This window comes from Streptomyces megasporus (assembly GCF_000718985.1).
GTDB classification, from domain to species: domain Bacteria; phylum Actinomycetota; class Actinomycetes; order Streptomycetales; family Streptomycetaceae; genus Streptomyces; species Streptomyces megasporus.
The window spans coordinates 56133-111664 of the sequence record NZ_JODL01000006.1 but is presented as its reverse complement, the minus strand read 5'-3'; the positions used below and the strand labels follow the sequence as shown (position 1 = coordinate 111664).

Sequence of the window (55532 nt, the reverse complement as noted above, 5' to 3'; positions counted from 1 at the left end):
GCACCAGGGCGCGGGTGATGCCGGCGAGGCAGCCGGAGTCCAGTGGCGGGGTGTGGAGCTCCCCGTCGAGGACGACGAACACGTTGGTGCCGGTGCCCTCGCAGAGCCGGCCGCGCGTGTTGGCGAACAGGGCCTCGGAGGCGCCCTGCCGGTGGGCGCGGGCGAGGGCGACGACGTTCTCCGCGTAGGAGGTGGTCTTCAGGCCGGTCAGCGCGCCGCGCTCGTTGCGGACCCACGGCACGGTGATCACGGCGGTGGTGTCGGGACGCCGCTCGATCCCGCTCACGGCCACGATCAGGGTGGGCGGGGCGTCGCCGCGGTCGGAGCCGAGCGGTGACGGCCCGCCGGTGTAGGTGATCCGCAGCCGTCCCAGCGGAACGGGGTCGGCCTCGACGACGGCGGCGCAGGCACGGCGCACCTCGTCCACGTCGGGCTCGGGCAGGCCCAGGCCGCGGGCGGAGGCGACGAGCCGGTCCAGGTGGCGGGTGAGGGCGAAGGGGCGTCCGTCGACGACCTTGGCCGTCTCGAAGATCCCGTCGCCGACGGTCAGTCCGTGATCGAGCACGGACACCCGCGCGTCGTCCGCGTCGCGCAGCTTCCCGTCCACCCAGATCAGCGTCATGGTGTTGCTCCTCCGGTCCTGCCTGCCGTCCCCGTCGCACGGCCCGCGGCAGGCCCCGGGACCGCCGCGCCGTGCTCCCCCGACGCTACCGCGAGCGGCCGGAGCGCCTTGGATTCGGCCCCCGTCGGCGGCCGGCCCCGGACCGGGGCGCGGCGGCCGGCCGTGTGTCGCCGAAGCGGGCGAAGGGGGCCGGACCGCGCACGCGGCGAGCCCATGGCGGGCGCACTGGGGAAACGGAATTTGAGCTGGCCGGGGAATCCGCTAAAGTTCATGACGTCACCGAGCGCGCGAGCGTTCGGGGGCGGCAGCTCTCGGGCGCGATCCCGAGGGAAGCACTGCGGACGTAGCTCAGTTGGTAGAGCACCACCTTGCCAAGGTGGATGTCGCGAGTTCGAATCTCGTCGTCCGCTCGATGGGGGTCTCCCGGCCCCCGCGTTGGTGGAGTGGCCGAGAGGCGAGGCAACGGCCTGCAAAGCCGTCTACACGGGTTCAAATCCCGTCTCCACCTCGGACGATTAGCTCAGCGGGAGAGCGCTTCCCTGACACGGAAGAGGTCACTGGTTCAATCCCAGTATCGTCCACTGAGGGCCCCACAGGGTCCTTGCCGGCGCGATTAGCTCAGCGGGAGAGCGCTTCCCTGACACGGAAGAGGTCACTGGTTCAATCCCAGTATCGCGCACGCGGAACAACCGCCTCGCGGACGATTAGCTCAGCGGGAGAGCGCTTCCCTGACACGGAAGAGGTCACTGGTTCAATCCCAGTATCGTCCACACCGACCAAGGGCCGGAGCCGTCAGGCTCCGGCCCTTGGTCGTTTTCGGTGTTCGCCGGCTCCCGGTGCTCGGAGGGGAGTTCAGGAGGAGAACAGCATCCGGCCGAAGCCTCTGCGGTGGCCGTGATGACCATGGTGGCCGTGGTGCGGGGCGCCCCAGGCGGGCGCGCTCGGGTAGGACCCGCCGGCGGGGCCCGGCGGAGGCGGGGTGGGCTGCGACCACTGCGCCTCGAGGCGGGTGAGCGCCTCCAACTCGCCGTAGTCGAGGAAGATCCCCCGGCAGCCGCTGCACTGCTCGATCTGGACTCCGTTGCGGTTGTACGTCTGCATGGGCGCTCGGCACTTGGGGCACTGCATCCTGCGGCCTCTCCTCGGGTGTCTGTTCCGCTGTGTGACCGTACGTCCCCTCAGACGCGCGCAAGGCGCCTTCCGGATGCGTTCTCGGCGCGCCGATCTCCCGGCGTTCGTCCCGGCGTTCGTCGGCGTCCGTCCAACGTCGGTGTCACGGTGTTCGCGCGTCGGGGCCGCGGCCGGCGTCGGGCGCCGCCTCACGCGGTCCCGGCGATGCGCGAGCAGGTGTCGACCAACGCCTGCTCGACCTCGTCCGGAGGACGTCCCGCCGCGGCGGCCTTGGCGAGCGCCCGGGCCGCCATCTGGACGGTCAGGGCCCGCGCGGGCCCGTCCAGCCAGGGCCAGGGGTCCTCGGCGCCGTCGGGGAGGGCGGGACCGCCCGCGCCCCGGTAGGCGTCCAGGAAACGGCCGAAGGCGGCGGGCGGGAGCAGGCCGACGGCGAACCAGGCGGCGGGCCGGGCCAGGTCCCAGGCCGGATCGCCCAGGCCCAGGTCGTCGACGTCGATGAGGAGCCAGGGTCCGTGGGGCGCCGGATGACGGACGAGCTGCCCCAGGTGCGGATCGCCGTGGCAGAGAGCGCCGGCGCCCGGTTCCGATCCCGCGTCGCGCACTCGGTCGGGCAGGGACGTCCAGGCCGCCTCGACGGTGCGGGAGGCGGCCGTGCGACGGGCGTCGCGACGCAACAGCTCCACCGCGCGGGCCGCCTTGGCGGGGCCGCGCGCCGGGGGGATCGGGCCGGGCAGTTCGGCGACGGGCACGGTGTGGAGGCGGGCCAGCAACGCGCCGACCGCCTCCCAGGGGGCGGCCTCGGGCGCCTCGGGGTCGACGGGCTCGCCGTACGGCCACAGGCTGACCGGACGGCCGTCGGGCAGGACGTCCAGCAGCGGCCCCTCCGGTTCCGCGGCGGGTTCCGCGGCGGGTTCGACGGCGGGTTCGGCAGGGGGCCCGGAGTCGCTGTTCGGGGCGGCGGGACGGGGGTGGGGCAGGGGCGCGAGCAGGACGTGACGCAGCAGGGGGTGCGCGGCGACGCGCAGCCGGGCGGCGAGATGGGCCGGATCTCCGTCCGGGGCGTGTGCCTTGGCCACGGTGCTCCCGCCGCGGACGACGGTGGCGTCGGACCGCCGGGCGAGGACCTCCGGCCGACAGGCGGCGCCGGCGTCGGCGTCCACGGCGCGGGCGGCCATGGCCCGACGCGCCAGTCGTTCGGTGAGCGGTGTGTCCATGGCCTCCCCCGGACGTGGCTCGCGCACCGGAGCGCGGGCCGTCCACGGGATCGTACGGCCCGGGTCGTGGCGCGTGGGCGTCCGTGAACGGCGCGATGCCCGGGCGGCTCCCCAGCCGCCCGGGCTCCACGCCGTCCGCCGTACCCCCGTCCCCACGGGGTGAGTGTCCGGATGTCCTCGACTCGGGCCGCTCTCCCGAGCCCGAGGCCCTGTCTGTCTCAGAGCCCCAGCAGTCCGGCCACGGACGACGCCTGCGTGATCACCGCCTCCACACCGCCGAAGACGACGGCCAGGAGGACGGCCAACGGAAGGACCATGGCGGCGGCCACCAGCGGGTGACGTCGATTGCCCGGTCGGGCGCCGAGGGCGGAGAGTTCCGCCAGGCGTCCCCGCGCACGGGCTGTCGGACGCCCTGCCGTGTGCGTCATGGTTCCGCTCCTGTCGTGTACGGGGCGGCGGGTGTCCTGTACCTCGGGGGACGAGTTCCGCACCCGCCGCTTGACTTCAACGCTAGGCGCGGCGAGGCCCCTCGGCGTCATGCCCGCGTACCGACTCGGGGCCTCCCGCAGGATGACTCCGCCCCGCTCCGTGTACTCCCCAGGGTGGAGAACCACCCCTGTGACACCGGGACTTCCCGGAGGGGTCGGCCCGATCCGAAGGTCAGCGCGCCGTCTCCGCCGTGCCCTCCTCGCGGGGTATCGGGTGCCCCACCAGGGCCAGCACCCGGTTGGCCATGAAGCGCGCGGTGCGTACGACCGATCCGTTGCGGGTCACCTCGCTCACCTCCACCACTCCCCTGCGCACCTGCGTCTCGACCCTCCGACCCGCACGTGTGGCCGCCATCTCGTAGGTACGAGTGGTGTCCCCGGCGTCCACCACGATCTCCACCCAGTCGCCCTTCATAGCGCGATCCCCCTTCTGCGAAGGCTTGTTGAACGCCTCTGAACAGGACTTCTTCCTTGGTGAGCCCCCGTTCGCCCACCTTTCGAGTGTCCCACTCGGCACTGACAATCGGCATGGCGCGGCGTGCGCGGCCTATCGGCGTCCAAGGGCCGCAGTCCGTAAGCTGTGGCACGTCAGAGGGACCGGGCAGTGTGGGCCGACCCGCCCAAGGGCGGGGACGGGCCCGTCGGCCGGAGGCAGGGGAAGGACATGGCGATGATGCGGCTCCGACGCGAGGACCCGCGAGTCGTCGGCTCGTTCAGGCTCCACCGGCGGCTGGGCGCGGGCGGCATGGGCGTGGTGTACCTGGGGTCCGACCGACGCGGGCAGCGGGTGGCCCTGAAGGTGATCCGACCGGATCTCGCGGAGGACCCGGAGTTCCGCTCGCGCTTCGCGCGCGAGGTGTCGGCCGCGCGGCGGATTCGCGGCGGGTGCACGGCCCGGCTGGTGGCGGCGGACCTGGAGGCGGACCGCCCGTGGTTCGCCACACAGTACGTGCCGGGGCCGTCACTGCACGACAAGGTGAACGAGGTGGGCCCACTGCCCGTGGCGCAGGTCGCCTCGATCGGCGCGGCGCTGGCCGAGGGGCTGGTGGCGGTCCACGAGGCCGGTGTGGTGCACCGGGACCTGAAGCCGTCGAACATCCTGCTGTCGCCCAAGGGGCCGCGCATCATCGACTTCGGCATCGCCTGGGCGACGGGGGCCAGCACCCTCACGCACGTCGGCACGGCGGTGGGCTCGCCGGGTTTCCTCGCGCCCGAGCAGGTGCGCGGGGCAGCGGTGACCCCGGCGACGGACGTGTTCTCGCTGGGCGCGACGCTGGCGTACGCGGCGACCGCGGATTCCCCGTTCGGGCAGGGCAGTTCGGAGGTGATGCTGTACCGGGTGGTGCACGAGGAGCCTCAACTGCATGGTGTGCACGCGGCGTTGGCGCCCCTGGTGCGGGCCTGCCTCGCGAAGGACCCGGAGGACCGGCCGAGCACCGTGCAACTGTCGCTACGGCTGCGGGAGATCGCCGCCCGGGAGGCACGCGGGCTGCCGGAGGGCGCCGCCACGGGGGCGGCCGTGCGTCCGACGCGGCCGGCGGTGGGTCGGCGTGCGGAGCAGTACGCGCGGCAGCGCACCGCGCGCGACGGCGACCGCCCCTCGTCGGGGAGCCGCGCCTCCCGTGGGGCGCCCGGACGTCGGGGGCGGGGCGGGCCGGACGCGGCCAAGGGGGCCGTCTCGCGCACCCCTTCCCGGAACACGCCTTCCCGGAACACTCCTTCTCGGGGCACGCCTCCTCGGAACACACCGCCCCGGAGCGCGCGTCCGGCCGGCGGGGGGCGGGCCGCGGACGGTGGGCGCACACCCGCGCGTCCGACTCCTCGACACCCGGCACGTGCCGCGGGAGCTCCCCGGACCGGGGGGCGACGCCCCGCGCCCAACCGGCATCTGCTCCGCCAACGCCTGGTGGTGTTCGTGACGGTGACGCTGCTGGTGGCGCTGGGCATCGCGGCGGCCCAGGGCTGCCAGGGGCCGGCGCGTGGACTGGAGCGGCCCACGGCTCCCGTCGTCCCCGACCCCTCCCCGGAGGAGCCCTCGAAGCCCCCGCACGGCTGACGGGTGGTCACCGGCGGCCTCGTGGCGCCACGGTCGGAGCGGGGCCGGGGTGCGATCCGGACGCAATCCGGGCGCGGTCCGGGCGCGGTCAGAGCACGGAGAGCGCGGAGAGCACGGCCAGGCACAGGGGAAGGGTCATGGCGAAGGCGCCTCCCGCCTGCAGCACGGCATCGGGGAGGGATCTGCCCGTCACGGTGGCGAGGATGCCCGCCACCAGGGCGACCAGGACGGAGAACAGGACGGTCACCAGGACCCACAGGGCCTTGACCGTACGGGGGTGCGGGATGGGCTCGGTGCTCACCGGTCGTCTTCCTTCCCTTCGGGAGGACGATCGGACCGGGCGTGATCACTCTCGACCCGACCATCCTCTGGATGGGGCAAAGCCGAGGTCTGCGCCCCCTGGACAGACCTTGTTGTCGTCGACGCTTCCGTCGACACGAGCGGGTGGGCGCGCGTCCTTCTCATCGCCGGCCGACCCGCCGACCGAGTGCGGATGAACTCATTTTATCACGGAGTGTAACCAAATGTCGGTTTTAGGGTGAATCGGTGTCGTCGGTTCGGCCGTGACCGGTCTCAACCCGCTGCGGGACCGGTGGCGTAGAAGGCCACGGCGGCGGCCGCGGCGACGTTGAGCGAGTCCACTCCCGCGCTCATGGGGATGCGCACGCTCACGTCGGCCGCCGCGATGGTGGACGGACGCAGGCCGTTCCCCTCCGAGCCGAGGATCAGCGCGAGCCTGGGGTGCCGGCGGGCCACCAGTTCGGCGAGGTCGATCGACTCCTCGCCCAGGGCGAGCGCCGCCGTGACGTATCCGGCCTCGCGCAGCGTCGCGACACCCCCGGGCCAGGGCTCCAGGCGCGTCCACGGCACCTGGAGGACCGCGCCCATGGAGACCTTGACCGAACGGCGGTAGAGGGGGTCGGCACAGTCCGGGGAGAGCAGCACCGCGTCCATGCCGAGCGCGGCGGCACTCCGGAAGAGGGCGCCGATGTTGGTGTGGTCGTTCACGGCCTCCAGGACCACGACGCGGCGCGCGTCGGCCAGCAGGTCCGCCGGCGCGGGCAGGGGCCTGCGGTGCATCGAGGCCAGGGCCCCGCGGTGGACGTGGTAGCCCGTCACCCGCTCGGCCACGTCCGGGCTGACGGTGTAGACGGGCGCCGGGACCTCCTCGATCACGTCGCGCATCGCCTCGACCCACTTGGGCGTCAGCAGCATCGACCGCATCGCGTACCCGGCGCCGAGGGCGCGCCGGACGACCTTCTCGCCCTCGGCTATGAACAGCCCCTCCGCCGGCTCGCGTCTGCGCCGCAGTTGGACGTCGGTCAGGTCGGTGTAGTCGGCCAGGCGCGGGTCGCCGGGGTCGTCGACGGCGATGAGTGGCTTCGTCACGGTCGCCCCTGTTCTCCCGTCCGTCTTCCCGTCCGTTCCCTCGTCGAGTCCCGCCCCGCCGTCACCGGGCGGCCGGGGCGGCCGGCCCCACGCCCACCACCTCGCCGACGACGATCACCGCGGGCGGTCGTACGTCCTGTGCCTCGACCGCCTCCGCCACGGTCGCCAGGGTGGCGTCCACCCGACGTTGGGCCGCCATGGTGCCCTCCTGGACGACGGCGACGGGCGTCCCCGGGTCCCGTCCGTGCTCGACGAGGACCCGGGCGATGGCGCCGATCCGCTCCACGGCCATCAGCATCACCAGTGTGCCGCGCAGTCGGGCCAGCGCCTCCCAGTCCACCAGCGAACGCGGGTCGTCGGGGGCGACATGGCCGCTGACGACGGTGAACTCGTGGGCCACCCCGCGGTGGGTGACCGGGATCCCGGCGGCCCCGGGCACGCTGATGGAGCTGGAGATGCCGGGCACCACGGTGACCGGGATCCCGGCCTCGGCGAGCGCCTGGGCCTCCTCCATGCCGCGACCGAAGACGAAGGGGTCGCCGCCCTTGAGCCGGACGACGAACTTCCCGGCCTTCGCCCGTTCCACGAGGGCGTCGTTGATGGCCTCCTGGGCCATCGCCCGGCCGTAGGGGATCTTGGCCGCGTCGATCACCTCGACGTGCGGCGGCAGTTCGTCCAGCAGGTCGCGCGGGCCGAGCCGGTCGGCGATCACCACGTCCGCCTCGGCGAGCAGCCGGCGACCGCGCACGGTGATCAGGTCCGGGTCGCCGGGGCCGCCGCCGACCAGGGCGACGCCCGCCCCGCGCGTCCGGTGCCGGGGGGCGGCCAGGGTGCCGTCGCGCAGCCCCTCCACCACCGCGTCCCGCACGGCGGCCGAGCGGCGCGGGTCACGGCCGGTGAGGACCGCGACGGTGACGCCCTCGCTGCGCCCGGTGGCCGGGGTCCAGGCGGTGGCGGCCTCCGCGTCGTCGCTGCGGACGCACCACACGCGGCGCTCCTCGGCCTCGGCGGAGGCGGCGGCGTTGGCCTCCGGGTCGTCGGTGGCGACGACCGCGTACCAGGCACCGTCCAGATCGCCGGGGCGGTAGGCACGGCGCTCCCAGCGCAGCTCCCCCGCTTCGGCCATGGCCTCCACCGAGGGGGTGGCCGAGGGGGCGATCAGCAGCACGTCGGCGCCCGCCGCCAACAGCGCCGGCAGCCGGCGTTGGGCGACGGTGCCGCCGCCGAGGACGACCACGCGGCGCCCGGTCAGGCGCAGTCCCACGGGATAGGCGGGGTGCTCGGGGCGGTCGGACATGGCTGTGCGGCTCCTTGGACGTGATCCCCCGGCCCGAGGGCGGGGACGGTGAGGGGCGCCCCGTCACGGCCTGACCGGCCGGGAGGGGGCCCGCGCCGCTGCGGCGGTGGAGCGGCGGGGACGGGAGTGGCGAACACGGGCAGCCTACGACGTGGCCGCCCCGACACGCTGTGCCGCGGATCACCGGGACGACGGTGCTCCCCCGGTGATCCGCGGTCGACCTGTGGGCGTCAGCTCTTCTCGGTGACGCCGGCCGAGTCGAAGGTGGCCACCTCGTGCATGGCCCGGGCCGCGCTCTGCACCACGGGCAGGGCGAGCAGCGCGCCCGTGCCCTCGCCGAGCCTCAGATCGAGGTCGATCAGCGGGCGCAGACCCAGTTTGGTCAGCGCGGCGACATGGCCGGGCTCCGCGCTGCGGTGGCCCGCGATGCAGGCCGCCAGGGCCTCCGGGGCGATGGCCCGGGCGACCAGCGCCGCCGCTCCCGCGCTCACTCCGTCCAGGATCACGGGAGTGCGCAGCGAGGCGCCGCCGAGGATCAGGCCGACCATCGCGGCGTGCTCCAGGCCGCCGACCGCGGCGAGGACGCCGAGGGGATCGGCGGGGTCGGGCCGGTGCTTCTCCAGCGCGCGGCGGACGACGTCGATCTTGTGGGCGTGCATCTCGTCGTTGACGCCGGTGCCGCGCCCGGTGACCTCGGCCGGATCGGCGTCGGTGAACACGGAGATCAGCGCGGCGGAGGCGGTGGTGTTGGCGATGCCCATCTCACCGGTGAGCAGCGCCTTGTTGCCCGCCGCGACCAGGTCGCGGGCGGTCTCGATGCCCACCTCGACCGCGCGCACCACCTCTTCCCGCGTGAGCGCGGGGCCGACGGTGAAGTCCGCCGTGCCGGGCCGCACCTTGCGCGGCAACAGGCCGGGCATGCTGGGCAGTTCGCCCGCCACGCCCACGTCCACGACGCACACCTCGGCGCCGACCTGGTTGGCGAAGGCGTTGCAGACCGCGCCACCGGCGAGGAAGTTGGCGACCATCTGCGCCGTGACCTCCTGCGGCCACGCGGTGACGCCCTGGGCGTGCACCCCGTGGTCGCCGGCGAAGACGGCGACGGCCGCGGGCTCGGGGATCGGCGGGGGGCACTGCCGGGCCAACCCGCTGAGCTGCGCGGAGATGATCTCCAGCACGCCGAGCGCGCCGGACGGCTTGGTCATCCGCTTCTGCCGCTCCCACGCCTCGCCGAGCGCCTTGGCGTCCAAAGGGCGGATGCCGCCCAGCGTCTCGGTGAGGAGGTCGTGCGGCTCCTCCGCGCCGGGCAGCACACGGCGGCCGTAGGCCTCCTCGTGGACGACCCACGACAGCGGGCGGCGCTTGGACCAGCCCGCCTGCACCAACTCGGGCTCGTCGGGGAAGGCGTCCACGTACCCGATGCACAGGTAGGCGACGACCTCCAGGTGTTCGGGGAGGCCCAGCACCCGGACCAGTTCACGCTCGTCGAAGAAGCTGACCCAGCCCACGCCCAGGCCCTCGGCACGGGCGGCGAGCCACAGGTTCTCCACGGCGAGCGCGGAGGAGTACGGCGCCATCTGCGGCTGGGTGTGGCGACCGAGGGTGTGGCGACCGCCGCGGGTGGGGTCGGCGGTGACGACGATGTTGACCGGGGTGTCGAGGATCGCCTCGACCTTCATCTCCTTGAACTGCTTGGCGCGGGCCCGGGGCAACGACCGGGCGTACGCGTCCCGCTGGCGCATGGCCAGCTCGTGCATCGTCCTGCGGGTCTCCTCGGAGCGGATGAGGACGAAGTCCCACGGCTGGGAGTGGCCGACGCTGGGGGCGGTGTGAGCCGCCTCCAGGACGCGCAGCAGCACCTCGTCGGGGATCGGGTCGGGACGGAAGCCGTTGCGGATGTCGCGCCGCTCGCGCATGACGCGGTGGAGCGCCTCGCGTTCGGCCTCGCCGTAGGCGGGGGCGGGACCGTTGTCGACGGCGGCCGGGGCGGGGGCCTCGGCCGCGGGCTCGCCGGCCTCCTCGGCCTCGCCGGGCTCCACGGGCTCGTCGGTCTTCTCGGCCTCGTCGGTTCCCTCGGGCTCGTCGCTCCCCTGGGCCTCGCCGGCGGATTCCTGCCCGGCGGGCGCGGGCCGCTCGTCGTTCTCGGCGTTTTCGGCGGGCTCGGCGTTCTCGGCGGGCCCGTCGTTCTCGGTGGGCTCGGTGTCGCCGTCCGCCTCCGGGGCGGGGGTCTCGACGGCGGACTGCGCGGACGCGGCGGCGGCCGGGACGGCCTCCATCACCTGCGGTCCGGCTCCGGGCACCGCCGCCATGGCGAGCTGCTCGGGCGCGGCGGCGGGTTCCGGGGCGGGCGTGGTCGGTTCCGCCTCGGAGGGTTCCGCCTCGGCCGGGGCGGGAGCATCGACGGGGGCCTCGACCGGTGCGGCAGCATCGGCCGGGGCCGGGGCCGGGGCGGGGGCCTCGGTCGGAGTCTCGACCGGCGCCGTCTCGGCCACGGGCTCGGTCGGCGCCTCGTCCGTGGGCTCGGTCGGGGCCTCGGCGGACTCCTGGCGGGGGGCGGGCACGGTGGCGGATCCCTCCGCCTCCTCCGGTTCCCCGTCCGCGACCGGCGGGGCCACGGGCGCCGTGCCGTCCTCCGGCGTCCCGGGCCCGACCGGCGGCTCGACCGGACCCTGCTGCTCGGGCACGGCCGGAGTCACGGGGTCGGCCGGCGCCTCGACCGGCGTCTCGGCCACGGGCACGCTCTGAGAGGCCTCGGGCACCACGGGGTGCGTCGGCTCGGGTGCCGGAGCGACGGTCGGCGACTGGGCCTGTTCCCACGCCTCCGCCTGCTCAGGGATCGCCTGGTCCGGGGTCGCCTGCTCCGGGGCCTCCGGCGCGAACGCCTCCCCGCCGTCCTGGGGCGGGAGCGCGGCGAGGTCGGGGCCGGGCAGCGGAGCGTCGGCCCGCTGTCCGTCCGCCTCCGCGGGGGCCGGCGCCCAGGCGCCCGGCCGCACGGGTTCCTGGGGGAACGCGGCGAGTTGGGGACCGGGCAGCGAGGAGGGGTCCGGGGCGGCGGGCGCCGCGGGCTCCTCGTGGGCCACGTCGAAGTACTCGGGGCCCATGGTGGGCGGCCCCGACTGCCGCACGGGCATGGCGTGCGGAGGCGTGTGCATCGGGCCGACCGGGGTGACCGGGACGCCCGCTCCGGGAGGCGGCGTCGGGGTCGGGCCGCGGTCGGCGAGGGAGCGCACCGTGCCCGACTGCTCCGGCACGGGCGGCCCCAGGTGCGGCGGGCGGTGCGGGACCTGCCCGCTCCGGGGCATCTGGACGTGGGTGGCCTGCGGGTCGCCGGTCGGGGGCTGCGGCGGTCCCTGCTGCGCGGGAGGCGTCGGGTGGCCGGCCGCGGTCTGCGGATGTCCGGCCGCGTCGTGGCCGACCGGGGCCGAACCGCGCCCGTCCGTCCCGTGCGGGCCCGGTCCGTGCGCGGACTGCGCGGTCACCGCCGCCTCGCTCCACGCGCCCTGGGCGCCGGGCAGCAGCAGGTCGTCCTCGTCGCCCGCCGCCACACCGTCGACCGGGCCCGCGAAGGTGTACGTGCCGGGTGCCGGTGCGACCGGCTGCTCCGGCTGTCCGCCTGCGTTCTCCGGCTGTCCCTCGACCGGGACCTGGCCGGTGTCAGTCATGCGTACCCCTCGCCCATCGATAGTGCTCCTTCCAGCCCCAGCGGGTGCCGCGCCCTCCCGTTGGAGAACAACGAGCGTGGACACGGTGCGGTGCTCACCCCGCCTGAACCATCCGGACATTGACGGACGAAGCGTCAACCCCGGTGGCGGCACAACAATCCATCAGCCTACCCGGCACCGCGCGCCGCGGAGGCCGGGGGTGGGCGACTGGCCCCGGTTGGTCACGGTTCTTCCGGGGAGAGATCACATCCGGCTGCCGGACAGCAGGAAAACGACCGAACGTTCCCGCTCCGTCCAGGCCCGGGTGTCCAGTTCGACGGACTGCAGCAGCGCGCACTCCACGGTGTATCCGGCCCCCGTCAGGACCCGGCCGACGGCCTCGGCCTCGTCACGGGTGGCGGCGTGCGTGACGATCCGCTCGGGCCTGCGGTCGGCGCACGCGGCGACCGTGCGCACTCCCCCGCCGCCGACGCGCACCAGGTCGGGCTCGGGGAGATCCTCCAGAGCCAGGGGCGCCACCCCTTGTACGACCTGGAGTTGGACGCCGAAACGCCGCGCGGCGGCGGTCATCCGGCCACAGGCGGCCACGTCGCGCTCGACGGCGAGGACGGCGGCGCCGAACCGGGCCGCCTCCACGGCGACGGCGCCGCTGCCCGCGCCGATGTCCCACAGCAGGTCGCCGGGGCGCGGTCCGAGACGGGCGAGTTGGGCGGCGCGGAGCTGGGCGGAGTCCCGGCCGCCGGACGGCGGCGACACGGCGGGGTCCTGTCCGGTGTACTCGGCGACGGGCAGCGCCCAACCACGCACGGGAGGCGGATAGGCGGGCCCGTGTCCGGCCAGCCAGCCGACCCGGTCGGTGCCGGTCTCGGCCCCGGTGCCCGAACCCCCCACGACGATCACGACGTTGGGGTCGCGCCAGATGTGGTCGGCGACCTTGTCGGAGGTCAGGACGGTGACCCGTTCGCGTTCGGTGCCCAGGGCCTCGCAGATGACGAAGGTGCGGTGCACGCCCTCCAACAGCAGGGCCAGTTCGGCCGGTCCGGCGCCGGGCGAGGTGAGGACGGCGACCTTGGGGTGCGCGCGGCAGACGTTGACGGCGCGGCGCAGCGTACGGCCGTGGGCGACGACGACCTGGGCGTCGTCCCAGGGCATCCCGGCGCGGGCGAAGGCGGCGGCGACGGAGGAGACCGCGGGGACGACCTCGACCTCCAGGCCGTACTCGGGTGCGCGCAGGGTGCGGACGACGCCGAAGAAGCCGGGGTCCCCGTCGGCGAGGACGACCGCGGTGCCGCGGTGTCCGGCGATGCGCCGGGCGGCCTGCGCCACGCTGCCCAGACGGATGCGTTCGGCGTCGGGCGGGACCTCGGGCAGGGCCAGGTGGTGGGCGGCGCCGGCGACGAGGGTCGCCGCGCCGAGGGCGGCCCGGGCGGCCTCGGTCAGCGGCGAGCCGTCCCACCCGATCACGGTGACACGGTCGGCCATCGGCGGGTCTCCTGGGCGCGTCGCGGGGTGGGGTGGGGGACGGAGCGGGGCGGACCCGGGGCCCGCGGTGGTGGAACGGGGCTGTGGGTCGCCGCAGTGAGATTACCGCGCCCGCGCGGGGGCTCTCCCGGGGGAGGGTCGGACGGTCAGCGCCACTCCGCGTAGGAGGGGTAGTCGGCCTCGTTCGTCTCGCCGGGGATTCCGTCCAGGTCCTCCGGCAGCAGGCTCCACACGATGAGGTCGGTGCGGAGGTCGGTCCAGTCGCCGTCCTCGGTGCGGTTGCGGACCATCCAGGCGTTGCGCAGCACGCCCTCGCTGACGCAGCCGATCTTCTGGGCCACCTGTTGGGAAGCGGTGTTGTCGGCGGGGGTGCGGATCTCCAGCCGTTCGAACCCCCGGTCCTGGAACAGCCACTGGGCCGCGGCCAGCACCGACTCGGCGGCGTATCCCTCGCCGCGCGCCCAGGGGGCGATCACATAGGCCGCCTCGGCGGACCGCACCCGCCAGTTCACCCTGCACAGGTGGACGGTGCCGACCAGGCGCTGGGTGAGGAACTCGGTGACGGCGAAGACGATGCCGCGTCCCTCGGTCCGCTCCGCGGGCGCCCCGCGGGTGATCCACTCCCGGGCGTCGTCCTCGGTGTAGGGGACGGGTACGGAGGTCCAGGCGGTGACGAGCTCGTCGTTCATCATCTCCGTGAACGCGGGGACGTCCGCCTCCTCGAGTGGACGCAGCACGAGCCGCTCCGTACTGATCGAGATCTCCGGGAAGTTGGATGTCATGCGCCGCTCCAGCCTGAAGGGGTCGAGTGCCCAGCATGCAGCATCGTCCGGACAGTGTGCAGCGCCGGGCCCCGGCCGTTCGGCCGGGGCCCGGCGCACCGGTGCGTCGTGTCAGGACTCGTCGCCCTCGGCGGGGACGACCGAGCCCCGGTACTCGTCCTCGATGAACTTCTTGACCTCGTCGGAGGTGAGGAGTTCGGCGAGCTTCTTCACCCGCGGGTCGTCCTCGTTGCCCTCCTTGACCGCGAGGAAGTTGGCGTAGGGGTTGCCCTCCGCGCTCTCCAGGGCGAGGGCGTCCTTCGAGGGCTCCAGGTCGGCCTCGATGGCGTAGTTGCCGTTGATGACGGCGGCGTCCACGTCCTCCAGGGAGCGGGGCAGGGCGGCGGCCTCCAGCTCCTTGAACTTCAGCCCCTTGGCGTCGGCGATGTCGGCGAGGGTGGCGTCGTTGCCGGTGCCCTTCTTCAGCTCGATCAGCCCCTGCTCTTCCAGGAGCTTCAGGGCGCGGCCCTCGTTGGTGGTGTCGTTGGGCACCGCGACGGTGTCGCCGGCGCCGAGGTCGGAGGCCTTCTTCAGGGTGGAGGAGTACAGGCCCAGCGGCTCCAGGTGCACGTCCACCACCGGAACGATGTGGGTGCCCTGCTTGGCGTTGAAGTCGTCCAGGTAGGGCTTGTGCTGGAAGTAGTTGGCGTCGACCTCGCCGTTCTCGGTGGCGGTGTTCGGCAGGACGTAGTCGGTGAACTCCTTGACCTCCAGCTTCAGTCCCGCCTCCTCGGCCAGGTTCTCCTTGACGAAGTTGAGGATGTCGGCGTGCGGGACGGGGGAGGCGGCGACGGTCAGCCGCGCCTCGGCGTCCTTCTTGCCGGTGGAGGCCGCGGGGTCGGAGTCGGTGCCGCAGGCGGACAGCCCCAGGGTGAGGGCGGCGGCGACCGCGGCGGCGGCGGTGGTCTTGGCGATGGTGTGCACGAAGAGTGCCTCTTTCTCGGTTCTCCCGGCTTCCCGGGTTCTCGGTTTCCCGGGTTCTCGGGTTTCTCGGTCTCTCGGCGCTGCCGAGTTCTTGCGTGGTCGCCGGACAAGGTGTCCGGCTTCGTGGGGGGTTCTCCGCCGGGGGGCGGAAGCTTTCAGGAGGCGGTGCGTTCGCGGCGGGAGAGCAGCCGCACCACGCCGTCGCCCAGGAGCTGCACGACGGTGACGATGGCGAGCAGCACCACGACCGTGGCGATCATGAAGCCGGTCTCGAAACGCTGGTAGCCGTAGGTGATGGCCTTGCTGCCCAGCCCCTCGGCGCCCACCGCCCCGGCCATCGCGGAGTAGCTGACGAGGGTGATGACGGTGGTGGTCAGACCGGCCACCAGCGACGGGAGCGCCTGCGGCAGCAGTGCCTTGAAGACGACCGTGCCGGTGCCGCCGCCCATGGACAGGACGGCCTCCACCAGACCGTGGTCCACCTCGCGCACGGCGGTCTCCACCAGCCGGGCGAAGAAGGGGATGGCGCCGATGGACAGCGGCACCACGGCGGCCGTCGGGCCGATGGAGGTGCCGATCAGCAGCCGGGTGAAGGGGATCAGGGCGACGACGAGGACGATGAAGGGCAGGGAGCGTCCGACGTTGACCACGGCGCCCAGCGCCTTGTTGACCGTCTTGTTGGCCAGGAGGCCGCCCCGGTCGGTGAGGACCAGCAGCACGCCCAGCGGGAGTCCGCCGAGGACGGTGACGAGGGTGGACCACCCGACCATGTAGAGCGTGTCGATGGTGCCCTGGATCAGAATGGGCTGCATCTCCGGCCAGGTCATCGGGCCTCCTCCACGGTCTTCTCGACGAACTCGACGGGCTTGACGGACTCGGCGGACCCGGTGGTCCCGGCGGCCTCGGTGCTCCCGGCGAGTTCCACGGTCAGGCCCCGCTCGCGCAGGAAGCCGATCGGCACGACGTTGTCCTCGAAGCGACCGGGGAGTTCGATCCGCATCCGACCCACCTGACGGCCGGCGATGGTGTCCATCGCGGCGCCGAGGATCGACACGTCGATGTCATAGGTGCGCGAGAGCTGGGAGATCAGCGGTCGGGCCGCGCTGTCGCCGTGGAAGGTGACGTCCACGACGGTGTGGTCACCCTCGGGGGGCGGGCCGCCGAGGGGGAACAGCTCGCGGGCCAGTTCCGAGCCGGGGGTGGCCAGCAGTCCGGAGAGGGTGCCGGATTCGACGACCTTCCCGTCGCGCATCAGCGCGGCCGAGTCGCAGATCGACTTCACGACGTCCATCTCGTGCGTGATGAGCAGGATGGTCAGGCCGAGTTGTCGGTTGAGGTCGCGCAGCAGGTCCAGCACCGAGCGGGTGGTCTCCGGGTCGAGGGCTGAGGTGGCCTCGTCCGACAGCAGCACCTTGGGGTCGCCGGCGAGCGCCCGGGCGATGCCGACGCGCTGCTTCTGTCCGCCCGACAACTGCGCGGGCCAGGCGCGGGCGTGGTCGGCGAGGCCGACCAGGCCGAGCAGTTCCCGCGCCTTGCGGGCGCGTTCCCGGCCGGGCACCCCCAGGATCTCCAGGGGCAGCTCGACGTTGCCCTGGACGGTCCGGGAGGACAGCAGGTTGAAGTGTTGGAAGACCATGCCGATGCGGCTGCGTGCCCGGCGCAGTGCGGCGCCGGCCCGCGGTCCGCGTCCGGCCAGCGCGGTGAGGTCCTGTCCGTCGACGACGACCGTGCCGGAGGTGGGTCTCTCCAGCAGGTTGACGCAGCGGATGAGGGAGGACTTCCCCGCTCCGCTGCGTCCGACGACGCCGAATATCTCGCCTTCGCGGACGTGCAGGTCGACGCCGTCGAGCGCGGTCACGTCGCGGCCTCGGGAGCGGTAGACCTTGGTGAGTCCCGTGGTGGTGATCACTGGGTGTCCATCACTGTCGAGTGCGCGGCGCGCGGTGGCGGCGCCGGGCACGGGATGTTCCTGACGAAAGGGGGCCGGCAGTCCGGGACGACGGGACTGCGGATGAGCGGGGGCCGAGCTCGTCCGTTCCGCGTCGATCGGGACGTGGCCGGGGCTCGGGGCTCGCTTCGGGGCGCGAGGCGGCTCGGGCGGGGGCCCTCAGCGGTCACACATTCGACACATGCGGCGAGCACCGGGCGTCATCGTCGCCTCGGTCGCGGGGGTGCGGTGGCTCGTCGCGGTCATGCGGACGAGTAAACCAGATACCTGGGCGATGCACGTAAAAATGCGGACACCGTGTCCGCATAGTGGACAGCATGGCGGGGCGGACAACAGGGCGGACCGATCGTTCACTCTCCTGCGACGATCTCCAGTCCACCGGCCGTGACCTGCACGGACACCGCCGAGAGGTCCTTGATCACGACATCCGCGTCCAGCTCGTCGGGCCGGTGGGTTGTGGCCAAGGCCACGGTTGTCATGCCTGCGGCGCGACCGGCCGCCACGCCGGCCGGGGCGTCCTCGAAGACCACGCACCGGGCCGGATCGACCCCCAGTTCGGCGGCGGCCAACAGGTAGGGCTCGGGGTCGGGCTTGCCTCGGGTGATGTCCTCGGCCGCGACGACCAGGGGCGCGCTCAGACCGGCCCGGGCCAGCCGGGCCTCGGCCAGCCGGCGGGTCGCGGAGGTGACGACGGCCCAGCGGTCGGCGGGCAGCGCGCCGGTCAGCTCGACCGAGCCGGGCAGCGGCGCCACCCCTCCCCCGTCCGGGCCCGTCACGTCCTCCAGCTCCAGCTCGTCGATGCGCCGCAGCGCCTCGGGCACCCGGTCGGCGGGCAACAGGTCGGCGACGATCTCCGCGGCGGGACGGCCGTGCAGCCCGATCCGGGCGAAGTCCTCGGCGGTGACGCCGTACTCACCCGCCCAGCGGGTCCAGCAGCGGACGACCGAGTCCAGGGACGACAGCAGGGTTCCGTCGTTGTCGAAGAGCGCGGCGGCGGCGAAGATCCTCACCCCGTCAGCCTATGAGGCGATCCGGGAACCGCGGACGGGGGGCCTTTCCGCCCGTGATGTCTCCCCGTAATACAGTCTCGACATGTTCACCCCGCTGACGGTCGCGGTCGCCGTGGCCGCGCTCGCCCTGGCCGCCTGGTGCGGCTTCGCGGCATACCGGGACCAGCCGACCAAGGACTGGCACTTCGCCGGGATGGCCGTGGTGACCGCGCTCGCCCTGGTCCAACTGATCGTCGGGGTCGTGCGGCTCGCGCGCGGCGAACAGCCGGACGGCGGCACGGTGGTCTTCGTCGGCTACCTGCTGGGCGTCGTGGCCTGTGTGCCGGCCGTCGGTTTCATGTCGCTGGCCGAGCGCACCCGCTGGGGCTCGGCGACGGTCGCCGCGGGCGCGGTGGTGATGGCGGTGCTCCAGGTTCGGCTGTACGACGTGTGGGGAGGCGGCGGCCATGTCTGAGACGCCCTCCGGAAAGCCCCCCGAGAAGCCCTCCGGGACGTCCTCGCCGTCCGCCGCGCGGGGCTCCTCCCCAGGGCTCGGGCACGGTCCGGGCCGGCTGCTGCTCACGGTGTACGCGGTCTTCGCCGTCGGCGCCACGTCCCGCTCGGTCTACCAGCTCGCCACCCGCTTCGAGGAGGCGCCGCTGGCCTACGTGCTCTCGGCGATCGCCGCGGTGGTGTACGTGGTGATCACCGTCGCCCTGGCCCGCGGCGGCGAGAGCGCCCGCGGGGTGGCGACGGTCGGCTGCGCGGCGGAACTGTTCGGGGTGCTGACGATCGGCACCTGGACCGTGCTGGATCCGTCGGCCTTCCCGGATTCGACCGTCTGGTCGAACTACGGCCTGGGCTACCTGTTGCTCCCCTTGGTCCTGCCCGTCGTCGGCCTGGTGTGGCTGCGGCGCTCGCGGACGGCCGAGCGGGCCGCGTAGCCGCGGGGCGCCGCTCCCGGGCCACGCCTCTCGCCCACACGGAGCCACCCGACCCACGCACCCCCCGCACACACCCCGCGCGACACGACCACACGCGCTCACGACCGGCGAGTGTGGGGACGCGGGCGCCCTGCCGCGTCCCCACGCTCGCGTTCGCGTTCCGTCCGGCGTCCGCCGTCCCGGTCAGGCGCTGGCGGCGAGGTCCTGTCGGACGACCTCGCGCGCGGCCTCCTTCTCCAGGACGACCGTGTTCAGCCGGGGAGAGACCCGCTCGGTGGAGACGGGGGCGTAACCGAGTCCGCGGTAGAGGCGGAGGTCTCCCCCACCGCGCCGGCCGACGGAGAGCCGGTAGCGCTTGGCGGACCGCTCCTCCGCCAGCTTCTCCTCGATCGCCGTCAGCAGCCGCCTGCCGAGGCCGTGCCGTTGCAGGCGGGGGTGCACGATCAGTTTGGCGATGGTGGCCGTGCCGTCCTCGTCGACGCCGCCGCGCACCGAGCCGACGACCTCCTCGCCGAGCCGGGCCACGAGCACGCAGCCGCGGGCCAGTTCGGCGCGCAGGTCGTCCAGGGACTGGGTGAGCGGTTCGATGCCGTAGTCGCCGTACAGCGCGGCCTCCGACTGGTAGCACAGGTACTGCAGTTTGAGGATCTGCTCGGCGTCGCCGTCCCCCGCCGCAGAGATGGTCACGCTCGTTCCCATGTGCGCACGTCTCCTGATCGTCGCGTCCGGGCCCGCGCGGAGTGAGGGTCGCGCGCCCGAACTGTCTGCCCTGATGACGCCGGTTGTCTACCGCACCCTTCCCCCGGGTCCGGGAGCCGCAACCTCCGCCGGGAGCATTCTGCGCAGGCAATCGATGCATCGGGAACGAACCGGACCGAGACTGCCCTGTGAGATTCCCAACTCGCGGGCGATCTCGGGGTAGGTGGGGTCCCGCCGCGACAGCAGGGCGGTGAGCACCGCCGGGCAGCGGCCGGGCAGTTTCGCGATCGTCTCGCGCAGGACCCGCCGCCGTTCCCGGCCGAGGGCCCGGTTCTCGGCGCTCTCGGTCTCCTCGGCGCCGTCCACGGGCCCGACCGCCGCCGGGTCGTAGGCCACCTCGCGCCGCGCCCGGCGGCGGGCGGCCCGCACCTCGGCCCGTACGGCCGCCCGCAGCCAGTGGTCCGGGCGGGGCGGCGGCCCCTCCGCCCGACCGCGTTCCAGCCACCGCAACCAGACGGCCTGTTCGAGGTCGGCGGGTTCGACGCCGTGGCCCGCCGCCTCCGCGGCGCACTCGGCCTCCAGCAGGGAACGCAGCGGCGGCGGGAGAGGGGGCGGGGAATCGTCCGGCGTCACGGCTGCCGTGACGGTCGGAGCCGGCGGGCCGGTTGCGCGGACGGCCGGTGATCACCCGTCCGGGTGGCTCGCCGCGGGACGGCGCGGCCCCGGCGCCGGAAACCGGCGCCGGGGCCGGGGGTTCAGCCTCGACGGAAGTCCTCGGCTGCCAGCAGCGCCGTGTCCGGGTGGTCGGAGAAGATGCCGTCGATCCCGGTGGCGAAGTACGCCCGCAGGGCGCCGAAGGCGTCTCCGTAGGCGTCGGGGTCGGTGCCGCGGTGGAAGTCGGCGGGCAGGAACCGGTTCTCGTTGCGCTGGGTGTACGGGTGGAGCAACAGGCCGTGGGCGTGGGCGTCGCGCACCAGGGTGGTGGGCTCCCCCAGCCGGCCGTCGGCCGTCCTGGGGACGACCAGATCGAGCGTGGGGCCGATGCCCTGGGCGAAGCCGGAGATCCACTTCAGGCCCTCGGGGGTGATCAGGTCGGCCACGGTGCGCGGGTCGCCGGACTCCACGAAGTCCCAGGGGCGGGAGGAGGCGGAGGAGAGCAGCACCACGCGCGGGGTCTCCACCAGCCTCGCCAGCCGCCGCATGCTGCCCGGCTCGAAGGACTGCAGGAACGTCGGGGAGTTCGCGCGGTGCCGCCCGTGGGCACGCAGCAGCCTCGCCAACGGCTCCTCCAGGCCCAGCCCCAGCTCGCGGAAGTAGGTGGGGTGCTTGGTCTCGACGTGCAGCCAGACCGGACGTCCGCGCCGGCGGCCCTCGCGCTCGGCCCAGCGCAGCACCTCCTCGAAGGTCGGCACCTCCCAACGGCCGTCGTAGAGGGTGTTGTTGGGCCGGGTCTGCGGAATGCGCTCGGTGGCGCGCAGCGTCTTGAGCTCGGCGAGGGTGAAGTCCTCGGTGAACCAGCCGGTCAGCTCCGTGCCGTCCACCGTCTTGGTGGTCCTCCGGTCGGCGAACTCCGGGTGGTCGGCGACGTCCGTGGTGCCGGTGATGTCGTTCTCGTGGCGGCACACCAGCCGGCCGTCCTTGGTGGGGACGAGGTCCTGCTCGATGACGTCCGCCCCCATGTCGAGGGCGAGTTGGTACGCGCCGAGGGTGTGCTCGGGGCGGTGGCCACTGGCGCCCCGGTGGGCGATCACGGTGGGCACCGGCAGCTTCGAGCGCCCCCGGCCCGCGCCGCTCCCGCCGGCGGCCACGGCCGTGGCCGCCGGCCCCAGTGCCGCCGCTCCGGTCCCCAGCACCGCCGCGCCCAGCACCGTCCTGCGCCCCGGCCGCTGCACCTGTCCCATGGACACTCCTCTCCCACGTCCGCTCATGGCTGTCCCGCACCTGACAAGCGACGGAACCCGCGCATGGTAGGCGCGCGCCGCCGTCCGCCGGGAGGCCGCGGGGGGAACATGACGCAAACGGCTGACAAAGCACCCCGACACCGGGTATCCGTCGTTCGAACCCGGCGCACGTTTCGCCCTGGAGCGCGGGTACCGTACTGACTCGCGCGGGTGTGCGCGCTGACCGTCACGACCGGAGGACATGTTGTCCCGCTTCCAGTTCATCAAAGCGCTGCTCGGCCCGCTCCTGCGCGTGCTGTTCCGTCCGCGGGTGGAGGGCGTCGAGCGCATTCCGGGCAGCGGACCGGTGATCCTGGCCGGAAACCACCTCACGTTCATCGACTCGATGATCCTCCCGCTCGTCGTCGACCGGCAGGTCTTCTTCATCGGCAAGGACGAGTACGTCACCGGCAAGAGCCTCAAGGGCCGCCTGATGGCCTGGTTCTTCACCGGCGTCGGCATGATCCCCGTCGACCGCGACGGCGGGCGCGGCGGCGTGGCCGCGCTGATGACCGGCCGCCGGGTGCTGGAGGAGGGCAAGGTCTTCGGCATCTACCCGGAGGGCACCCGCTCCCCCGACGGCCGCCTCTACCGGGGGCGCACCGGCATCGCCCGGCTGACGCTGATGACCGGGGCGCCGGTGGTTCCGTTCGCGATGATCGGCACCGACCGCGTGCAGCCGGGCGGGCGCGGCCTGCCCCGGATCGGTCCGGGCCGCCGGGTCACGGTCCGCTTCGGCGAGCCGCTGGACTTCTCCCGCTACGACGGCATGGACCGCGACCGCTACGTGCTGCGGGCCGTGACGGACGAGGTGATGAGCCACGTGATGCGACTGTCGGGCCAGGAGTACGTGGACGTGTACGCCACCAAGGCCAAGGCGGCCTGACTCCTTCTCCCCGGGTCCCCGGGACGCCCCCCGACGCCCCCCGAGGCCACGGGGCCGGCGTCGCCGGGCGCGTGGCGTCGGCCCGCCCGGCGCTGCGTTCGCGGACGAACGCCCGAGGGGACGCCCGGGGCGCTCACTCGTGCGGGTGACCACGTCTCATCCGGGACGTCCTGATTCACCCCTTCCGGCGGCATGAGCCGGTGCGGTGCGGTCGATGCTCCCCGAGGACCGAAAGCACCAGGGAGGAACGACGTGCCGCGCTCGCCGAGGAATCACCGCTGGACACTGCGCGGGGCCGCGCTCGGCGCCGCCGGGCTGATCGGCGCCGTACCGCGCCAGGGCGGTGCCCCGAAGGGCGGCGACGGTGACGGGGGAGAGCGGATCGCTCCCCGCGCGGCGCTGCGGCTGCTGAGGGAGGGCAACCGTCGGGCCGTCGGGGGCGGTGCCCGGGGCGCGGGGAGAGCGGGAAGGGTCGGGGCCGCCCGCGTCGGACGTCCGCTCGCCACCGTCCTGGCCTGCGTGGACTGCCGGGTGCCGCCGGAGGAGCTGTTCGCTCTGGGGCCGGGCGCGCTGCTGGTGATCCGCACGGCCGCGCACACCCTGGACGCGATGGTCGAGGGCAGCGTCGAGTACGGGCCGGTGGAGTTGGAGGTGCCGCTGGTGGTGGTGCTGGGGCACTCCGGGTGCGAGACGGTGGCCGCGGCGGTTCGGGCACGGACGGAGGGCGCCCGGCCGCCGGCCCACCTCGCCGTGGCGTCGGCCCGGCTGGCGCAGGCCTGCCGGGAGGGCGCGCGGCGGCCGGGCGACGCCGTGGAGAACACCGTCCGCGCGCAGACCGACCGGGTCGTCGCGCGGCTGCGCGACGACCCGGTCCTGCTGCCTCTGCTGCGTCGGGGCGCCCTGGAGGTGGTGGGGGCCCACCACCGGGCGGAGACCGGCGAGGTGGAGTTCCTCAGCGACCTCCCGGAGCGGTCCGCGCCCACTCCCGCTGCCGGGCCAGGTCGTCCTTGACCTCGGCGAGTTGGACGGCGACCGCCGACGGCGCGGTGCCGCCGCGTCCGTCGCGGGAGGCCAGCGCCCCCGCGACGCTCAGCACGGTGCGGACCTCGCCGGTCAGGTGCGGGGAGATCTTCGCGAACTGCTCGTCGGTGAGCTGGTCCAGCTCGATCCCGGCGGCCTCGCAGACCTTGACGCACTCCCCCGCGATCTCGTGCGCCTCGCGGAACGGCACGCCCCGCTTCACCAGCCACTCGGCGACATCGGTGGCCAGGGAGAAGCCGGCCGGGGCCAGCTCCTCCATCCGCTCGCGGTTGACGGTGAGGGTGGCCATCATCCCGGTGAACGCCGGGAGCAGGATCTCCAGTTGGTCGCAGGAGTCGAAGACGGGCTCCTTGTCCTCCTGCAGATCGCGGTTGTACGCCAGCGGCAGCGCCTTGAGGGTGGCCAGCAGGCCGGTGAGGTTGCCGATGAGCCGCCCGGACTTGCCGCGCGCCAGCTCGGCGATGTCCGGATTCTTCTTCTGCGGCATGATCGACGAGCCGGTGGAGAAGGCGTCGTGGAGGGTGACGAAGGAGAACTCCTTGGTGTTCCAGATGATCACCTCCTCCGCGAGCCGGGAGAGGTCGACGCCGATCATCGCGGTGATGAAGGCGAACTCGGCGACGAAGTCGCGGGAGGCGGTGCCGTCGATGGAGTTGGCCGCCGAGCCGCGTTCGAAGCCGAGGTCGGCGGCGACCGCCCGCGGGTCCAGGCCCAGCGAGGAGCCGGCCAGCGCGCCGGACCCGTAGGGCGAGACGGCGGTGCGCTCGTCCCACTGCCGCAGTCGCTCGGCGTCCCGTGAGAAGGCCTGGACGTGGGCGAGGAGGTGGTGGGCGAAGAGCACCGGCTGGGCGTGCTGGAGGTGGGTGCGGCCGGGCATCGCCACGTCCGGGTGCGCCTCGGCGAGGGAGACCAGGGCCTCGTTCAGATCGGCGAGCAGACCGCCGATGATCCGGGCGTGGTCGCGCAGGTACATCCGGAACAGCGTGGCGACCTGGTCATTGCGGGAGCGGCCGGCGCGGAGCTTGCCGCCCAGCTCGGGGCCGAGGCGCTCCAGCAGCCCGCGCTCCAGGGCGGTGTGGACGTCCTCGTCGGCGACGGTGCCGGTGAACGAGCCGTCGGCGACGTCGGCCGCCAGCCGGTCGAGTCCGGCGAGCATCCGCTCCAGCTCGTCGTCGGTGAGCAGCCCGGCCTTGTTCAGCACCCGGGCGTGCGCCCGCGACCCGGCGATGTCGTAGGGGGCCAGCCGCCAGTCGAAGTGGACGGAGGCCGAGAGCTTCGCCAGGGCCTCGGCCGGTCCGTCGGCGAACCGGCCGCCCCACAGGCGTACGTCACCGCCTGCGGAGGGGGCGGGGGTCTGCGGGGCGTTGGTCATCGATGCTCCTCGTGCGCGTGCCGGTGGGTCGTACTGGGGTGCTGGGGTGTGGCTGGTGGGAAGACGCCGTGAGAAGACGCCCGCCTCCCCGCCGCGGGGCGGAGGAAGGCGGGCGGTGCGGCGGCTGCCGTGGAGGGCAGGTTACTGCCCGAGGTCCCGCTTGGCGGCGATCCTGCTGCTCATGCCGAAGATCTCGATGAAACCCTTGGCCATCGACTGGTCGAAGGTGTCGCCGGTGTCGTAGGTGGCCAGGTTGAAGTCGTACAGCGACTCCTGGGAGCGCCGGCCGGTGACGACGGCCCGGCCGCCGTGCAGGGTCATCCGGATGTCGCCGGAGACGTGCTCGTTGGCCTCGGCGACGAACCCGTCCAGGGCCCGCTTGAGCGGGGAGAACCACAGGCCGTCGTAGACCAGTTCGCTCCACCGCTGCTCGACCTGCCGCTTGTAGCGGGCCAGTTCGCGCTCCAGGGTGACGTTCTCCAGTTCCTGGTGGGCGGTGATCAGCGCGATGGCGCCCGGGGCCTCGTAGACCTCGCGGGACTTGATGCCGACGAGTCGGTCCTCGACCATGTCGATCCGGCCGATGCCCTGGGCTCCGGCGCGCTCGTTGAGCTGCTGGATGGCCTGCAGGACGGTGACGGGCCGGCCGTCGACGGCGACGGGGACGCCCTTGTCGAAGGTGATGACCACCTCGTCGGCCTCGCGCGGGGTGGCCGGGTTCTCGGTGTAGTCGTAGACGTCCTCGATCGGCGCGTTCCAGATGTCCTCCAGGAAGCCGGTCTCCACGGCGCGTCCGAAGACGTTCTGGTCGATGGAGTACGGCGACTTCCTGGTGGTCTCGATCGGCAGGCCCTTGCTCTCGGCGAAGGCGATGGCCGCGTCGCGGGTCATGGCGTAGTCCCGCACGGGCGCGATGCAGTTCAGGTCGGGCGCGAGGGAGGCGATGCCCGCCTCGAACCGCACCTGGTCGTTGCCCTTGCCGGTGCAGCCGTGGGCGACGGTGTCGGCGCCGTGCTTCCGCGCAGCGGCCACCAGGTGCTTGACGATGACCGGCCGGGAGAGGGCGGAGACCAGCGGGTAGCGGTCCATGTAGAGCGCGTTGGCCTTGATCGCCGGGAGGCAGTACTCGTCGGCGAACTCGTCCTTGGCGTCGGCGACCTCGGCCTCCACCGCACCGCAGGCGAGCGCGCGCTTGCGGATGACGTCCAGGTCCTCCCCGCCCTGGCCGACGTCCACGGCGACGGCGATGACCTCGGCGCCCGTCTCCTCGGCGATCCAGCCGATGCAGACGGAGGTGTCCAGACCACCGGAGTAGGCGAGTACGACGCGCTCGGTCACGGAGGGCTCCTTACGATGCATACGGCGACTGGCATAAGTATGCACTCCACCGTATGGTTCGTCAAAGGACGGCCTCGCCGGCGCGGGACCGCCGGTCGGCGCGGTGAGCGCGCCGGGGCGGAACGCGGCCCGACCCGTGCCGCTCGGGCGCCGGTCCGGCTCAGCCGGTCGGGTCCGGGGTGTTCCGCAGCACCTCGGCCAGGACCGGGAGGTGGCTGCGGTCCACCTCCCTGGTCGCCGTCAGCAGGGTCAGCGGCGCGTCCCCGGCCAGTTCCCGCAGCCGCTCCACCGCCTCGTGCCGCTCGGGCTCGGCCAGCTCCGCCCGGTAGCGCTCGACGAACTCCGCGTGGCGATCGGAGTCGTGCCCGTACCAGCGGCGCAGTCCGTCCGAGGGGGCGACGTCCTTGACCCACTCGTCCAGCTCGGCCCTCTCCTTCGCCAGACCGCGCGGCCACAGCCGGTCCACCAGCACCCGTTTCCCGTCGTCGGGCGCGGCCTCCTCGTACACCCGGCGCACCCGTACCTCGAAGCGTTCTCCCGTGACTCCCATGACCCCAGCCTGCGTCCGAATCCCCCACCGCGCACGCGCACGCCCGGACATGATGTGGACATGGGAAAGACACACGACCGCATAGAGGGCCGCCTGCGGAAGTTCATCGAGGCACAGCCCGTCTTCTTCACCGCCACCGCGCCCCTGTCCGAGGACGGCACGATCAACCTCTCCCCCAAGGGGCTGACGGGCTCCCTCGCCGTCCTCGACGAGCGCACCGTCGCCTACCTGGACTTCGCCGGCTCCAACGCCGAGACCATCGCCCACCTGCGGGAGAACGGTCGGATCACCCTGATGTGGTGCGCCTTCTCCGGGCCGCCCGACATCGTGCGCGTCCACGGCCGCGGCGAGCCCGTCTTCCGCGACGACCCGCGGTGGAACGAGCTGCTCGCCCACTTCCCCGACATCGACCACAGCCGGCACGGCCTGCGCGCGATCGTCGTCGTCACCGCCGAGCTGATCCGCGACACCTGCGGGTACGCCGTCCCCCTGATGACCTACGAAGGCGACCGTCCGCTCCACGGCTCCCGCTTCGCGCGTGAGACGGACGAGACCCTGGACGCCTACTTCCACAAGAAGGAGCACATCGCCACCAGCATCGACGGCCTCCCCGGCCTACCCCTGCCCCTGCCGCCCACCCCCGCGTGACCATCCGACGGGACTCCCCCGCGCGGCGGGACGGACGGGCGTGGGGAAACCTTCCACCGGACGGCGCGGACGAGCACACGGACGGCGCCGCTCCGGTGCTCACCCGGCTGCCGACGCGCCGTCCGGGGCGGCGCCCGGAGCAGCGCCGTTCGGACCGAGACGTCCGGACCGGGACGGGCACGGCCGTACCCGATGGTGCCGCACGGCGGAGGTGGTTACCGTGACAGCGCACCGATCACCGCACCCCGACCGCGCCCCGGTCGCCACGGCCGCCGACGGCGGTGCCCACCGCGACCCCGAGGAGTCCCCATGCTCAGCACCCCGCTCGGCGACGGGGCGGAACTGCGCCCCCTGGAGCCCTGGCAGGCGGCGGAGTTCGCCGCGCACACCGACCGGGCGCGCGACCACCTCGCCCCCTGGCTGCCGTGGGCGCGCTCCGTCGTCGACACCGAGTCCGCGCGGGCCTTCCTCCAGCGCTACGCCGACAAGCAGGCCGCCGACCAGGGTCGCCTCTACGGCATCCGGCTCGACGGCGCGCTGGTCGGCGGCATGATGTTCCGGCTGTTCGACGCCGAGGGGGGCTCCTGCGAACTGGGGGCCTGGCTCGCCCCCGAGGCGCGGGGACGCGGTCTGGTCACCACCGCCGCCCGTCGCATGATCGACTGGGCGGTCGGCGCCCGCGGCATGCACCGGGTGGAGTGGTTGGTCTCCCCCGAGAACACCCCGAGCATCGCGGTGGCCCAGCGGCTGGGCATGACGCACGAGGGCACCCTGCGTGGCGTGTTCGCCCTGGGCGGGCGGCGTCACGACCTCCAGGTCTGGGCGCTGCTGGCCGAGGAGTGGAAGACCGCGTCCTGAGAGAACGCCGGACGGCGTGCCCCGGAGCCGGCCGGAGAGGCTCCGCCCGATTCCCGTGCCCCGCCGGCTAGTTGGCGTTCCGCTGCGGGGAGTTCCGCTGCGCCAGGCGCAGCAGGTGGTCGGCCAGGGCCTGGCCGCCGGTGGGGTGACGGCTGATCAGCAGCACGGTGTCGTCGCCCGCGATGGTGCCGATGATCTCGTGGACCTCCGCCTGGTCGATGGCCGAGGCGAGGAACTGGGCGGCGCCGGGCGGAGTGCGCAGGACCACGAGGTTGGCCGAGGCCTCGGCGGAGATGAGCAGTTCGCCCGCCAGCCGCGCCATCCGGGCCTCGCTCGCGGACTCCCCCAGCGGGGCCCGGGGGGTGCGGTCGCCGCCCTCGCCGGGCACGGCGTAGATCAGCTCGCCGCCGGTGTTGCGGATCTTCACCGCGCCCAGTTCGTCGAGGTCCCGGCTGAGCGTCGCCTGGGTGACGCTCAGCCCGTCGTCGGCGAGGAGCTTGGCGAGCTGGCTCTGGGAGCGGACCGGCTCACGGCCGAGGATCTCCACGATCCGGCGGTGCCGGGCCGTACGCGTGTGGGGTACGGCCGGTCCCCCGTGGTTGTTCTCCTGCGCCTCGGTCATCGTCTCGTCAATCTCCGGCTCGTCGGATCCCGTGGGCGGCGTCGAGGACGTCGGGGAGGGCACGGACCAGCGCGTCCACCTCGTCCTCGCCGATGATCAGGGGCGGGGCGAGCCGAACGACGTCCGGGGCGCACGCGTTCACCAGGAAGCCCGCGTCCTGGGCCGCCTGCTGCACCCGAGGCGCGACGGGTTCGGTCAGTACGATACCCAGCAGCAGCCCCGCGCCGCGGACCTGGTCCACCAACGGGTGGCCCAACGCCCGGACGGCCTCGCGCAGCCGGCCGCCGACACGCTTGACGTGGTCGAGGAGGCCCTCGTCGGCGATGGTGTCCAGGACGGCGAGCGCCGCCGCGCAGGACACCGGGTTGCCGCCGAAGGTGGAGCCGTGCTGGCCGGGCGCCAGCAGCTCGGCCGCCGCCCCGAAGGCGACCGTGGCGCCGATGGGCAGTCCGGCTCCCAGCCCCTTGGCGAGGGTGACGACGTCCGGCTCGACGCCCTGTTCCTGGCAGGCGAACCAGTGGCCGGTGCGTCCGATGCCCGTCTGGATCTCGTCGAGCACCAGCAGGGTGCCGGTGGCGGCGGTGATCTCGCGGGCCGCGGCCAGATAGCCCTCGGGCGGGACGACGACGCCCATCTCGCCCTGGATCGGTTCCAGGATCACCAGGGCCGTCTCCTCGGTGACGGCCTCGCGCAGCGCGGCGACGTCGCCGTAGGGGACGTGGGTGACCTCGCCCGGCAGCGGCAGGAAGGGGTCGCGCTTGGCGGACTGGCCGGTCAGCGCCAGGGCGCCCATGGTGCGGCCGTGGAAGCCGCCGACGGTGGCGACCATGTGCGTGCGTCCGGTCCGGCGGCCGATCTTGAAGGCGGCCTCGACGGCCTCCGCGCCGGAGTTGGAGAAGTAGACGCGGCCCGGCCGGCCGAAGAGGCCCAGCAGCCGTTCGGCCAGGGCGACCGGGGGCTCGGCGATGAACAGGTTGGAGACGTGGCCGAGCGTGGCGATCTGCTCGGAGACGGCCCGCACGACCGCCGGGTGCCCGGTGCCCAGGGAGTTGACGGCGATGCCGCCGACGAAGTCCAGGTACTCCCTGCCGTCGGCGTCCCACAGCCGGGCGCCCTCCCCGCGGGTGATCGGGACGCTGGGGGTGCCGTAGTTGTCCATCAGCGCGCCCCGCCAGCGCCGGGTGAGGCGCGCGTTGGCGGTCTCGCCGGTGCCGTCGGCGGTGTCAGCGGTATCGGCGGTGCTGTCGGCGGTGCTCATTCCCGTTCCCCCTCGTCCGGCACGATCATGGTTCCGATGCCCTCGTCGGTGAAGATCTCCAGCAGGATGGAGTGCTGGACGCGCCCGTCGAGGACGCGGGCGGTGTTGACGCCGTTGCGCACGGCGTGCAGACAGCCCTCCATCTTGGGGACCATTCCGCTGGCCAGGTCCGGCAGCAGCTTCTCCAGCTCGCTCGCGGTGAGTCGGCTGATCACCTCGTCGCTGTTCGGCCAGTCCGCGTACAGCCCCTCGACGTCGGTGAGGACGATCAGCGTCTCGGCACCGAGGGCGGCGGCGAGCGCGGCGGCGGCGAGGTCGGCGTTGATGTTGTAGACCCCGTTGCCGTCGCCGTCGTCGGCGCTGCGGGCGATGGAGGAGATCACCGGGATGCGGCCGTCGTCCAGCAGCGCCTGGACGGCGCCCGTGTCGACCTCGGTGATCTCCCCGACCCGGCCGATGTCCACCCGTTCGCCGTCCATCTCGGCGTAGCGCTTGGTGGCGGTCATGGTGTGCGCGTCCTCGCCGGTCATGCCGACGGCGATGGGGCCGTGCCGGTTGAGGAGGCCGACCAGCTCGCGCTGCACCTGACCGGCCAGCACCATCCGCACGACGTCCATCGCCTCGTCGGTGGTGACCCGCAGGCCGGCCTTGAACTCCGAGACCAGCCCCAGCTTGTCGAGGTGGGCGTTGATCTGCGGGCCGCCGCCGTGGACGACGACCGGCTTGAGTCCGGCGTGCCGCAAAAAGACCACGTCCTGGGCGAAGGCGGCTTTCAGCTCCTCGTCGACCATGGCGTTGCCGCCGAACTTGACGACGACCGTCTTTCCGTGGTGGCGGGTCAGCCAGGGCAGGGCCTCGATGAGGGTCTCGGCCTTGGGCAGGACCTTGTGTTTACGGGTGCTCATGAGGAATAGGCGCTGTTCTCGTGGACGTAGTCGGCGGTGAGGTCGTTGGTCCAGACGACGGCGGAGGCGTCGCCCGCGGCCAGGTCGGCGGTGATGCGCACCTCGCGGTAGCGCATGTCCACCAGTTCGCGGTCCTCGCCGACGGAGCCGTTCCGGCACACCCACACGCCGTTGATGGCGACGTTCAGCCGGTCGGGTTCGAAGGCGGCGGAGGTGGTGCCGATGGCGGAGAGCACCCGGCCCCAGTTGGGGTCCTCTCCGTGGACGGCGCACTTGAGGAGGTTGTTGCGGGCGATGCTGCGGCCGACCTCCACGGCGTCGTCCTCGGTGGCCGCGTTGATCACCTCGATGCGGATGTCCTTGGAGGCTCCCTCGGCGTCGCCGATGAGCTGCCGTGCCAGGTCGGCGCAGACGGTGCGGACGGCCTCGGCGAACTCCGTCTCCTGCGGGGTCACGCCGGAGGCGCCGGAGGCCAGCAGCAGCACGGTGTCGTTGGTGGACATGCAGCCGTCGGAGTCGATCCGGTCGAAGGTGGTGCGGGTCGCGCCGCGCAGCGTCCTGTCGAGCGTGGGGCCGTCCACGTCGGCGTCGGTGGTGAGGACGACCAGCATGGTGGCCAGGCCGGGGGCGAGCATGCCCGCGCCCTTGGCCATGCCGCCCACGACCCAGCCGTTGCCCTCGGCGACGGCGGTCTTGTGGACGGTGTCGGTGGTCTTGATGGCGATGGCGGCCTTCTCTCCCCCGTGCGCGGAGAGCGCCTTCGCGGCCTGCTCGACCCCCGGCAGCAGCTTGTCCATCGGCAGCCGGACCCCGATCAGGCCGGTGGAGCAGACCGCCACCTCGCCGGCGCTGTGGCCGAGGACCTCGGCCGCTTTCTCGGCGGTCGCGTGGGTGTCCTGGAAGCCGGCCGGCCCGGTGCAGGCGTTGGCGCCGCCGGAGTTGAGGACGACCGCCGAGACCAGGCCGCCCTTGAGGACCTGCTCGGACCACAGCACCGGGGCGGCCTTGACGCGGTTGGAGGTGAACACGCCGGCGGCGGCCAGACGCGGCCCGTTGTTGACGACCAGGGCCAGGTCGGGGTTGCCGTTCTCCTTGATCCCGGCGGCGATGCCCGCCGCCGTGAATCCCTTCGCCGCGGTCACGCTCACAGTTTCTCTCCGTTCGTCGTCTCGCCGTTCCCCGCGTGCGGGGCGCTCACGGGGCGACCCCGGTCACGGGAAGTCCGGTCTCCTCGGGGATGCCCAGGGCGATGTTCATGCTCTGCACCGCGCCGCCCGCGGTGCCCTTGGTGAGGTTGTCGAGGGCGCCGATGGCGACGACCCGGTTCGCCGCCTCGTCGTACGCGACCTGGACCAGCACCGCGTTGGAGCCGTACACGGCCGCGGTGGACGGCCACTGCCCTTCCGGCAGGAGGTGGACGAACGGCTCGTCGGCCAGCGCCTTGTCGTACACCTCGCGCAGTCGGTCGCCGGTCAGCCCGGGACGGGCCTTGGCGGTGCAGGTGGCGAGGATGCCGCGCGGCATCGGGGCGAGGGTCGGGGTGAAGGAGACGGTCACCGGCTCGCCCGCCACGGACGACAGGTTCTGGACCATCTCCGGGGTGTGTCGGTGGACGCCGCCGACGCCGTAGGGGCTCATCGAGCCCATCACCTCGCTGCCCAGCAGGTGGGGCTTGAGCGACTTGCCCGCGCCGGAGGTCCCGGAGGCGGCGACGACCACCACGTCGGGTTCGATCAGGGAGGCGGCGAACGCCGGGAACAGCGTCAGCGAGACGGTCGTCGGGTAGCAACCGGGGACCGCGACGCGCCGGGACCCCGTCAGCGCGTCGCGGGCCCCCGGCAGTTCGGGGAGGCCGTACGGCCAGGTGCCGGCGTGCGGTGTGCCGTAGAAGCGCTCCCAGTCCTCCGCGTCCCTCAGACGGAAGTCGGCGCCGCAGTCGACGACCAGCACCTCGTCCCCGAGTCGCTCGGCGATGGCCGCGGACCGGCCGTGCGGCAGGGCGAGGAAGACCACGTCGTGCCCGGCCAGCGTCTCGACGGACGTCGGCTCCAGCACGCGGTCGGCCAGCGGCGTCAGGTGCGGCTGGAGTTCGCCCAGCCGTCGGCCCGCGTTGGAGTTGCCCGTCACCGCCCCGATCTCGACCTCGGGGTGCCCGGTCAGCAGGCGCAGGATCTCGCCGCCCGCGTATCCGCTCGCACCGGCCACTGCCGCTCGTACCGCCATCGGTTCCCTCCTCGTCGATGGCATGACTATACGTAGCTCGGCAGTTTTATGCAATCGACCGCCCGGAGAGTCCCCCCGGAACGCGGGAGCCGCACCCTCAGTGGTCCATGCTGAGCGTCCAGTCCCCCGCCCGCCCGGCCAGGGTGACCGACGACAGGGGTCGAACGTCGACGCGCCAGTAGGTGTGCGGCGGCGCCTTCAGCGCGTAGACCGTGGCCGCGCGGAGCACCGTCGGCTCGACGACCGCGGCGATCGGACCGCCGCCGCCCGGCCGGGTGTCCAGCCAGGAACCGATCCGCAGGATGAAGGAGAGCAGCGACTCCCCGCCGTGCGGGGTCGCCTGGGGGTCGGCGAGCCAGACGCCCACGGCCCGCGGCTCGTACGCGGTCACCTCCTGGAAGGTGCGACCGCGCCAACGCCCCATGTCGCACTCGCGCAGCGCGGGCTGCGCGATGGGCCGCAGCCCCAGGACCTCACCGGTCTCCCTGCACCGCAGGGTCGGCGAACAGTAGCGCAGCTCCGCGTCCGCCAGGTGCGCGTACGCCGGGACGGCCCGTTCGGCCTCCCGCCATCCGGCGGCGTCCAGGGGTCGGTCGTCCTCGAACCGCACATCCAGCAGGGAGGAGCTGCGAGCGGCGGCGAGCAGCGTGATCCGGAGGTGCATCACCGGATGGTAGAGCCGTGGAGCCGTTTTGTCGGCGGTCCGGCGGCGCCTCTTTCCGGCCCTTTTCCCGACTCTTCCTCCAGCCCGTTCCCCTGCTCTTTCCCCGACTCCCTCCCCGGTTCTCCTCGCGCCCCCGCGGGCTCACCGCGCCCCCAGGACCATCCACTTCCCCGGCTCGTCCATCGGACGGAAACCGACCCGCTCGTACAGGCCGTGCGCGTCGTCGGTCGCCAGCATCACGCGGCGCAGCCCGTGGGGCTCCAGATGGTCGAGGACGGCGTCGACCAGCGCCTCCCCCAGGCCCCGGCCACGTGCGGCGGGGGCGACGTAGACGTCGCAGAGCCAGGCGAACGTGGCGCGGTCGGTGACCACGCGCGCGTAGCCGACCTGCTCGCCGGAGTCGGTGTCGTACGCCCCGAAGTTGAGCGACCCGGCGATGGCCCGGTCCTGCTTCTCCCGGCTGCGGCCGAGCGCCCAGTAGGCGTCGGTGGACAGCCAGTGGTGGACGCGGGCGGCGTCGAGGCGGGCGGGGTCGGTGGAGATCTCGTACGGCACGTGCATGGGGCGAGTCTGACATCCGGCGGAGGACGCGTCGAACGGTTCCCGCGGGTCGGTCCCTCGCACCCCGCACCGTTCCGTGAAGCGCCGGAACCGCCCATCGGACCTAGAATCGGTACCTACACGGGCATACACCACATAAAGCCGCAGAAAGGGGCGTTCAATGCAGGCGAACGAGGGTGACCTGCTGCTGGTCCACGGCAGGACGGTGGGCCGGCCCGACAGGATCGCGGAGATCGTCGAGGTGCTGGGGACGAACGGCGAGCCGCCGTACCGGGTCCGCTTCGAGGACGGCCACGAGACCGTGATGTCGCCCGGACCCGACTCCGTGGTGCGCCACCACACCGCCGAGCCCCGACGTCCGTGACGACGGGACTCGGCGAACCGGCGAGGACCGACGACTAGCGAGGCGGCCGGACCCGGTCCTGGTAGTGCTCCTCCACCACCCGGGTCATCGCCCCGATCGGGTCCGCGGCGACGTGCTTCGCCGAGAAGTAGACGTTGCCGCGCACCTCGGGGTACCGCCGGCAGAGCGTCAGGTGCCGGGAGAGTTCGGCCGGATCGTGCCAGGCCGGACCCTGGGCCGGGTCGGCCACCTTGTACAGCGCCTCGCCGATGTACAACTCCACGCCGGTGCCCCGCACCACGTCGACCCACCAGGGCACGAGCTTGGCGTAGTCGGCGGCGGTGAAGCCGATGTTCCAGTAGACCTGCGGCACGATGTAGTCGATCCAGCGCTCACGCACCCACTTGCGGGTGTTGGCGTACAGGTCGTCGTAGGTCTCCACTCCCGCGCGGGTGTCGGAGCCCTCCGGATCGGTGCCCTTGTTGCGCCACACGGCGAACGGGCTGATCCCGAAGCGCACGCGCGGTTTGGTCTTCCTCAACCGCTCGGCCGTCTCGCTCACCAGCAGGTCGATGTTGTGCCGCCGCCAGTCGGCCCGGTCCGCGAAGCCCCCGCCGTACCGCTCGTACGCCTCGTCGTCGTCGAAGGTCTCCCCGGCCACCGGGTACGGGTAGTAGTAGTCGTCCCAGTGCACGGCGTCGATGTCGTAGCGCTCCACCGCGTCGAACATCGCGTCCTGGACGAAGCGGCGGACCTCGGGCAGCCCCGGGTTGTAGTAGAGCTTCCCCCCGTAGGGGACCACCCAGTCGGGGTTCCGTCGCGCCGGGTGGCTCGCGATCAGCCGTTCGGGGTCGGCGTGGTTGGCCACGCGGTACGGGTTGAACCAGGCGTGCAGCTCCAGCTCGCGGCGGTGCGCCTCGCGCACCGCGAAGTCCAGCGGGTCCCAGCCGGGGTCCTTGCCCTGGGTTCCGGTGAGGTACTGCGCCCAGGGCTCGTGACGCGAGGGCCACAGCGCGTCCGCCGTGGGCCGCACCTGGAGGATCACGGTGTTGAGGCGGCGCTCGACCGCCGTGTCCAGATGGGCCAGCAACTGGGCCTGCTGCTCGGCGACGCTCAGTCCGGGCCTCGCCGGCCAGTCGATGTTGGAGACGGTGGCCACCCACATGCCACGCAGTTCGGGGCGCTGCCCGTACCGATCGCTCACGCCCCGCCCCTCCCGCGCCACCGCGGCCCCGCTTCCGGTCAGCAGCGTGCCGGAGAGCACTCCGGCCGCCACCGCGCTGAAGGTCCTTCGAGAGAGCTGCCCCATCCTGCCTGCCTCCTGCCGACGACACCTCACCCGATCATGAGCGCTGAGCGACCGAGTGGCAACTCCACGTAGTGGAGGCGCGGACGCTCCCTCCGTGCCGTCGCGTCCTCTTGACACCCTCGTGCGCGAACACCGTCCGGCTCCTCCACCGACGACGGCGCCGGCCGGTTCGCCGGCAGGGGTCGGGCCTCGCGCCCCCGGTCGGTCCCCCTCCCCGCGCGGCGGGGTAACGTCGGACGCCGAGGCGCCGTGGCCGAAACCGTACGGGGGCGGCGTCACGGACCCGTAGATCAGCGAAAGGCACGATGTGACCGACATCGAACGCGTCGGAGTTGTGGGCTGCGGCCAGATGGGCTCGGGGATCGCCGAAGTGTGCGCGCGGTCCGGCCTGGAGGTCAAGGTCGCCGAGACCACCGGCGAGGCCCTGGAGATAGGGCGCACCCGCCTGGTGAACTCCCTCGACAAGGCCGCCGCACGCGGCAAGATCAGCGAGGCCGAGCGCGACGCCGCCCTGGAGCGGCTCTCCTTCACCACCGACCTCGGCGAGTTCGCCGACCGCGACCTGGTGATCGAGGCGGTCGTGGAGAACGAGCAGGTCAAGACCGAGATCTTTCAGATCCTCGACCAGGTGGTGACCCGCCCGGACGCCATCCTGGCCTCCAACACCTCCTCCATCCCGCTGGTGAAGCTGGCCGTGGCGACCTCCCGCCCGGACCAGGTGATCGGCATCCACTTCTTCAACCCGGCGCCGGTGCAGAAGCTCGTCGAGCTGATCCCCGCGCTGACCACCTCCGACGAGACCATCGCCCGCGCCGAGGCCACGGTCACCAAGCTGCTGGGCAAGCACGCCATCCGCGCCCAGGACCGCTCGGGCTTCGTGGTCAACGCGCTGCTGATCCCGTACCTGCTCTCCGCGATCCGGATGTTCGAGTCGGGCGTGGCCGGCCGCGAGGACATCGACAACGGCATGGAGATGGGCTGCGCCCACCCCATGGGCCCGCTCAAGCTCTCCGACCTCATCGGCCTGGACACCGTCGCCTCGGTCGCGCGCTCGATGTACGAGGAGTACAAGGAGCCGCTGTACGCCGCCCCGCCGCTGCTCCAGCGGATGGTCGACGCCGGGCGGCTGGGCCGCAAGACGGGCGCGGGCTTCTACACCTACGACTGACGCCCGGCCGGTGGCCGACGTCGGGGCCCCCTGACCGTCCGACGCCCACCACCGGACCGCACGGCGCGGACCGCACGACGACGGCGGGGTGCCCCGGAAGGCTCCGGGGCACCCCGCCGTGGTGTTCTTCCGCGGGCGGTGGGCGTCACACCCCGCGCAGCACCGCGCCCGTCCGCTCGACCGCCGCCGCCACGGCGGCCCCGCGCGCGGCGCCGGCCTCCTCCGCGGTCAGCGTGCGGTCGGGAGCGCGGAACCGCAGCGCGTACGCCAGGGACTTCTTCCCCTCGCCGATCTGCTCGCCGGTGAAGACGTCGAACAGCCGCAGCGACTCCAGCAGGTCGCCCGCGCCCGCGCGCAGCGCCGCCTCGACCTCGGCGGCCGGGACGGAGGCGTCCACCACCAGCGCGACGTCCTGGGTGGCCGGCGGGAAGGCGGACACGTGCGGGGCCTGCACCGGCCCGGCGGAGGCCCGCTCCAGCAGATCGAGGTCGATCTCCATCGCGCAGGTGCGGGCGGGCAGGTGCATCGCCTTGACGACGCGCGGGTGGAGTTCGCCGGCGTGTCCGACGAGCGTGCGCTCGCCGTCGATCTCGACGTGGAGCGCGGCGCAGCGACCGGGGTGCCAGGGGGCGTGCCGGTCGGCCGTCACGAACAGCTCCACGCCGGCCTCGCGGGCGACGGTGCGGGCGGCCTCGACGGCGTCGGCCCAGTCGGCCGGGCGTCCCTTGCCCCACCAGCCGTCCTGCTCGCGCGCTCCGGCCAGGACCACCGCGACCCGGCGCGGCTGCTCGGGCAGCGCGGCGCCCAGCGAGGCGAGTTCCTCGTCCGTGGGACGGCGGTCCACCGGCAGCCGGACGGCGGGGACCTCCTGGCCGGTGGGCCGGAAGACCAGGCCGGTCTCGAACAGGGCCAGCGCCCCCTGGCTGCCGCGTCCGTCGTTGCGCCGCAGCGCGGTGAGCAGCCCCGGCAGCAGCGTGGTGCGCAGCGCCGGCTCCTCGTCGGAGAGCGGGTTGGTCAGCCGCACGACGCGGCGACGGGGGTCGTCCTTCTCCAGACCGAGCTGGTCGAGGACGGTGTCGCCGACGAACGGGTAGTTCGGCGTCTCGACGTAGCCCGCCCCGGCCAGGGCACGTCCGACCCGACGGTGCAGCCGCTGCCGCTCGGTCAGGCCCCGGCCCGACGGCAGGCGCGGCAGGGTGGCGGGCAGGTTCTCGTAGCCCTCCAGCCGGATGACCTCCTCGGCCAGGTCGTTGGGGTCGGTGAGGTCGGGACGCCAGGAGGGGACGGTCACGGTCAGCTCGTCGGTGCCGTAGACGTCGCAGCCCACGTCCTGGAGCCGGCGCGCGACGGTCTCCCGCCCGTAGACCACGCCCGCGACCTTGTCCGGGTGGTCGGCGCGCATCTTGACGGTGTGCGGGCCGCCGGCCGAGACGATCTCGGTGACGCCCGCCTCGGCGGTGCCGCCCGCCAGCAGCACCAGCAGGTCGACGGTGCGCTGGGCGGCGGCGGAGGTGGCCAGCGGGTCCACGCCGCGCTCGAAGCGCCGGGAGGCCTCGGAGGACAGCTTGTGGCGGCGGGCGGTGCGGGCGATGGAGACCGGGTCGAAGTGGGCCGCCTCGACGACGATCTCGCTGGTGCCCGTGGCGCCCTGCGCGTCGGCGATCTCGGTGTCGGCGCCGCCCATCACCCCGGCCAGGCCGATCGGCCCGCTGTCGTCGGTGATGACCAGGTCCTCGGGGTGCAGCTCGCGCTTGGTGCCGTCGAGGGTGGTGAGCTTCTCCCCCGGCCGGGCGCGGCGCACGCCGATGGCCCCGTTGACGCGGGAGCGGTCGTAGGCGTGCAGCGGCTGGCCGAGTTCGAGCATCACGTAGTTGGTGATGTCCACGGCCAGGGAGATCGGGCGCATCCCGGCCTTCTGCAGCCGCCGCTGGAGCCAGATCGGGGAGCGCGCCTCGGGGCGCACCCCGGTGACGGTGCGGGCGGTGAAGCGGTCGCAGCCGAGCCGGTCCTCGATCGTCACCGGGTGACCGTGCTCGTTGGGCGCGGGGACGTCCAGCAGCGCCGGGTCGCGCAGCGGCAGGCCGTAGGCGGTGGCCGTCTCGCGGGCGATGCCGCGCATGGACAGGCAGTAGCCGCGGTCGGGCGTGACGGCGATGTCGAGCACCTCGTCCACCAGCTCCAGCAGCTCGATGGCGTCGGTGCCGACCTCGTGCTCCGGCGGGAGCACGATGATGCCCGAGTGGTCGTCGCCCATGCCCAGCTCGGCGGCCGAGCAGATCATGCCCTCCGACAGCTTGCCGTAGGTCTTGCGGGCGCCGATCCGGAAGCCGCCGGGCAGGCTGCCGCCGGGCAGGATCACCACGACCTTGTCGCCGACGGCGAAGTTGGTGGCGCCGCAGACGATGTTCTGCGGCTCGCCGGTGCCGTTGGCCTGTCCGACGTCGACCTGGCAGTACCGGATCGGCTTCTTGAAGCCCGGCAGCTCCTCGATCGCCAGCACCCGCCCGACGACGATCGGGCCCTCGAGCCCGGCGCCGAGCCGTTCGACGGTCTCGACCTCCAGTCCGGCGGCGATCAGCTTCGCCGCGACGTCGCGGCCGGTCTCACCGGCCGGCAGGTCGACGTACTCCCGCAGCCACGAAAGCGGGGCCCGCATCAGATCTCCATCCCGAACGGCCGGGTGAACCGGACGTCACCTTCGACCATGTCTCGCATGTCCTCGACGTTGTGGCGGAACATCAGCATCCGTTCGATGCCGAAACCGAAGGCGAAGCCGCTGTAGCGCTCCGGGTCCACGCCGCACGCGGTCAGCACCCGCGGGTTGACCATGCCGCAGCCGCCCAGCTCGATCCAGCCCTCGGAGGAGCAGGTGCGGCAGGGGCGGTCGGGGTTGCCGACGGACTCGCCCCGGCAGACGAAGCACACCATGTCCACCTCGGCGGACGGCTCGGTGAACGGGAAGTACGACGGGCGCATCCGGGTGCCCAGGCCCTCGCCGAACAACGAGCGGACCATGTGCTCGATGGTGCCCTTGAGGTCGGTCATGGTCAGGCCCTCGTCCACCGCGAGGAGCTCGACCTGGTGGAAGACCGGGGTGTGGGTCGCGTCCAGCTCGTCCGTGCGGTAGACCCGGCCGGGGCAGATCACGTACACCGGCGGCTCGCGGTCCAGCAGGGAGCGGATCTGCACCGGCGAGGTGTGGGTGCGCAGCACCACGCCGGAGTCGGCGAGGTCGCGGTCCTCCCCGTCCTCGGCGCCCCGGACGAAGAAGGTGTCCTGCATCGTGCGGGCCGGGTGGTCCGGGGCGATGTTGAGGGCGTCGAAGTTGAACCACTCGGCCTCGACCTCGGGCCCTTCGGCGACCTCGTAGCCCATCGCGACGAAGACGTCCTCGATGCGCTCCATGAGCGTGGTCAGCGGGTGACGGGCACCGGCCGGAACGCGGTCGTAGGGCAGCGTGACGTCCACCGCCTCCTCGACCAGCACGCGCTCGTCCCGCTCGGCCTCCAGCTCCTCCTGGCGCTTCTTGAGGGCCTGGCCCACCGCTCCGCGGGCCTGGCCGACGCGCTTGCCCGCCTCGGCCCGGGCGTGTGGCGGCAGAGCGCCGATCTCACGGTTGGCCAGGGCCAGCGGGGAGCGGTCGCCGGCATGGGCGGCCTTCACCTCGCGCAGCGCCTCCAGATCCCCCGCGGCCGCGATCGCGGCGAGGGCCGCGTCCCGTGCCCGGTCGATCTCTTCCGGTTTCAGTGCCTCGACCTCGACAGGGTCGTACGACTTGTTGGGTGCCGACATCTCTTCCCGTGCTTTTCGGTTGGCCCGTGCTTTCGGTTGGCTGCTTTCGCGCTCCGCCTCGGCGCTCGGCACCTCGTCCGGGCGGAGCCGGATACCGGGCCGCTCGCAGGTGCCGAATGTCGAGTCTACGGCGCGTGACGGTCTCGCCATGACGCGGAGGCGCCCGTGGGTTCTCAGGCCAGGAAGGCCGGGGTCCCCACGGGCAGGGTAAATCGGAACTCGGCGCCGCCCGCGGACGAGCGGCCGACCGTGATCGTCCCGCCGTGGGCTTCGACGATGCCCTTGACGATGTACAGGCCCAGTCCGGTCCCGCCGCGTCTGTTGCCGCGCCAGAAGCGGGTGAAGACGCGGCTCATCGACTCCTCGGGGATGCCGGGGCCTTCGTCGCTCACCGTGACCGCCGTTCCCTCGTCGCCGCTCTCCGTCCGTGCCGGCGTCACTTCCATGGTGATGGTTCCCTCGCCGTGGCGCACGGCGTTTTCCAGGAGGTTGCCGAGGACCTGGTCGATCTTGTCGGGGTCCGCCCACAGCGCGGGCAGCGGCCGGGTGATCCGGACGACGAAGCGGTCGGGGTCCTGGCCGGCGGCGATGTGCGCCCGCAGGTGGCGGTCGACGGCGGCGGCCATGTCCATGGGACGGCGGTGGATCTCCAGCCGTCCGGAGTCGATGCGCGAGATGTCCAGCAGCTCGGTGATGAGCCGGGTGACGCGGTCGGCGTCGGCGTCCACGGTCTCCAGCATCAGCCGCTTCTGGTCGTCGGTGAACCTCTCCCACTTGGCGAGCAGGGTCGCGGTGAAGCCCTTGACGGAGGTGAGCGGCGAGCGCAGTTCGTGCGCGACGGTGGCGATCAGTTCGGCGTGGCTGCGCTCGGTGCGGCGCCGGGCCTCGGTGCCGCGCAGGCTGACCACGAGCCGGTGGACCGGCCCGGTGGGGTACGGGCGGACGTACCGCGCGGAGACCAGGACCTCCCGACCGCCGGGCAGTAAGAGGTTCCGTTCGGGCTGGCCGGTGCGTATGGCGAGGCCGCCGTAGGGGTCGGTCACCCGCCACCAGCGGCGCCCGTCGAGATCCTCCAGCGGCAGGACCTGCTCGATGGGACGGCCCAGCGCCTCGGCCGGGGACAGGGCGGTGACGCGGGCGGCGGCGGCGTTGAAGCAGACGACCAGGCCCCGGGCGTCGGCGACGACCAGTCCGTCCGGGAGGTCGTCGGGGAGCAGGCCGAGACCGTCCGGGACGTCCGCGGCGTGCCGCGGGCCCTCGGGCGCGCTCCGGGGCACACCGCCGTCCCGTTCGCCGGGAGTCCTCACGTCCATTCCCGCTCACCCCCCTTGGGCTCCGGGCACGCCACCCTACTAGCTCGGCGTGACGGAGCGGCACCCTCCGGACGCGCGCTGCGCACGGGCCGACGCGTAGAGGCACACGGCCGCGGCGGTCGCGAGGTTCAGGCTCTCGGCCCGGCCGTGGATCGGGACGCGCACCACCTCGTCGGCCAGCGCGCGGGTCTCCTCGGGAAGTCCCCACGCCTCGTTGCCGAAGACCCAGGCGGTGGGGTCGCCCATGCGCCCCTCGTCGAGTTCGGTGTCCAGGTCGCGCTCGCCCGCGCCGTCGGCCGCCAGCACTCGCACCCCGGCCTCGCGCAGTCCGGCCACGGCCCGCTCCACGGGGACGCCGACGACGACGGGCAGGTGGAAGATGCTGCCGACGGAGGCGCGTACGGCCTTGGGGTTGTACAGGTCCACCGAGGCGTCGGTGAGCACCACGGCGTCGGCTCCGGCCGCGTCCGCGCAGCGCAGCACGGTTCCGGCGTTCCCGGGGTCGCGGACGTGGGCGAGGACGGCCACCAGGCGGGGGCGGGCGGCCAGGACGCGGTCGAAGGGCAGGTCGAGGAAGCGGCAGACGCCGACCAGGCCCTGCGGGGTGACCGTCTGCGAGAGTTCCGCGATCACCTCGTCGGTGGCGGTGCGGATCCGGGCGCCCGCGTCCCGGGCCGCCGCGACGACGTCGGCGTGCCGTTCGGCGGCCTCCAGGGTGGTGAACAGCTCGGTGAGCGTGGGCTCGCCGCCGCTGCGGTGTCCGGCCGCCTCGCGTACGGCCTGGGGCCCCTCGGCGAGGAAGCGGCGCTCCTTGCCTCGGGTGTTGCGACGGGCCAGCCGCCGGACGGCGGTGACGCGGGAGGAGCGCGGGGAGGTCAGTTCCGGGGCGGCGGCCATGGCGCGGCGTTCTCGCTTCTGGGGCGGGGTGGGCTTCTCGGCGGGACAGCGGGGCGGGACGGACGGCGGGGACGGCCGGGTGGGCAAACGTCGGACCCGCGGGCGCCGGCGCCCGCGGGTCCGATGACGTCCCGTGCCGTCGTCAGGCGGCCTTCGGGGCGTTGACGTCGCTCGGCAGCGCCTTCTGGGCCACCTCGACCAGCGCGGCGAACGCGTTCGGGTCGTTGACCGCGAGGTCGGCCAGGATCTTGCGGTCCACCTCGATCTCGGCGGCCTTCAGGCCCTGGATGAAGCGGTTGTAGGTGATGCCGTTGGCGCGGGCCGCGGCGTTGATCCGCTGGATCCAAAGCTGCCGGAAGTCGCCCTTGCGGCGCTTGCGGTCGTTGTAGTTGTAGACGAGGGAGTGGGTGACCTGCTCCTTCGCCTTGCGGTACAGACGGGAACGCTGACCGCGGTAGCCGCTGGCCTGCTCGAGGATCGCCCGGCGCTTCTTGTGGGCGTTGAGCGCCCGCTTGACGCGTGCCACGTGATTACTCCTTGTCGCGGGGCCGGCGTGGTGGTCCGTCCGTCGTTGTCACGGCGCCGCCGGCCCGGGGTTCGATGGGGTCCCGGTCTTCGAAGTCCTCGCCCGCCGGATCGGGGATCGGCGGACGGCGGGGCTCACTTGCCCAGAAGCTTCTTGACCTTCTTGGCGTCGGCCGGAGCCATCTCGACCTTGCCGGCGAGGCGGCGCGTCAGCGTGGACGGCTTGTGCTCGAGAAGGTGGCGGCGGCCGGCGCGCTGGCGCATCACCTTGCCGGAGCCGGTGATCTTGAAGCGCTTGCGTGCACCACTGTGCGTCTTGTTCTTCGGCATGTCGCCGTTCTCTCCTCGTCGGTGCCTCCCCCCGGAACGGTTCGTTCCGGGGGGTGCCCCAGCATCGCCGACCATGGAGTGGATCGGCGTGCGGAAGCGTCAGCTGTTTCGGTTGCTTCCGGGATCCGGGGATCCCGCTGTGACCGGCGGCCGGCGCGGCGGCCACCGGGTCATGCCTCGGCGCTCTCCTGCGAGGGGGCCTCGGCCTCCTGCCGGCGGCCGGCCTTGCGGGCGGCCTGCGCCTCACGGGCTTCGGCCATCGCCTCGGTCTTCTTCTTGTGCGGACCGAGAACCATGATCATGTTCCGGCCGTCCTGCTTCGGGCTGGACTCCACGAAGCCCAGTTCCTGGACGTCCTCCGCGAGCCGCTGGAGCAGCCGGTAGCCCAGTTCGGGACGGGACTGCTCACGACCACGGAACATGATCGTGATCTTGACCTTGTCCCCTTGCTTGAGGAACCGGACGACGTGACCCTTCTTGGTGTCGTAGTCGTGCGGATCGATCTTCGGCCGGAGCTTCATCTCCTTGATGACCGTGTGCGCCTGGTTCTTGCGCGCCTCACGGGCCTTCATGGCCGACTCGTACTTGAACTTCCCGTAGTCCATGAGCTTGCACACCGGGGGTCGGGCGTTCGCCGCGACCTCGACCAGGTCCAGGTCGTACTCCTGGGCAAGCTCCAGGGCCTTGGCAAGCGGCACGATGCCGACCTGCTCGCCACTGGGACCGACGAGTCGCACCTCGGGGACGCGAATCCGGTCGTTGATACGGGGCTCGGCGCTGATGGGGCCTCCTCGGTTGCACCACGCGGTTGTCTGGCGGACAGCCGCGCACGATTTGGGTTTCGGTGTGACCCACCGGACCAAGACGCGAAAAACGCCCCGGACGGGACGCAGGCGGGGCTCCTCACTGACCGGGAGCACCGCCGCGGTACACCGCGGGGCGCAGCCTGACCTTTGACCCGCCGACCCGGAGGTCGATCAGGTGGGAGCGCTGGAGCCTCCACTTGCGGGTCGGATTCCGCTTCCGTCCGTGCGTCCGTCGCGTCTGCGACGTTCACGGGGACGCCTGTCCGACCGGTCGATACCCCAGCATACCAGGGTTGGCGGAAAGTCCCTCCTCGGGTGCCGTGCGTCCACACGGCCCGCGGGACCTAGGCTGGACCGAACCGTCCAGCAGGAAGCGAAGAACGATGAGCGACACCAGCGGCGTCCCGTCCTCCCCCGAGCCCCCCGGTCCCTCCGAGACCCCGGGGGCGTCCGAGTCCCACGAGGCCGGGCGGTCCCCCGACTTCGAGACGATGACCCGCGACATCGCGGACGTGCCCGCGGTCGAGGTGATCACCACGGTCGCGGTGCACCTGATGAGCTCGGCCGCGGTCAACCTCGGCCTGGCCGAGGAGGGCGAGGAGCACAAGGACCTGGACGAGGCCCGCAAGCTGATCAACGCGCTGGCCGGACTCGTCACCGCCGCCGCCCCCGACATCGGCACCTACCACGCGGCGCCGCTGCGCGACGGCCTGAAGTCGCTCCAGCTCGCCTTCCGCGAGGCGTCGTTGGTGCCGGACGAGCCGGGTCAGGGCCCGGGCGAGAAGTACACCGGCCCGGTCCTGCGCTGACCTCGGGGCCGACGCTTCCGGGAGCCCCGGTCCGGACGGTCGGCCGTCCGGACCGGGGCTCCCGCGCCTGAGACGTCCGAGGCGTCTCGGACGTCTCAGGCGCGGTCGTACAGCGGCCTGCCCGGCAGGGCGCCGTCCGGCGGCAGCAGGGCCAGATCGAGGCCGCGCACCAGGCGGGCCCGGAGCGTCTCGTCCTCCGCCAGGGCCGCCGCCACCCGGCCGGCGACCTCGCGGGCCGGCGCGCCGGGGTCCAGGCGCAGCGCCAGCACGCCGTCGGTGCCGCGGCCGGGCCCCAGCCGGGCGGCGTTCACGGCCGGCTCGGCGGCCAGGGCGCTCCGCAACGCCTCGATGACGGCCGGGTCGTCCAGGGGGTCGGCGATCTCGGTGCGCCCCTCGGCGAGGGCGCGCAGCGCGGGGCCGGTCAACTGGTACGTCACCGGCCCGGCGAGGTCCACCACGAGGGTGTCGGCCCCCTCCTGGGCGACGGCCCTCAGAGCCTGGTGCAGGGGGACGGCGACCGGGCGGGCGTCCGGGCGCCAGCGGGCGAGGCTGTCGGTGGAGGTGAAGGCGGGCAGGGCCCGACGACCGCCGGGAGCGTTGAGCGTGGGCACCGCCATGTCGCTGGTCTTCTCCCGACGCAGTCCTCCCCCTGCCTTCGACGGGGGGACCCCCACGTCGGTCTCCACCTCGCCCAGCACGGCGACCACCGGAACCATCAGCCGGGCCTTGGCCAGCGCGGCCAGCACGCGCGGCTCGGCCGAGCGGTCCTCGGCCCAGGCCGCGAGCGCCGCGGCGAGGTCGGGGTCGGCGGAGCCGTCGTCGTCGGGGAAACCGGGGTCCGGGATGTTCTTGAGCGCCACGCGACGAGGGTAGCCGTCCTCAGCCCAGGGGCTCTCGCCCGGCCCGTCCCGATGTCCGGGCTCCCCGGTACAGCACCACGGCGCACACCACCAGCAGCGTGCCCGCCGCCGCGGCGGCGGGCGCGAGCAGGTCGCCGGACCCGCCCGCGGGGGCCGGCCCCGGGCCGAAGTACTTCTCGGGGTACTTCTCCGCCACCGGCCGCTGCCGGCGCGGTTCGACGTTCGCGCCCAGTTCGATGGCGGCGGCCGGGTCGACGATGCCGGTGCCCAGCTCGTCGCTGCGTCCGCCGGGCGGGGTGTCCCGCGCGGTCTCGGCGATCAGTTCCCTGATCTGGGCCGGGCTGAGGTCGGGGTGGGCGGCCCGGACCAGGGCGACGCAGCCGGAGACGAAGGCGGCGGCGGCGCTGGTCCCCCAGCCCTCGTAGTACTCGCCGTCCGGGTAGGTGATGATCACGTCCTTGCCGGGGGCGCTGACGGTGGCGTACCAGCGGCGGGTGGAGAAGGGCGCGCGGGCGCCGGTGCGGTCCACGGCGGTCACCGCGATCACGCCGGGGTAGGCCGCCGGGTAGGAGATCCGGTCGCCGTCCTCCCCGCCGTTGCCCGCGGAGGCGACCACCACGGCGCCCTTGTTCAGCGCGTAGCGCACGGCGGCGTCCTCGGCCGGGTCGGGGTGGGCGGAGACGCTGTCGTCGCCGAGGGAGAGGTTGATGACGTCGGCGCCGTGGTCGGCGGCCCAGCGGATGCCCTCGGCCAGCGCGCCGCCGCGTTCCTCGCGGGCCCTCTTCCGCTGCGGGTCCTGGTCCTCCAGCAGCACCCGCACGGGCAGGATCCTCGCCTCGGGGGCGACGCCGAGGACGCCCTGGCCGTCGCCGGGGCCGTGGCCGCGTCCGGCGATGATCCCGGCCATCGCGGTGCCGTGCCGGGCCCAGTGGTCGTCCCCCTTCCGGGCGCCGAAGCCGACGAGGTCCTTGCCCTGGAGCACCCGGTCCCTGAGGTCGGGGTGGTCGGCGTCGACGCCGGTGTCGAGCACCGCGACGGTGATGCCCTCGCCCTTGGTGGTCTTCCACGCCTCGCGGGCGCCCACCGCGTCCAGGCCCCACTGCCGGTCCCGTATGTCGTCGGCGTGCGCCACGGGGACGACGGCCGGCGCGAACGTGCCGAGGACGGCGAGCACGGAGAGCACGGCGAGGACCGTGGCACGGGTGGCACGGGTGGCGCGCGTGACACGGATGGCGCGCGTGACACGGATGGCGCGGGCGTCGCGGGCGAGGGGGCGCGCGGGGGTGTTCACGGGGGTTCTTGTCGCCTTCATCGGTCCTGCGGTGTTCCCTCGGCGGCGATGCGGCGCAGGCCGCGTTCGACGCGGTCGGCGATGCCGTGGGCCTCGTGGCCGAGGCCCGCCTGGGCGGGGGCGGTGGTCTGGCCTTCGAGGACGGCCACCTCCGCCGGCTGTGGATCGCCGACGGCACGGCCGTCGGCGAAGCCCGAGACGGCGTAGACCACGACCGGGACGTCGACGAGCGGGCGGATCGTCCAACTCGCGCGCTGTGCGTCGCCGAAGCGGGCGGCGGCGGTGCCTCGGGCGGCGTAGGGGCGGGGCATCAGGTCGGTGCGCCGCTGGAGGTCCTCGCGGTCGAACCGCTCGCGCAGGGTCCGCATGCCCTTGGCGTCCGCCTCGGTGAACAGCAGTCCGACCGTGGTGACGCCGCTGCCGGTCTCGTCCACGTAGGTGGCGCGCAGCAGGCGGGCGCAGCCCACCGGCGCGAGCGCCTTGGCCAGCAGGGGGTCGAAGGCGCCCGCGCAGTCGCCGTCGGGGGCGACCGCGATCCGGGTCCAGTGCCGGTCGGCTCCTCCCGGTCCGGCTCCGTCGCCTTTCAGTGTGCGGGGAAACAGCGTGTCGACGGGGGTCTCGTGCCACAGCGCACGCGCCTCGGCGTAGCCGGTCGCGGTGCGCTCGCCGGGGTCGTCGCCGAGCCAGGTCCCGACCGCGGCTCCGCCGAGCAGTCCGAGGCCGAGGACGAGGCAGAGGGCCGCGGCGACGGTGCGGCCCGGCCGACGGACGGGGTGGTGCGGGGCCGGCTCGGCGGCCGGCGCGGGGGGCGGCACCGGGGGTGGCACGGGAGGTGGCATGGGGGTCCGGAAGACCGGGGTCGGCGGCCCGGTGGGTATGAGGGGCGCGCCGGTCGCTGCTCGCGGCCCCCTCGGCGGGGCGAGGCGCGGCGGTGGTACGACGGGCGGGAGCGGAGCCCGAACCGGGTCGGCCTCAGTGCTCACCGGCACCCCCTCGTGATCGAAAAGGCGCCCCGTCGACTCCGTGCGGGGCAGTCCATCGGTATCGGACGTCACGCCTTGACCTGTGGTCAGCGGCGGTGTGCGCGTCACTCTACGGGGAGCGGGCATGGTCACGGCAACCCGCGGTCCGGGCACGGCCCTCCGCCGGCCGGGCCGGTACGGGGCTGTCCCGGACCGGGCGGGCTCTGGCAAGCTGCCGGGGTGTTCCCCGCGACCACCGATCCCGCAGCCGACCGGGCCCGCTACGATCGGGCCACCGCCCACCTCGACGCGCCGCTCGCGATTGTCGACCTGGCGGCGTTCGACGCCAACGCCGCCGACCTGGTGCGCCGCGCCGGCGGCAAGCCGGTCCGGGTCGCGAGCAAGTCCGTGCGCTGCCGCGCCCTGTTGGAACGGGCGTTGGCTCGGGACGGCTTCGCCGGGGTCATGAGCTTCACGCTCGCCGAGTCGCTGTGGCTGGCCCGCTCCGGATTCACCGACGTCCTGCTCGCCTACCCGTCGGTGGACCGGGCCGGGTACGCCGAGTTGGCCTCGGACCCCGAGTCGGCCTCGGCCGTGACCGTGATGGTCGACGACCCGGCGCAGTTGGAGCTGATCGACGCGGCCCGCGCCGGCGGACGCGAGGAGATCCGGGTCTGTCTGGAACTGGACGCCTCCCTGCGGCTGTTCGGCGGTCGGGTGCGGGTCGGCGCCCGCCGCTCGCCGTTGCACTCCCCCGCCCGATTGGCCGAGTTGGCCCGCGCGGTGACGCGTCGTCCGGGTTTCCGGCTGGTGGGGCTGATGGCGTACGAGGGGCACATCGCGGGCGTGGGGGACGCTCCGGCGGGGCGTCCGCTGCGGGCGGCGGGGGTGCGGTTGATGCAGTCCGTCGCGCGGCGCGAGCTGGCCGAGCGACGGGCGGCGGCGGTGCGCGCGGTGCGGGCGATCGCGCCGGAGCTGGAGTTCGTCAACGGCGGCGGCACCGGGAGCGTGCAGCACACCGCGGCGGAGGAGGTGGTCACCGAGGTCGCCGCCGGTTCGGGGCTCCTGATGCCTCGGCTGTTCGATCACTACACCTCGTTCTCCGGCCGCCCGGCGGCGCTGTTCGCACAGCCGGTGGTGCGGCGGCCCGGCGTGGGCGTGGTGACGGTGCTCGGCGGCGGCTACCCGGCCTCCGGACCGGCGGGACGGGACCGGCTGCCGGTGCCGTACCTGCCGACCGGGCTGCGCTACGACCCGCAGGAGGGGCCGGGCGAGGTGCAGACGCCGCTGCTGGGGTCCGCCGCGGGCGACCTGCTGATCGGCGACAAGGTGTGGTTCCGGCACGCCAAGGCCGGCGAGCTGTGCGAGCGTTTCGAGGCGCTGCACCTGGTGGAGGGGGACCGGGTGGTGGCGACGGTTCCGACGTACCGCGGCGAGGGCCGCACCTTCCTGTGAGCCGTCGCGCGGATCGTCCGCGCGCGTGAGCGGGGACGGACGCGGCGGAGGCTCGGCGGAGGGGCCGGCGCCCCGTCAGACCGCCATGCCGGGGCCTCGGGTGGCGCGGACGCCCGCCACGATCCGGTCCATGTCGCCCTGGTCCGGGGCCTCCGCGTGGACGTCGAAGCCCAGGCGCAGCAGCAGCATCGGCCCGTCGCCGTCGGGGGCGGGGAAGACGACCGACTCCACGTAGGCGTCGGGCTCCAGTTCGTTGGCGATCCGCCAGCGGACCCGGTACCCCCGTCGGCCCGCGACGGTGACCTCGCCGGAGGCGACGACCTCGTGGCTCTCGATCCCGCCGTAGGCCTTGTCGTCGTAGGACTCCTCGGCGTTGCGGACGATGTCCTCCTCGGCCATCTCCCGGGGGGTGGTCCCCGCCAGGTCGGTCGCGGGGCGCAGGGAGACCCCGCCGCGGACGCAGGTGAGGGCGGTGTCGCCGGGGCAGGAGTAGGAGCCGGTCGACAGCCACAGGCCCCGGTCGGTCTCCGTCTCGCGCCAACCGGGCAGGAGGGGCACGCCGACGCCGTTGACCCGGTCGACCGCGGTGCCGGGGGTGTCGCTCTCGGGGCGCCGCCCGTCCGGCTCTCCGTCGTCGGAGGGTCCGTCGGGGGCGTCGCTCGTGCCGGAGGCGGTGTCGGGGGTGCCGGGGCGGTCGCCGGGGCCGTCGGCGCCGCCGAGCAGGAGCAGTCCCCCGGCTATGAGCGCGGTCACCACGACCGCGGCGGCTATGACGGCCGCCACCAGGGGGCCGTGCGACGGCCGTCCCCCGGGGTCCGGGAGGGTGGCCGTCGGGTCGTGGACGGCCGGGGGGAGGCGGGTGTGTTCCGTCCAGGCGGAGCCGTCCCACCAGCGGTCCGGCGCCGATCCGGGGTCCGTGTGCCCGGGGTCCGGGTACCAGCCGGGCGGTGTCGTCGTGCTCACGGCGTGAACAGTATCGGCACCGGCGCCGGGCGGCACAGGCGCGCCGTGGTGAGGCCGCGTGGGCACCGGCCCGGAGGCCGGGCGGGCGGTTTCCGCTCCCCCGCCCGCGGGGCGCCCCGCCCCGGAGGGATCGGGGCGCCCCGCGGGGTCCACGGGCCCGTCCGTCACCGTGCCGCGCGGGCCGGGCACGGTGGCGACGGGCTACTCGCGGCCCGACTTCACGGGCGGTTCGGCGAGGGTGCCGTTCTCCAGGCTCTCCTCCATGACGGCCACCGCCTTGGCGACGACCGACTCCTGGGCCGCCAGTCGTTTCGCCTCCAGGTAGGCCCGGCGCTCACGGTGGAACTGGACGAGCGTGGCGGCGCACATGCCGATCATCACCACGCTGAACGGCAGCGCGATGATGATCGCCGTCGTCTTGAGCGTGTCGAGGGAGGCGGTGCCGGAACCGGATGCCAGCAGCAGCGCGATGGCGACGAGTCCTGCCGAGGCGGACCAGAACACCCTGGTCCACCTCGACGGCTCGGGGGCGCCTCCGGAGGCCAGCGCGGCCACCACGTACGAGCCGGAGTCCGAGGAGGTGACGAAGAACAACACGATCAGCAGGATCGTCACGCCGGCTGTGAACGCGCCGCCGGGCAGGGTGTCCAGGAGCTGGAAGAGAGCGTTGTCGGTGCTGACCGCACCGTCCTCGCCGATCAGCCCGTTGTCGTTGCCGAACATCTGGCCGTGCAGGGCCGCGCCGCCGAACACCGCGAACCAGAAGAAGGTCAGCGCGGTCGGCACCAGCAGCACGCCGGCGATGAACTCCCGGACGGTCCGGCCGCGGGAGATGCGGGCGATGAAGATGCCGACGAACGGCGCCCAGGAGATCCACCAGCCCCAGTAGAAGACGGTCCAGCCGCTCACCCAGCCGGTGCCCTCCTCACCCTGGGAGGCACCGGTGTCGAAGCTCATCCGCAGCAGGTCCTGCAGGTAGACGCCGACGTCCTGCACCAGGCCGCTGAGGATGAACAGCGTCGGCCCCATGACCAGCACGAACAGCGCCACGACCGCGGCCAGCAGCATGTTGATGTTGGAGAGCCACTTGATGCCCCTGGCGACCCCCGTCACCACGGAGACGGTCGCGATCGCCGTGATGGCGATGATCAGAACCACTTGGACGGCCTTGCCCGGGCTGTCCACCCAACCGAGGTAGTCCAGGCCGCTGGATATCTGCAGCACGCCCAGACCCAGGGAGGTGGCCACGCCGAAGACGGTGCCGACGATCGCGACGGTGTCGATGACGTCGCCCCACCGTCCCTTGATCCGGTCCCCGAGGAGCGGTTCCAGCGTCCAGCGGATCGACACCGGGCGGCCCTTGCGGTGCACGGCGTAGGCCACGGCGAGGCCGACCACGACATAGATCGCCCACGGGTGGATGCCCCAGTGCAGGAACGTCTGCACCATGGCGAACTCCGCGCGCTCGGCCTCGCCCTCGCCCACGCCCGGCCTGGGGGAGGAGAAGAAGTTCAGCGGTTCGGCGACGCCCCAGTAGACCAGGCCGATGCCCATGCCCGCGGCGAAGAGCATCGCGAGCCAGGAACCCAGCCCGAACTCGGCCTCCTCGCCGTCCTTGCCGAGCCGGATGTCGCCGTACCGGCCGATGCCGACCCAGAGCGCGAAGATCACGAAGAGCGACACCAGCGCCATGTAGTACCAGCCGAGGTCGCCGACGATCGCGGTGTGGACCTCGCCGACGATCTCCGCCGCCCGCTCCTGGCCGACCACGGCGAAGACGACGAAGGCGGCGATGACGGCGGCGGAGGGCCAGAACACCCCCGGCGTGATCTTCCCCCCTCCCCCGATCTCCGGCGCCCGCTTCTGTCTCTCGCCCTGTTTCCCAGTTGCCTGTTGTGCTGTCACGTGCTCAATTCCTTTTGTTTCCAATGGCGTTGACGGGCCGGTGGGGGGATGCGGCCCGGCGGGGGTCCCTGCCCGGACTCGGCCGTGTCATGCGTCACAAGTGGGTCTCCGTTCCGCAAACGACCGTTACCCGAAGGTTCGGAGCGGTCCGCCGCGCCCGCGCGGCACGGCCCGGAAGGGAGAGGGGGCGTGTCGGTGGGGTCGGTCATGATGTCCCCATGACCACGCCGCGAAAGTGCCTGCTGCTCGACACCGCCTCCCTCTACTACCGCGCCTACTTCGGGGTTCCGGAGTCGGTGAGGGCCCCCGACGGCACACCGGTCAACGCGGTGCGGGGCCTGCTGGACTTCGTCGCCCGACTGGTGCGCGATCACCGTCCGGACGATCTGGTGGCGTGCATGGACAACGACTGGCGGCCCGCGTGGCGCGTGGAGCTGGTCCCCTCCTACAAGGCGCACCGGGTGGCCGAGACCGTCTCCGAGGGGCCGGACGCGGCGGGGACCTCCCCGGCGAGGTCCGTGGAGGAGACGCCCGACACCCTCGCCCCGCAGATCCCGATCATCGAGAAGGTGCTGGACGCGATCGGCATCGCACGCGTCGGCGCCGACGACTACGAGGCCGACGACGTCATCGGCACCCTCGTGCGGCGCGCCACGGGCCCGGTGGACGTCGTCACCGGCGACCGGGACCTGTTCCAGCTCGTCGACGACGCGCGCGGCGTGCGGGTGCTCTACCCGGTCAAGGGCATGGGCGAGCCGATGGTCGTCGACGAGGCGGCCCTGCGCGAGAAGTACGGCGTGGCGAGCGGGGCGGCGTACGCGGATCTGGCGCTGCTGCGCGGCGACCCCAGCGACGGCCTGCCGGGCGTCCCCGGTGTCGGCGAGAAGACCGCGGCCCGACTGCTGGAGGCCCACGGGGATCTCGCCGGCATCCTGGCCGCGGTCGACGACCCCTCCGCCAAGCTCACCCCCGCCCAGCGCGGGAAGCTGGCGGCGGCGCGGGAGTACCTGGCCGTGGCGCCGAAGGTGGTGCGGGTCGCGGACGACGTGCCGCTGCCGGAGTTCGACGCCGCGCTCCCCACCGAGCCCCTCCACGCCCAGGAGGTGGAGGAGTTGGCCGAGCGGTGGGGGCTGGGCGGCTCGCTGCGGCGGCTGCTGGACGCCCTCGCGGACTGACCCGGCGACCATCGGGTAGGTTGGGTTAGGCATACCTAACCAAGCCGTCCGAGGGAGTTCCGTGGCAGAGCGTCCGACCCGTCGTACCCCACGCACCACCCGGGCCCGGGTGGTGCGCAAGCGGTACCTGAGCCCGCGGATGATCCGGGTGGTGCTCGGCGGCGAGTCCCTCGCCGACTTCCCGGCGGGCGCGTACACCGACCACTACGTCAAGCTGCTGTTCCCGGCCGAGGGCGTGCGGTATCCCGAGCCGTTCGACCTCGCCGCCGTCCGCGCGAGCCTGCCGCGCGACCAGTGGCCCGTCACCCGCACGTACACCGTGCGCGCCTGGGACCCGGCGGCGTGCGAGCTGACCGTGGACTTCGTCGTCCACGGCGACGAGGGCCTGGCGGGTCCCTGGGCGGTGCGCGCCGAGCCGGGTGACGAGGTCCTCTTCCTCGGGCCCGGCGGCGGCTACCGCCCCTCTCCGGAGGTCGACTGGCACCTGCTCGTGGGCGACGAGAGCGCGCTGCCCGCCATCGCCGCCTCACTGGAGGCGATTCCCGGCGGGGCGCCGGCGCGTGCCTTCGTCGAGGTCGCGGGCCCGGAGGAGGAGCAGGAGCTGTCCCTGCCCCCGAACGTGGACCTGCGGTGGCTGCACCGCGGCACCGCGCGGGTCGGCGACCGGCTGGTCGAGGCGGTGCGCGCGCTGGTCTTCCCGCCCGGCGAGGTGCAGGCGTTCGTCCACGGCGAGGCGGGCTGGGTGAAGGAGCTCCGCCGCCACCTGCGCGTGGAGCGGGGCGTGCCGCGCGAGCGGCTGTCCGTCTCCGGCTACTGGCGTCTGGGCCACGACGAGGACGGCTGGCAGGCGTCGAAGCGGGAGTGGAACGCGCGGGTGGAGGCGGAGCAGGAGGGCGCGTCGGAGGCCCCCGACGCCGGCGTGCCGGCCGGCCCGCGGGGCGGCGCGGCGGGGCACTGACCGGGGTGCGGGGGGCTCCGCCCTGCGGTCGACGCGCCCCCGCACATGCCTCCGGCCCGGTACGCGGTGTCGACCGCGTACCGGGCCGGAGGTTCGCTCGGACGCGGGGCGTCAGCCGACGGAGCTGTAGGCCACCACG

55 protein-coding genes and 5 tRNA genes (2 of these 60 cut by a window edge) are annotated in these 55532 nt (G+C 73.5%); 18 read left to right on the top strand and 42 right to left on the bottom strand.

Annotated elements, in window-relative coordinates:
- Nucleotides 1–622, bottom strand: the 5' portion of a protein-coding gene (locus tag IF47_RS0108225; protein ID WP_031507663.1) for an aminotransferase class IV. Its footprint begins 200 nt before the window's first position; the window shows 622 of its 822 coding nt (coding positions 1–622); it begins with the start codon at nt 620–622; its stop codon lies off the left edge, out of view.
- 337 nt (nt 623–959) lie between these two features.
- Between IF47_RS0108225 and IF47_RS0108220 the strand changes: the two genes are divergently transcribed.
- From IF47_RS0108220 to IF47_RS0108200, 5 genes are all read left to right on the top strand, one after another.
- Nucleotides 960–1032, top strand: a tRNA-Gly gene (locus tag IF47_RS0108220).
- Nucleotides 1033–1059: 27 nt separating this feature from the next.
- Nucleotides 1060–1130: transfer RNA gene (locus tag IF47_RS0108215), tRNA-Cys, on the top strand.
- A gap of 1 nt (nt 1131) precedes the next feature.
- Nucleotides 1132–1203 (top strand) — tRNA-Val (locus tag IF47_RS0108210).
- Between the two features lie 26 nt (nt 1204–1229).
- Nucleotides 1230–1301, top strand: a tRNA-Val gene (locus IF47_RS0108205).
- Between the two features lie 19 nt (nt 1302–1320).
- A tRNA-Val gene (locus IF47_RS0108200) sits at nt 1321–1392 on the top strand.
- 82 nt (nt 1393–1474) lie between these two features.
- Here the strand turns inward: IF47_RS0108200 and IF47_RS0108195 are convergent.
- From IF47_RS0108195 to IF47_RS0108180, 4 genes are all read right to left on the bottom strand, one after another.
- Nucleotides 1475–1750 carry a TFIIB-type zinc ribbon-containing protein gene (locus IF47_RS0108195; RefSeq protein WP_078591652.1) on the bottom strand — a complete coding sequence of 92 codons (276 nt, stop codon included), beginning with the start codon at nt 1748–1750 and terminating at the stop codon, nt 1475–1477.
- 191 nt (nt 1751–1941) lie between these two features.
- Nucleotides 1942–2967: a phosphotransferase family protein gene (locus tag IF47_RS0108190; RefSeq protein WP_031507660.1), complete on the bottom strand. Its 1026-nt coding sequence runs from the start codon at nt 2965–2967 to the stop codon at nt 1942–1944.
- Nucleotides 2968–3185: 218 nt separating this feature from the next.
- On the bottom strand, nt 3186–3395 hold the full coding sequence (locus IF47_RS0108185; protein ID WP_031507658.1) for a hypothetical protein: 210 nt from the start codon (nt 3393–3395) through the stop codon (nt 3186–3188).
- A gap of 232 nt (nt 3396–3627) precedes the next feature.
- Nucleotides 3628–3870, bottom strand: coding sequence for a hypothetical protein (locus IF47_RS0108180; protein WP_031507656.1), 243 nt, complete (start codon nt 3868–3870; stop codon nt 3628–3630).
- A gap of 249 nt (nt 3871–4119) precedes the next feature.
- On the opposite strand from IF47_RS0108180, the gene IF47_RS0108175 reads away from it, so the two are divergent.
- Nucleotides 4120–5511, top strand: coding sequence for a serine/threonine-protein kinase (locus tag IF47_RS0108175; RefSeq protein WP_051717259.1), 1392 nt, complete (start codon nt 4120–4122; stop codon nt 5509–5511).
- Between the two features lie 88 nt (nt 5512–5599).
- On the opposite strand, the gene IF47_RS0108170 is transcribed toward IF47_RS0108175, so the two are convergent.
- The 10 genes from IF47_RS0108170 to IF47_RS0108125 form a co-directional block, all read right to left on the bottom strand.
- On the bottom strand, nt 5600–5812 hold the full coding sequence (locus IF47_RS0108170; protein ID WP_245641041.1) for a hypothetical protein: 213 nt from the start codon (nt 5810–5812) through the stop codon (nt 5600–5602).
- Between the two features lie 272 nt (nt 5813–6084).
- Nucleotides 6085–6900 carry a TrmH family RNA methyltransferase gene (locus IF47_RS0108165; RefSeq protein WP_031507653.1) on the bottom strand — a complete coding sequence of 272 codons (816 nt, stop codon included), beginning with the start codon at nt 6898–6900 and terminating at the stop codon, nt 6085–6087.
- Between the two features lie 61 nt (nt 6901–6961).
- Nucleotides 6962–8197 carry a uroporphyrinogen-III C-methyltransferase gene (cobA, locus tag IF47_RS0108160; protein WP_031507652.1) on the bottom strand — a complete coding sequence of 412 codons (1236 nt, stop codon included), beginning with the start codon at nt 8195–8197 and terminating at the stop codon, nt 6962–6964.
- Between the two features lie 230 nt (nt 8198–8427).
- Complete coding sequence (cobT, locus tag IF47_RS0108155) at nt 8428–11859, bottom strand: nicotinate-nucleotide--dimethylbenzimidazole phosphoribosyltransferase (RefSeq protein WP_031507651.1); 3432 nt, start codon at nt 11857–11859, stop codon at nt 8428–8430.
- 243 nt (nt 11860–12102) lie between these two features.
- Complete coding sequence (gene cbiE, locus IF47_RS0108150) at nt 12103–13341, bottom strand: precorrin-6y C5,15-methyltransferase (decarboxylating) subunit CbiE (protein ID WP_031507650.1); 1239 nt, start codon at nt 13339–13341, stop codon at nt 12103–12105.
- A 146-nt stretch (nt 13342–13487) separates the two neighbouring features.
- A complete protein-coding gene (locus IF47_RS0108145; protein WP_031507649.1) occupies nt 13488–14123 on the bottom strand; it encodes a GNAT family N-acetyltransferase in 636 nt (211 codons plus the stop codon).
- Nucleotides 14124–14234: 111 nt separating this feature from the next.
- Complete coding sequence (locus IF47_RS0108140) at nt 14235–15086, bottom strand: MetQ/NlpA family ABC transporter substrate-binding protein (protein WP_031507648.1); 852 nt, start codon at nt 15084–15086, stop codon at nt 14235–14237.
- Between the two features lie 155 nt (nt 15087–15241).
- Entirely contained in the window at nt 15242–15913 is a 672-nt protein-coding gene (locus tag IF47_RS0108135; protein WP_031507647.1) for a methionine ABC transporter permease, read from the bottom strand.
- Nucleotides 15910–16995, bottom strand: a complete 1086-nt coding sequence (locus IF47_RS0108130; protein ID WP_031507646.1) for a methionine ABC transporter ATP-binding protein — start codon at nt 16993–16995, stop codon at nt 15910–15912. Before IF47_RS0108130 ends, IF47_RS0108135 begins: the two co-directional genes overlap by 4 nt.
- A gap of 389 nt (nt 16996–17384) precedes the next feature.
- Nucleotides 17385–18044: an HAD-IA family hydrolase gene (locus tag IF47_RS0108125; protein ID WP_031507645.1), complete on the bottom strand. Its 660-nt coding sequence runs from the start codon at nt 18042–18044 to the stop codon at nt 17385–17387.
- Between the two features lie 82 nt (nt 18045–18126).
- Here IF47_RS0108125 and IF47_RS0108120 point away from each other — a divergent pair, with 82 nt between their 5' ends.
- Together IF47_RS0108120 and IF47_RS0108115 are read left to right on the top strand one after the other, a co-directional pair.
- Nucleotides 18127–18498, top strand: a complete 372-nt coding sequence (locus IF47_RS0108120; protein WP_031507644.1) for a hypothetical protein — start codon at nt 18127–18129, stop codon at nt 18496–18498.
- Complete coding sequence (locus IF47_RS0108115; protein WP_051717248.1) at nt 18491–18967, top strand: hypothetical protein; 477 nt, start codon at nt 18491–18493, stop codon at nt 18965–18967. The genes IF47_RS0108120 and IF47_RS0108115 overlap by 8 nt, the downstream gene beginning before the upstream one ends.
- Before the next feature lie 183 nt (nt 18968–19150).
- Here the strand turns inward: IF47_RS0108115 and IF47_RS0108110 are convergent, their stop codons facing one another.
- The 3 genes from IF47_RS0108110 to IF47_RS0108100 all read right to left on the bottom strand — a co-directional run bounded on the left by IF47_RS0108110 (nt 19151) and on the right by IF47_RS0108100 (nt 21567).
- Nucleotides 19151–19666 (bottom strand): GNAT family N-acetyltransferase, encoded by a 516-nt coding sequence (locus IF47_RS0108110; protein ID WP_037732217.1) that lies wholly within the window; start codon nt 19664–19666, stop codon nt 19151–19153.
- Nucleotides 19667–19753: 87 nt separating this feature from the next.
- Nucleotides 19754–20299: a sigma-70 family RNA polymerase sigma factor gene (locus tag IF47_RS0108105; RefSeq protein ID WP_078591651.1), complete on the bottom strand. Its 546-nt coding sequence runs from the start codon at nt 20297–20299 to the stop codon at nt 19754–19756.
- 122 nt (nt 20300–20421) lie between these two features.
- A complete protein-coding gene (locus tag IF47_RS0108100) occupies nt 20422–21567 on the bottom strand; it encodes a glycerophosphodiester phosphodiesterase (RefSeq protein ID WP_031507640.1) in 1146 nt (381 codons plus the stop codon).
- Nucleotides 21568–21811: 244 nt separating this feature from the next.
- Here IF47_RS0108100 and IF47_RS0108095 point away from each other — a divergent pair, with 244 nt between their 5' ends.
- Together IF47_RS0108095 and IF47_RS0108090 are read left to right on the top strand one after the other, a co-directional pair.
- A complete protein-coding gene (locus IF47_RS0108095; RefSeq protein WP_031507639.1) occupies nt 21812–22492 on the top strand; it encodes a lysophospholipid acyltransferase family protein in 681 nt (226 codons plus the stop codon).
- 252 nt (nt 22493–22744) lie between these two features.
- Nucleotides 22745–23503, top strand: a complete 759-nt coding sequence (locus tag IF47_RS0108090; protein WP_051717247.1) for a carbonic anhydrase — start codon at nt 22745–22747, stop codon at nt 23501–23503.
- Here the strand turns inward: IF47_RS0108090 and argH are convergent.
- The 3 genes from argH to IF47_RS0108075 all read right to left on the bottom strand — a co-directional run bounded on the left by argH (nt 23445) and on the right by IF47_RS0108075 (nt 26793).
- Nucleotides 23445–24905: an argininosuccinate lyase gene (gene argH / locus IF47_RS0108085; RefSeq protein WP_051717245.1), complete on the bottom strand. Its 1461-nt coding sequence runs from the start codon at nt 24903–24905 to the stop codon at nt 23445–23447. The two genes, IF47_RS0108090 and argH, sit on opposite strands and share 59 nt — an antisense overlap.
- A 141-nt stretch (nt 24906–25046) precedes the next feature.
- Complete coding sequence (locus tag IF47_RS0108080) at nt 25047–26243, bottom strand: argininosuccinate synthase (RefSeq protein WP_031507636.1); 1197 nt, start codon at nt 26241–26243, stop codon at nt 25047–25049.
- A 160-nt stretch (nt 26244–26403) separates the two neighbouring features.
- Entirely contained in the window at nt 26404–26793 is a 390-nt protein-coding gene (locus IF47_RS0108075) for a DUF488 domain-containing protein (RefSeq protein ID WP_031507635.1), read from the bottom strand.
- A gap of 60 nt (nt 26794–26853) precedes the next feature.
- Between IF47_RS0108075 and IF47_RS0108070 the strand changes: the two genes are divergently transcribed.
- A complete protein-coding gene (locus IF47_RS0108070) occupies nt 26854–27441 on the top strand; it encodes a pyridoxamine 5'-phosphate oxidase family protein (protein ID WP_031507634.1) in 588 nt (195 codons plus the stop codon).
- A 309-nt stretch (nt 27442–27750) separates the two neighbouring features.
- Nucleotides 27751–28299, top strand: a complete 549-nt coding sequence (locus tag IF47_RS0108065; protein ID WP_031507633.1) for a GNAT family N-acetyltransferase — start codon at nt 27751–27753, stop codon at nt 28297–28299.
- Nucleotides 28300–28366: 67 nt separating this feature from the next.
- Here the strand turns inward: IF47_RS0108065 and IF47_RS0108060 are convergent, their stop codons facing one another.
- The 7 genes from IF47_RS0108060 to IF47_RS0108030 form a co-directional block, all read right to left on the bottom strand.
- Entirely contained in the window at nt 28367–28921 is a 555-nt protein-coding gene (locus tag IF47_RS0108060) for an arginine repressor (RefSeq protein WP_031507632.1), read from the bottom strand.
- A 7-nt stretch (nt 28922–28928) separates the two neighbouring features.
- Nucleotides 28929–30179 carry an acetylornithine transaminase gene (locus IF47_RS0108055; RefSeq protein ID WP_051717244.1) on the bottom strand — a complete coding sequence of 417 codons (1251 nt, stop codon included), beginning with the start codon at nt 30177–30179 and terminating at the stop codon, nt 28929–28931.
- Entirely contained in the window at nt 30176–31084 is a 909-nt protein-coding gene (argB, locus tag IF47_RS0108050; protein WP_031507630.1) for an acetylglutamate kinase, read from the bottom strand. Before argB ends, IF47_RS0108055 begins: the two co-directional genes overlap by 4 nt.
- The gene (argJ, locus tag IF47_RS0108045) at nt 31081–32232 is read right to left on the bottom strand and encodes a bifunctional glutamate N-acetyltransferase/amino-acid acetyltransferase ArgJ (protein ID WP_031507629.1); all 1152 of its coding nucleotides are present in this window, start codon (nt 32230–32232) and stop codon (nt 31081–31083) included. Before argJ ends, argB begins: the two co-directional genes overlap by 4 nt.
- A 46-nt stretch (nt 32233–32278) precedes the next feature.
- On the bottom strand, nt 32279–33307 hold the full coding sequence (gene argC, locus IF47_RS0108040; RefSeq protein ID WP_031507628.1) for an N-acetyl-gamma-glutamyl-phosphate reductase: 1029 nt from the start codon (nt 33305–33307) through the stop codon (nt 32279–32281).
- A 97-nt stretch (nt 33308–33404) separates the two neighbouring features.
- Nucleotides 33405–33971, bottom strand: coding sequence for a histidine phosphatase family protein (locus IF47_RS0108035; protein WP_031507627.1), 567 nt, complete (start codon nt 33969–33971; stop codon nt 33405–33407).
- A 141-nt stretch (nt 33972–34112) separates the two neighbouring features.
- Nucleotides 34113–34532: a GNAT family N-acetyltransferase gene (locus IF47_RS0108030; protein ID WP_031507626.1), complete on the bottom strand. Its 420-nt coding sequence runs from the start codon at nt 34530–34532 to the stop codon at nt 34113–34115.
- A gap of 160 nt (nt 34533–34692) precedes the next feature.
- On the opposite strand from IF47_RS0108030, the gene IF47_RS0108025 reads away from it, so the two are divergent.
- A complete protein-coding gene (locus tag IF47_RS0108025) occupies nt 34693–34896 on the top strand; it encodes a DUF1918 domain-containing protein (RefSeq protein WP_031507625.1) in 204 nt (67 codons plus the stop codon).
- A 34-nt stretch (nt 34897–34930) separates the two neighbouring features.
- On the opposite strand, the gene IF47_RS0108020 is transcribed toward IF47_RS0108025, so the two are convergent.
- Nucleotides 34931–36184: a glycoside hydrolase family 10-like protein gene (locus IF47_RS0108020; RefSeq protein WP_031507624.1), complete on the bottom strand. Its 1254-nt coding sequence runs from the start codon at nt 36182–36184 to the stop codon at nt 34931–34933.
- Between the two features lie 307 nt (nt 36185–36491).
- On the opposite strand from IF47_RS0108020, the gene IF47_RS0108015 reads away from it, so the two are divergent.
- Complete coding sequence (locus IF47_RS0108015; RefSeq protein ID WP_031507623.1) at nt 36492–37352, top strand: 3-hydroxybutyryl-CoA dehydrogenase; 861 nt, start codon at nt 36492–36494, stop codon at nt 37350–37352.
- 145 nt (nt 37353–37497) lie between these two features.
- On the opposite strand, the gene pheT is transcribed toward IF47_RS0108015, so the two are convergent.
- From pheT to infC, 7 genes are all read right to left on the bottom strand, one after another.
- The gene (gene pheT / locus IF47_RS0108010; protein WP_031507622.1) at nt 37498–40008 is read right to left on the bottom strand and encodes a phenylalanine--tRNA ligase subunit beta; all 2511 of its coding nucleotides are present in this window, start codon (nt 40006–40008) and stop codon (nt 37498–37500) included.
- Nucleotides 40008–41144: a phenylalanine--tRNA ligase subunit alpha gene (gene pheS, locus IF47_RS0108005; RefSeq protein ID WP_031507621.1), complete on the bottom strand. Its 1137-nt coding sequence runs from the start codon at nt 41142–41144 to the stop codon at nt 40008–40010. The genes pheT and pheS overlap by 1 nt, the downstream gene beginning before the upstream one ends.
- A 173-nt stretch (nt 41145–41317) precedes the next feature.
- A complete protein-coding gene (locus IF47_RS0108000) occupies nt 41318–42457 on the bottom strand; it encodes a sensor histidine kinase (RefSeq protein WP_031507620.1) in 1140 nt (379 codons plus the stop codon).
- A 39-nt stretch (nt 42458–42496) separates the two neighbouring features.
- Nucleotides 42497–43354: a TrmH family RNA methyltransferase gene (locus IF47_RS0107995; RefSeq protein ID WP_031507619.1), complete on the bottom strand. Its 858-nt coding sequence runs from the start codon at nt 43352–43354 to the stop codon at nt 42497–42499.
- A 142-nt stretch (nt 43355–43496) separates the two neighbouring features.
- The gene (gene rplT, locus IF47_RS0107990; RefSeq protein ID WP_031507618.1) at nt 43497–43880 is read right to left on the bottom strand and encodes a 50S ribosomal protein L20; all 384 of its coding nucleotides are present in this window, start codon (nt 43878–43880) and stop codon (nt 43497–43499) included.
- Nucleotides 43881–44014: 134 nt separating this feature from the next.
- The gene (gene rpmI / locus IF47_RS0107985) at nt 44015–44209 is read right to left on the bottom strand and encodes a 50S ribosomal protein L35 (protein WP_031507617.1); all 195 of its coding nucleotides are present in this window, start codon (nt 44207–44209) and stop codon (nt 44015–44017) included.
- Nucleotides 44210–44379: 170 nt separating this feature from the next.
- A complete protein-coding gene (infC, locus tag IF47_RS0107980) occupies nt 44380–45072 on the bottom strand; it encodes a translation initiation factor IF-3 (protein ID WP_078591658.1) in 693 nt (230 codons plus the stop codon).
- A 326-nt stretch (nt 45073–45398) separates the two neighbouring features.
- Between infC and IF47_RS0107975 the strand changes: the two genes are divergently transcribed.
- Nucleotides 45399–45824 (top strand): DUF1844 domain-containing protein, encoded by a 426-nt coding sequence (locus IF47_RS0107975; protein ID WP_031507615.1) that lies wholly within the window; start codon nt 45399–45401, stop codon nt 45822–45824.
- 95 nt (nt 45825–45919) lie between these two features.
- Here the strand turns inward: IF47_RS0107975 and IF47_RS0107970 are convergent, their stop codons facing one another.
- From IF47_RS0107970 to IF47_RS0107960, 3 genes are all read right to left on the bottom strand, one after another.
- The gene (locus IF47_RS0107970; protein ID WP_031507614.1) at nt 45920–46684 is read right to left on the bottom strand and encodes an SseB family protein; all 765 of its coding nucleotides are present in this window, start codon (nt 46682–46684) and stop codon (nt 45920–45922) included.
- A gap of 19 nt (nt 46685–46703) precedes the next feature.
- Nucleotides 46704–47915: a type VII secretion-associated serine protease mycosin gene (mycP, locus tag IF47_RS0107965; protein ID WP_031507613.1), complete on the bottom strand. Its 1212-nt coding sequence runs from the start codon at nt 47913–47915 to the stop codon at nt 46704–46706.
- Between the two features lie 77 nt (nt 47916–47992).
- Entirely contained in the window at nt 47993–48790 is a 798-nt protein-coding gene (locus tag IF47_RS0107960; protein ID WP_051717242.1) for a hypothetical protein, read from the bottom strand.
- Between the two features lie 387 nt (nt 48791–49177).
- On the opposite strand from IF47_RS0107960, the gene IF47_RS0107955 reads away from it, so the two are divergent.
- The gene (locus IF47_RS0107955; protein ID WP_031507611.1) at nt 49178–50392 is read left to right on the top strand and encodes an amino acid deaminase/aldolase; all 1215 of its coding nucleotides are present in this window, start codon (nt 49178–49180) and stop codon (nt 50390–50392) included.
- 75 nt (nt 50393–50467) lie between these two features.
- On the opposite strand, the gene IF47_RS0107950 is transcribed toward IF47_RS0107955, so the two are convergent.
- Both IF47_RS0107950 and IF47_RS0107945 read right to left on the bottom strand, forming a co-directional pair.
- The gene (locus IF47_RS0107950) at nt 50468–51355 is read right to left on the bottom strand and encodes a DUF2510 domain-containing protein (protein ID WP_031507610.1); all 888 of its coding nucleotides are present in this window, start codon (nt 51353–51355) and stop codon (nt 50468–50470) included.
- A gap of 201 nt (nt 51356–51556) precedes the next feature.
- The gene (locus IF47_RS0107945; RefSeq protein WP_245641040.1) at nt 51557–53260 is read right to left on the bottom strand and encodes a BCCT family transporter; all 1704 of its coding nucleotides are present in this window, start codon (nt 53258–53260) and stop codon (nt 51557–51559) included.
- 218 nt (nt 53261–53478) lie between these two features.
- On the opposite strand from IF47_RS0107945, the gene IF47_RS0107940 reads away from it, so the two are divergent.
- Both IF47_RS0107940 and IF47_RS0107935 read left to right on the top strand, forming a co-directional pair.
- Nucleotides 53479–54435 (top strand): 5'-3' exonuclease, encoded by a 957-nt coding sequence (locus tag IF47_RS0107940; RefSeq protein WP_051717241.1) that lies wholly within the window; start codon nt 53479–53481, stop codon nt 54433–54435.
- Nucleotides 54436–54496: 61 nt separating this feature from the next.
- Nucleotides 54497–55393 carry a siderophore-interacting protein gene (locus IF47_RS0107935; RefSeq protein WP_051717239.1) on the top strand — a complete coding sequence of 299 codons (897 nt, stop codon included), beginning with the start codon at nt 54497–54499 and terminating at the stop codon, nt 55391–55393.
- Nucleotides 55394–55504: 111 nt separating this feature from the next.
- On the opposite strand, the gene IF47_RS0107930 is transcribed toward IF47_RS0107935, so the two are convergent.
- Nucleotides 55505–55532, bottom strand: partial view of a DEAD/DEAH box helicase gene (locus IF47_RS0107930; RefSeq protein WP_031507606.1) — the 3' portion only. It continues 2780 nt past the right edge of the window; only the last 28 of its 2808 coding nucleotides appear in the window; its start codon lies off the right edge, out of view; it ends in the stop codon at nt 55505–55507.

Coding starts and splice junctions, on each gene's coding strand:
- IF47_RS0108195 (WP_078591652.1), bottom strand. CDS start 1,750: ATGCAGTGCCCCAAGTGCCGAGCGCCCATGCAGACGTACAACCGCAAC.
- IF47_RS0108190 (WP_031507660.1), bottom strand. CDS start 2,967: ATGGACACACCGCTCACCGAACGACTGGCGCGTCGGGCCATGGCCGCC.
- IF47_RS0108185 (WP_031507658.1), bottom strand. CDS start 3,395: ATGACGCACACGGCAGGGCGTCCGACAGCCCGTGCGCGGGGACGCCTG.
- IF47_RS0108180 (WP_031507656.1), bottom strand. CDS start 3,870: ATGAAGGGCGACTGGGTGGAGATCGTGGTGGACGCCGGGGACACCACT.
- IF47_RS0108175 (WP_051717259.1), top strand. CDS start 4,120: ATGGCGATGATGCGGCTCCGACGCGAGGACCCGCGAGTCGTCGGCTCG.
- cobA (WP_031507652.1), bottom strand. CDS start 8,197: ATGTCCGACCGCCCCGAGCACCCCGCCTATCCCGTGGGACTGCGCCTG.
- cobT (WP_031507651.1), bottom strand. CDS start 11,859: ATGACTGACACCGGCCAGGTCCCGGTCGAGGGACAGCCGGAGAACGCA.
- cbiE (WP_031507650.1), bottom strand. CDS start 13,341: ATGGCCGACCGTGTCACCGTGATCGGGTGGGACGGCTCGCCGCTGACC.
- IF47_RS0108145 (WP_031507649.1), bottom strand. CDS start 14,123: ATGACATCCAACTTCCCGGAGATCTCGATCAGTACGGAGCGGCTCGTG.
- IF47_RS0108135 (WP_031507647.1), bottom strand. CDS start 15,913: ATGACCTGGCCGGAGATGCAGCCCATTCTGATCCAGGGCACCATCGAC.
- IF47_RS0108120 (WP_031507644.1), top strand. CDS start 18,127: ATGTTCACCCCGCTGACGGTCGCGGTCGCCGTGGCCGCGCTCGCCCTG.
- IF47_RS0108115 (WP_051717248.1), top strand. CDS start 18,491: ATGTCTGAGACGCCCTCCGGAAAGCCCCCCGAGAAGCCCTCCGGGACG.
- IF47_RS0108110 (WP_037732217.1), bottom strand. CDS start 19,666: ATGGGAACGAGCGTGACCATCTCTGCGGCGGGGGACGGCGACGCCGAG.
- IF47_RS0108100 (WP_031507640.1), bottom strand. CDS start 21,567: ATGGGACAGGTGCAGCGGCCGGGGCGCAGGACGGTGCTGGGCGCGGCG.
- argH (WP_051717245.1), bottom strand. CDS start 24,905: ATGACCAACGCCCCGCAGACCCCCGCCCCCTCCGCAGGCGGTGACGTA.
- IF47_RS0108075 (WP_031507635.1), bottom strand. CDS start 26,793: ATGGGAGTCACGGGAGAACGCTTCGAGGTACGGGTGCGCCGGGTGTAC.
- IF47_RS0108070 (WP_031507634.1), top strand. CDS start 26,854: ATGGGAAAGACACACGACCGCATAGAGGGCCGCCTGCGGAAGTTCATC.
- IF47_RS0108065 (WP_031507633.1), top strand. CDS start 27,751: ATGCTCAGCACCCCGCTCGGCGACGGGGCGGAACTGCGCCCCCTGGAG.
- IF47_RS0108060 (WP_031507632.1), bottom strand. CDS start 28,921: ATGACCGAGGCGCAGGAGAACAACCACGGGGGACCGGCCGTACCCCAC.
- IF47_RS0108055 (WP_051717244.1), bottom strand. CDS start 30,179: ATGAGCACCGCCGACAGCACCGCCGATACCGCTGACACCGCCGACGGC.
- argB (WP_031507630.1), bottom strand. CDS start 31,084: ATGAGCACCCGTAAACACAAGGTCCTGCCCAAGGCCGAGACCCTCATC.
- argC (WP_031507628.1), bottom strand. CDS start 33,307: ATGGCGGTACGAGCGGCAGTGGCCGGTGCGAGCGGATACGCGGGCGGC.
- IF47_RS0108035 (WP_031507627.1), bottom strand. CDS start 33,971: ATGCACCTCCGGATCACGCTGCTCGCCGCCGCTCGCAGCTCCTCCCTG.
- IF47_RS0108030 (WP_031507626.1), bottom strand. CDS start 34,532: ATGCACGTGCCGTACGAGATCTCCACCGACCCCGCCCGCCTCGACGCC.
- IF47_RS0108025 (WP_031507625.1), top strand. CDS start 34,693: ATGCAGGCGAACGAGGGTGACCTGCTGCTGGTCCACGGCAGGACGGTG.
- IF47_RS0108020 (WP_031507624.1), bottom strand. CDS start 36,184: ATGGGGCAGCTCTCTCGAAGGACCTTCAGCGCGGTGGCGGCCGGAGTG.
- pheT (WP_031507622.1), bottom strand. CDS start 40,008: ATGCGGGCCCCGCTTTCGTGGCTGCGGGAGTACGTCGACCTGCCGGCC.
- pheS (WP_031507621.1), bottom strand. CDS start 41,144: ATGTCGGCACCCAACAAGTCGTACGACCCTGTCGAGGTCGAGGCACTG.
- IF47_RS0108000 (WP_031507620.1), bottom strand. CDS start 42,457: ATGGACGTGAGGACTCCCGGCGAACGGGACGGCGGTGTGCCCCGGAGC.
- IF47_RS0107995 (WP_031507619.1), bottom strand. CDS start 43,354: ATGGCCGCCGCCCCGGAACTGACCTCCCCGCGCTCCTCCCGCGTCACC.
- rpmI (WP_031507617.1), bottom strand. CDS start 44,209: ATGCCGAAGAACAAGACGCACAGTGGTGCACGCAAGCGCTTCAAGATC.
- IF47_RS0107975 (WP_031507615.1), top strand. CDS start 45,399: ATGAGCGACACCAGCGGCGTCCCGTCCTCCCCCGAGCCCCCCGGTCCC.
- IF47_RS0107940 (WP_051717241.1), top strand. CDS start 53,479: ATGACCACGCCGCGAAAGTGCCTGCTGCTCGACACCGCCTCCCTCTAC.